The sequence below is a fragment of the Vibrio sp. E150_011 genome, assembly GCF_053544015.1.
This window is the reverse complement of record NZ_JBHFOL010000009.1, coordinates 115,343-173,013: the sequence shown is the minus strand read 5'-3', so window position 1 is coordinate 173,013 and position 57,671 is coordinate 115,343. Positions and strand designations below refer to the sequence as shown.

The window sequence follows — 57,671 nt, the reverse complement described above, 5'->3', positions numbered from 1 at the left end:
CAATCTTTCCTAGTTCAAAGTGAGAATCTAATCTCGTTGATTTACGTCCAATTGACTAACTTTAGTTATCAAATCGTTGTATACTCCATGCAAATCTAAACTAAGTCCCCAAACAATGAATCAAGTCCTTTGGCAAGATGTCTGCCCGCAATATGATGAGTTTCAAACCGCGTTAGATAATGTTTTAAACATTGCTCCAAAATCCTTATTCGACCTGCAACCTAGGTTGAGACAAACTGTACAATATTTCGCCTCAAGTGCTTGCTTCTCTAAGGTGTTAGTCATTAAAGATGGTGGCAGTTTAGCTTATCGTAAGCTCATTGCAGATGAACTACGTAGCTTGGGAGAACACGTCATTGTCGCCCAGGATGCACGTTCAGAAATACTGTTTGATCGATATGACATCGCCGACGGTTTAACACAGACGAAACAAGGCCTAATTCACCAATCGAATAATGGTATTTTGTTAGCTTCTGCCAACACGGTTTTATCTTCTGTGATTAGCTGGAGTAATACAAAGGCATTGCTCCAGGGCGCGCAACTTGAAGCAACACCCATCAATGCTCTAAACAGCCAAATTGAACAACCGATTTATTCATCCGACTTCAAACTAATTATCATCGGAGATAGAGACCAACTCGCCGATTTTGATTACCTTGAAGCCGAATATCGCTCAGGATTCATGCAGTACACGGAGCTGGAAAGTGATTTCAAAGTCAACACAGACTCTATCGAACTTTACCTTGGCTTTGTGAAACAATTAGTCACCAATAATCTTGGTGATTACCGCTTAGATACATCCGCTTATCTCCGATTGCTGCAAGCAGGTGCTCGCGAAACTGAAGACAAACAATATGTCCCCCTTTCTCTTGATTGGCATCTTGCTGTTTTGGGAGAAGCGTCATCGTATTGCTCTAACCAAATGATTTCTGCAGGTCATATTGAGTCTGCAATTGTTGCAAAGCGCTATCGTGAGGCTTATTTGCCAACACGTGCGGTAGACGACATCCTAGAAGGACAAGTCGTTATCGAGACGCTAGGTGAACAAGTCGGCCAAGTTAATGGCCTTACTGTTATCGATATGCCTGGCCACCCACTCTCTTATGGTGAACCCGCTCGTATCTCTTGTGTTGTCCACTTTGGAGATGGCGACATTGCAGATGTCGAACGGAAAGTTGACTTAGGTGGTAACATCCACGCCAAAGGCATGATGATCATGCAAGCGTTTGTGAGTTCAGAATTAAACTTAGATGCTCCGCTACCCTATTCTGCTTCTATTGTGTTCGAACAATCGTATTGTGAAGTTGATGGTGATAGCGCTTCTCTTGCAGAGTTATGTTCGTTAGTCAGCGCATTGTCCGGTTATGCGATTGACCAACAAATCGCGGTCACGGGCGCTGTTGACCAATTCGGTCGAGTACAAGCCGTTGGCGGTTTAAACGAAAAAGTAGAAGGTTTTTACAGTGTCTGTAAGCACCAAGGATTTACAGGCCAACATGGTGTTATTTTACCCAAAACCAATGTACAGCATCTTGCGTTAAGTACAGAGGTTGTTGAAAGTATTAAAAATGGTCAATTCCACATCTGGGCGGTTTCCCATGTGGATGAAGTGATTCCATTACTTCTTGGCAAGCCATTTAAAAGTGAATCAGAAGAAAGTGTCTTAAGTAAGATTGCCGAGCGTATTGAAAACTTCGAGAAACTCGAACTTCCTGAAACCATGTTAGAAAAGATTAAAAACTGGTTCATTTAGTTGTGGTCGGAGTTGTTTAGCTTACACGTGTTCTCTAAGATGCTTATATTAAAATTTGGAGTAATTTAAAAATGCAAAACCGACGTGATTCGTATACTCGTGAAGATCTTTTAGCCTCTAGCCGTGGTGAGTTGTTTGGTGAAGGTTACCCTCAGTTACCTGCTCCAAATATGTTAATGATGGACCGCGTCACTAGAATGTCAGAAACTGAAGGTGACTATGGTAAAGGCCTTGTTGTTGCAGAATTAGATATCACACCTGATCTATGGTTTTTTGATTGCCACTTTATCGGCGACCCTGTCATGCCAGGTTGCTTGGGCTTAGATGCGATGTGGCAACTTGTTGGATTTTATCTTGGCTGGGTTGGTGGCGAAGGTAAAGGTCGTGCACTTGGTGTGGGCGAACTTAAGTTTATGGGACAAGTTTTGCCAACTGCCAAAAAAGTCACCTACGAACTTCATCTAAAACGTGTCGTGAATCGAAAACTCGTAATGGGCATCGCTGACGGCCGTGTACTTGTGGACGGTAAAGAGATTTACGTAGCGAAAGATTTGAAAGTTGGTTTGTTTAAAGACACGTCTAGCTTCTAATTGATGGGTTATTAAAAACGGCTGTATTGGCCGTTTTATTTTAACCAAACGAATTAAGTTATAGTGCATTAGAACCATAACAAAAAGGCCTCCGCTGAGACCTTCATGTTTTAATTCTACTCCGACTATTTGAAAAGTCCTGAATGTCTATCATCCCGCGCATCGCGCCACCCGCCAAGCCAATATGACTTCGCATCCATTTGTTGATATGGACAGGTTTCCATAGATTTACCGTTCGCCCCCGCTTTGTATCCTTGGGATTGAGCTCGATCTAAACGGTCACGCTTTTGTCTCTTCATAGTGCGGTCCTCGCTATACAAGACCAACTGTGTGTTAGCCTTCTAGTATTAAAGATTGGTGGAGTTTTTTTGACTCCCTAGTAATAATTGTCTACTTTCCACCAGAACTCAAGGTGTAAAAAAGCCCAGACTTACAGAAGTAAACCTGGGCTGATCATTAGACGACTTTACTTGTTACGGCGTAACCCCAAGAAGCCTAAGAAAATCATTGCGATCCAACCTAAGCTGCCACCTTTACGTTCAACAGGCACAGAATCTAAGGAGCGAGTTACAATTGAGCGGTCTGCTGCATTTGCGATCGGGATCAACTTCACCGCGACGACTTTTTCTCGCGTTTGACCATTACCACAATAAGAGTTATGGCCTGTCGAATCATAACCAGGTTCACACTTAAGCGCGGTAGCGGCAATCACGCCATCATCATTGATATCAGCGGCATCAATAATACGGTACTTATTGTTCGATGCACTGTCCGCTCCACCATTAGTCAAATCATCAAGCAACCAAGGTTTGTCTTGGAATACAGCGCGACGGTTTGCATCAGTTCCCGTTGCATTGTAAGGGTAAATAAATCCACGTTGACGACGCTTTTTACCGTAGAACTCCGTCGCTTGTTCAGCATCGACGGCACCGACAATTTCGTTGAAGTTATTGATTGCGCCAGTCTTACCGCCGACACCACGGAAAAAGATACCACTATTACCATTCAGTTCGTCGAAGTACTGGGCCGATGCACCGCCGCTACTGTTCACTTGAGATAGGAACATTCGATTTGCCGCTGCGCCGTTTTCACGCTTATCGCCACGTCGCTTCGCTTCGCCAATTAACACTAACTGTTCATTGATGTCGGTAGCGACTGAGTTGCTGTAAATGAAATCATCGCCGTCTTTAATCGTCGAACGACTGATCCGAGATGGTGACCAAGCATTACCATCCATTATCGGTGTATCGTTTGGTCTAAACACAGTAGCCTCAACGAAAACATTACTTCCGTCTTGATAACTGTTTAAACCAACGAGTACTGGTTTGCCGTTAAAAACGTTAGGGTTTTTACTAACAACCGCACCACGAACACTGCCTTGCATGGCTTTTTTATCGACGTTTCGCGAGGTACCATTATTCCAACCTGATATTGCAGTTACGGCACTGCCATCTGAAGACCAAACGGCCGCTTTGGACGCAAACGCAAAATTTTGACACTCACGTTTTGCTGCTGGGTCATCGCCTGAAAGGCAGTTATTTAGGTCGCCTCCCCAGTTTTTATTGTCATCGTTATAATCGAATGGACCTACTGCGGCACTACCGACATAATAAGTACTACCGCTATCTGTAAATGAATCCCAGGCCATTGTGCGGCCCATTTGAGTCGTAATCTGCTTTTCTTGATCACTACCACTATCGGCAATAGGTAAAAGCATCGTCGTATTTGTACCATCAAATACGTAACCACGTTGTCTATAGGCAGTGGCCAACTTGCCTGAATCCAGCTTAAAGTAACCTGAACTGGTCGTGCCTATTGTCTTTTCAGCATCAAGGTTATTGATAACAATATTTGCTGAGTTAGCTTCTGCTACTTGAATATCACCAGGTTTATATATTGACGTTGGATCGACAGATAGTTTCTCTACAGCGCTTGTTTCATTGCCGGAGAAGGCTTGGGCATTAGACTTATACTCACTTGCATTATAAGCGTCTCTTTCACGCTTTAATCCACCAATCGAACTAAAACTGTGCCACATTTTATCGGTCCAAGCCGGGTCACAAGTCTGGTAACCCAATTCAGAACGACAATAATCTCGATTTCGATTCCAATCCGTATAATAAAAGCTAACATCAAGGTTATGTGGAATTTCATCCCTATAAGAAAACCCTTCTGACCCATTTCTTGAGTCACCATAAAGCGTATAATCCGGACAGCTGCGACCGTCATCAAAACAGCCCATCGGCGATGAAGAGAGATCGTCGGTTGTTTTCGCTATTGCTGAGCCATAAAACTCAGTGTAAGTCGCGTCATAGATACCATCACTTTGAATGCTGGCGGTTGGATCAACTTCTACTACTTTGTATAAAGCGGCATGTGCGGTGGTTGCAGCGAATACGCTTGCAGCGATCATTGAAATTTTAAATTGTTTACAACTCATCTAGGCTAACTTTCCTGTTGCATTGCTTCAAGCTCTTCCCATCGCTCGAAAGCAACGTCCAACTCCTGCTCTTTAGCAGAAAGCTTATCTAATACGGGTTGAGTTTCCTCAACGGGTTTTGAGAAAAACTCGGCGTCGTTCACCACTTCTTGTAGCGTACCAAGTTCATCTTCTAACTGCTCGAGTAGTGCGGGTAACGCTTCTAGCTCTCTCAGCAGTTTATACGACAATTTTTTCGGTTTGGAGTTCACCGCTGTTGGGTTCTTTTTCGTTTCAACTGGCGATTTTTCTGTCACCTTGACAACATCAACACCACGTCGGGCATCTTTGACCTGCAAACGTTGCTGCTGAGCATCATGATAACCGCCTACAAACTCTTCAATAACCCCTTCACCTTCAAAAATCCAGCTCGTCGTCACAGTATTATCAACAAATTGACGATCGTGACTAACTAACAGCATTGTTCCTTGATAATTACCGAGTAAATCTTCGAGCAATTCGAGCGTTTCAATATCTAGATCGTTCGTTGGTTCATCGAGAATTAATAAATTATTAGGCTTTAGGAAGAGTCTAGCCAATAGCAAACGGTTTTTCTCGCCACCAGAAAGTGCTTTAACCGGTGTACGTGCTCGTTTTGGCGCAAACAAAAAGTCTTGAAGATAACTCAACGCATGTCTTTGACGGCCACCAACCGTGACTTCCTGTTTACCATCGGCGAGGTTATCGATGACGGTTTTTTCCGGATCGAGTGCCTCTCGATATTGGTCAAAGTAAGCTACCTCTAATTTGGTACCACACTTCAATTTTCCAGAAGACGGTTGCAACTTATCAAGCAGCAACTTGATTAGAGTACTTTTGCCACAACCATTTGGGCCAATCAAAGCAATTCGATCGCCTCTCATAATATTGAAAGAGAAATCTTTAACGATCGTCTTTCCTTCAATATCGTAATTTAGCCCTTCTGCTTCAAAGACAATTTTTCCTGAACGCGTGCTGTCATCAACGTTAAGATTCACTTTACCTTGAACCTCACGACGATCGCTTCTCTCTTCCCGAAGCTTTTTAAGTGCGCGAACACGGCCTTCATTTCTGGTGCGACGGGCTTTAATACCTTGTCGAATCCATACTTCTTCTTGTGCTAATTTTTTATCAAACTCTGCATTTTGCATCTCTTCGATACGCAGGTTTTCTTCTTTTTCAATCAGGTATTGATCATAATTACCCGGATATGAGACTAACTGGCCTCGATCTAAATCAACAATACGTGTCGCCATCGAACTAATGAAGGCGCGATCGTGCGAAATAAAGATAATAGAACCGCGGAAATCTTTTAAAAACGTTTCAAGCCATTCAATCGTCGCGACGTCTAGATGGTTGGTTGGCTCATCGAGTAATAGAACGTCAGGGTCACACACCAGTGCACGTGCCAGTGCGGCTTTGCGTTGCCAACCGCCCGACAGATCGGTAAGCAGCGTGGCTCCGTCGAGTTTTAATGCGGCAAGAATATTTTTGATTCTGTCTTCAAAACGCCAAGCCCCAAGAACCTCAAGGTTTTCCTGAACGCGAGCAAGCTTGTTAATGTTTTTTTCGCTTGGATCATGCATCATCAGATCGAGTAATGCATGATACTCCTTGAGAACTTGACCTACCTCTGCAAGCCCTTCTGCCACGTAATCTTCGACCGTGCCTTCTTGGTTGCGGGGTGGATCTTGCTCAAGACGAGAAACGACCACATCTTGTGTAATTTGCAGTTTGCCGTCGTCCATAATGATTTCACCGGCAATGACTTTCATTAATGTCGACTTACCGGCACCGTTACGGCCAACTAAACACACACGTTCATTTTCTTGAAGTGCAAAATCTGATTTGTCTAGCAAAGGATGATCACCAAATGCTAGTTGTCCATTATGAATGGTAAGTAATGCCATTGAGGTTCAACCATTGTTGTAATTGATAAATATCGAAGGGCCAATTTAGCTCTGAAGTATTTGTCGCGACCACAGGTATAGTGACACCGTAACGCTCAAATAAATCGTCGTTGAATGCTATATCAATTGTTTCGAATTGTAGAGAAAGCCCTACGCTATGAAGCAGTTCGGATGCCATCTCACAGAGATGGCATCCTTCCGTACTGTATAAAATCAGTTCCTTTGTCATTAAATCATTTAGCTCTTGTGAGTAATCAGCCAGCAGTTATGAATATGCTTATTGCGGGCAAAATCAAGCGGTAAGGTTTTATCTGAAATGTTCTTCGCGACAAGCCCTACTTGAGCAAGTGCATCATGGTCCATCTTGAACAAACGCTTGTTATTGGAAAAAACAATCGTTCCGTCTTCTCTGAGCAAACGTTTAAGATTTTCCATCAGCATGACGTGATCACGTTGAACATCAAATGATTGAGACATGCGTTTTGAATTAGAAAATGTTGGCGGGTCAATAAAGATTAAATCGTAGTCCGTATTTTCATTCTCTAGCCATTGCAAGCAATCCGCTTGAATAAATTTATGCTGCCCACCCACTTGGTTGTTAAGCTGCATGTTCTCTTTAGCCCACTCTAGATAAGTGTTGGACATATCGACTGTTGTGGTGGATTTTGCACCACCAACTGCTGCATGTACGGAAGCAGAGCCGGTATAAGCGAACAGATTTAGAAAGTCTTTCCCTGCAGCCATTTGACCTAATTTACGACGAGTAATTTTATGGTCAAGAAACAGCCCAGTATCAAGATAATCATGAAGATTAACAATCAACTTAGCGCCGTATTCATTAACTTCCATGCGATCAGATTTCGTTGCTAATCGATTGTACTGAGATGAACCTTTCTTCTTCTCACGAACCTTAATCACAACGTTATTCGTCTCAATACCGGTCACGTTAATGCTGGCGCGAATAATTTCCGTCAAGCGACGTTTTGTCTTCTCTTCTGGAATGTCTTTAGGTGCGGCATATTCTTGAATGACAAGATGGTCTTGATACACGTCAATGGCGACATTGTACTCAGGAAGATCGGCGTCATAAATACGATAACAATCCAACTCCTCACGCTTAGCCCACTTGGCTATCTTCGCAAGGTTCTTTTTAAGTCGGTTGGTAAAATCAGGGGCAATGACTTGGTCAGTGCGTTTTTCGGCAAGTTCACCTGCAGAGCGTCCAGATATTGAGTAATTTTTCTGGTGACACGGTAACGCACCATTATTCAACTTAAATTGTTTGTCAGCACGCATACGTAAACAACTTAACAGATCATCTGAACTTGAAAATATAGAAGCCTTACAGCCACCAAATTCGATTTTTAATTGATTACCAAACTCAGTATATAATGCGATTAGACCAGGTTCGGTCCCTAGTCGCTCACCATAAGGGGGGTTACAAATAATCACGCCATCGCCAAACCCTTCTGGTTTGGTCAATTTACTCGCATCACCCACTGCAAACGTAATCAGGTCTTCAACACCAGCACGGCGTGCATTGTCTTTTGCCGTTTGTATTACTCGAGGGTCGTTATCAAACCCCCAAAACCGGCTGTCAGTTTTCTTGACACCGCGTCGACCTTGCACGCTGGCTTCCGATTTAATCTCTGCCCACAGCTCAGGTTGGAAGTCTTCATAGGCTTCCAAACACCAACTTTTGCGCTTAACGCTTGGCGCCATATTGGCCGCAACCATCGCGGCTTCAATCAATAACGTTCCAGAACCACACATAGGATCTAATAAGTTACCACCAGGCGTCCAACCGCTTCTAGCTACAATAGCGGATGCTAAAGTTTCACGTAATGGTGCACGACCCGCTTCGGTACGGTACCCACGTTGATGTAAACCGGAACCAACCATATCAAGGCCTAATATCGCTTTCTCTTTATGTAAACGTACGTGAATACGCACATCCGGGTTTTCTTTACTGATATTTGGACGTGGTAGGCTCTTTTTAGTGAAACAATCAACAATTGCATCTTTTACTTTCATCGCGCCGTATTGGCTATTGCGAATTTCATTGTTAGTGCCGTTAAAATCCACAATGAATTTTTTAGAACTATGAAAATGGTTAACCCAATTAACTGCAGACGCAGACAGGTACAAATCCATATCATCTTGACAGGTGAACTCAGCGAGAATCTTAACGAAGCGAGAAGCATATCGGCTCCACAGGCAAAGACGATAGATCTGCTCATTAGTTGCTTTAAATTTCACCCCTGCCTGGACGGGATTGACGGTTTCGATTCCAAGTTGCTCAAGCTCACGAGCAAGTAAGTTCTCAAGCCCATTTGAAGTAACGGCAAGATATTGATTCATAGTGTTTGTCTGACTGCGGAAAAATGGCACTAATTATACCTGATAAAGCCAAATCTCACTAACCAAACAAGCCGCTTTACTCATGATTACTGTTTATTTGCGCAAGCTTTAATCATATGAAAACAAACAACACTCCTCTTGATTCACTTTGCCATTTTTTAAATACAACTCATGCCCGTATCGCTTAAGGCCGAAGTGACTACTTATTCACATCAAAACTGGACTATACCAAGCAAGTATAATTAATGAAAGTTACTTACATATTAAATAAAATGAGGAATAAATGATGAAAAAATAGAGGTTTTATGATGAAAAACAGAGCGCAAACTAAGTGATATTTATCGCAATTATTTGCGGCCCTTCAAAATATGTCGTGACGGGAAAGCCCTTATGAGGGTGCTTCCATGAAAGCGATGGTATGAGGTGACGTTTTCCAAACAAAAAAAATCGACCCTAAGGTCGATTTATTATTGATGGAGCATCTTAACGTTGGAATAAAGCACCACTGCTTTTCCTCTTTGGCGTTCTCACGCCCTTGCTAGCCAACCAATGCGATTGGCTCTAGCGACGTCATGTAGAGATGTGCTGAAGCCATCCTATCATGCATCACTTTAATACTTTGACCAAACTGGACCCCTTTAGATGACGTCAGGTTAAACGCCTCTAAATCGACTAACGCGCACAAGCTCGCGCTCTCTCCCACTTCTAAGACAATAAAGAACCCCGCTGAGTGCTGGTTCGTCAATCGAACCAACTCGCCTTCTTCAGGCTCGAATACGGTATTCTGATGGTCAAAGAACCAACTCTTCGGCTGTACCGGCTTATGAAAGCGCTTGGCCGCTACACAATACAGAGCTAACTCGGCTTGTCGTGGTTCAGAAAGGTCTAATGTACTAATTTGGTCTTTATAGATTTGAAACGCGGACGCGTCATCAACTGTGAAGTTATTCTGACCCATCGCGCACTCAACTAAGAGTTTTCGGGAAAGATTGGTTTTAAAAACCATCTCATTTCCCAAATCCAGCATCAGAGAATTTTCATCCTCATCCATATACCAGATCCATGTATCGCTGGGTTTAAGCATCGTTCCGTCTCTTATAACTAAAGAATAATCAGACTGTTAGGTAAAACGCTTAATTACCTTTTTGGTCAGTTGATTCTAATTCTACAAACGATTGGATAAAAAAAAAGGGGAAAACTATTTCCCCTCTCTATGGTTATAACTTGGACAGAACTGTCAATATATGAACGTATTGCTCGTCTATAAGCGTATTAACGAGTGAAGAACATTATAAGTTCTTGACGATCTCTTTCACGAGCTTAGGTCCATGGTAAATAAAACCTGAATAGACTTGGACCAATTCAGCACCAGCCATCAGCTTTTCTTTTGCAGATACATAAGAATCGATCCCGCCAACACCAATGATCGGTAGTTTACCATCAAGATGCTTAGCCAATAAGCGCACCACTTCGGTACTGCGTGACTGAACCGGTCGTCCGCTTAGTCCACCAGCTTCATTTGCATGCTTCATACCGTCAACAATGGTACGGTCTAACGTCGTATTCGTCGCGATCACACCATCTATATTGTTGTTAATGAGTGATTCACAAATCTGTTGAAGCTCATCATCGCTAAGATCTGGAGCAATTTTCAACGCAAGTGGCACATACTTTCCATGCTTCTCGGCCAACTCGGCTTGCTTTGCTTTTAGCTCACTGAGAAGATCGTCAAGTGCTTCACCATACTGCAGCGAGCGCAGCCCTGGTGTATTTGGGGAAGAAATATTGACGGCTATGTAGCCTGCATGTTCATACACTTTTTCCATGCAAATCACATAGTCTTCAGCCCCTTTCTCAATCGGGGTGTCTTTATTCTTACCAATATTGATCCCAATAATACCGTCGTACTTCACCTTTTTAACATTCTCAACTAGGTTATCAACGCCTAAGTTATTGAATCCCATTCGGTTAATAATGCCCTCTGCTTCTACAAGACGAAAGAGGCGTGGTTTGTCATTACCCGATTGCGGACGTGGTGTAACCGTCCCTACTTCGACAAAGCCAAAACCCATGGCACCAAATGCTTCAATGCACTCGCCATTTTTATCAAGACCAGCAGCAAGTCCCACTGGATTCTTAAAAGTCAGTCCCATACATTCGACTGGACGATCAGGTAGATGTTGACGATAAGCTAAGTCAAGAGGTGTGCCGGTAAAGCGCTTGAAGTTTTGAATAGCAAGATCATGAGCCTTTTCGGCATCAAGTTGAAAAAAGCCAGTTCTGGCCAGACGGTAAAGCATGGTGCCTCCGATAGATAACCCGTGTAAACGGGGAGGTATTATTCACGCAAACGTTTAAACTTGCAATTGAGAATTCGCTTTTGTTTACCAAAAGCAATCGTTTAGGCGAATAAGCATACAATCACAGAGTGACAACGTCACCAATGACGCTAAAGTAATAAAAAACGCCCTAATTGGGCGCTTTTATTTAGGCTAAACCTAACGTTGCTAAACCTAACGTTATCTGATTAACATACTGCGTGAAGCTCTGGCTTAAGCCGTGGCCGCACAGTTTAGATTAAGTAGGCTTAATTCTCTTAATGCCACAGAGAACTTAGCAAACTCATGAACATTACCCACTTTAAATTCATTGAGTATGTTCTCCCAACGTTGAAGGCTTACTGAGTTCGTCTCCATCCAATTATCAAGTGACAGGATAACGTTTTTATCGTCACCACAACCACACCGCAGTACTTGAGCGGTGAGTTGGCGTTGTTGCCAATCGAGATCTTCTCTAAATGCCGCTCTTGCAAGTGCTTGCCAGTTATTGTCTACCGCTTGGCCATTGATTTGATTCAAGAACCAATGAAGCGACAAACGATCCCCAAGATGGAAATACAGTTTTGATACTTGCTCAACAGCAACGTTGGCTTCTGCGGCTATTTCTGAAATATCCACAGCAGACAATAGGCTTGATAAACGAGACACATAGTTTGCTAGATCTTTATCTACCCCGCTCTCGATCCACACTTGGGCTTGTATATTGTGTTCAGCGACTTCTTCATTAACTAAACAAGTTTCAAGTTTTTGTTCAATTTTAATCACATTATCGCGGTAGCGTGCGACAAGTTGTTCTACTGACTGTTTGCCAGGGCGATTACGTAATAGCCATCTTGCTAAGCGGCGTAATGTGCGGCGAACAATAAACAGTAGCTCATATTGAGCCTCAGAGGTCGCGACATTATCAAGTTTACGAATTTGCTCAAAGGTAAATGCAAAACCGTAAATCTCTCGTGACGCTGCATAGGCGTTTGCAATATCAACAATGGTTGCACCCGTCTCTTCTTGTAGACGCGTAACAAAGTTGCACCCCATTTCGTTCACCATTTGATTCGCCAATCCTGTTGCGACAATTTCTGCCTTCAATGGATGGTTAGGCATACTATCAATATAGTGACGGCGTAACAGTGATGGGAAGTATTGCACTAATTGTTGGTTGTGATACGGATCATTGGCAATTTCATCAACGGCTAATTGCTCTTTAAGGACCATTTTCCCATACGCGACAAGAACAGATAGCTCGGGACGAGTCATCCCAATGCCTTGCTTCTCTCGCTCTAGCAAATCATCATCGGCGGGAAGATACTCTAACCCACGATCTAAATAACCGGCTTTTTCTAGTGTATGAATAAACCGTATTTGCTCCTTCATAAGCGGAACGCCTTGGTATTCAGTCACTGAAATCGACTCAGCTTGGCAATATGCATCGTCAAGCACGATGTCACCAACTTCATCTTCCATTGCCTCAAGCGTCTCATTGCGCTGCTTAATCGTCAGATCACCGCTTGAGACCAGTCCATTAAGGAATATCTTAATGTTAACCTCGTTGTCTGAGCAATCTACGCCACCAACGTTATCGACAAAATCAGTATTAACTCGACCACCAGCCAACGCGTACTCAATACGGCCAAGCTGTGTCATACCAAGGTTGCCTCCTTCACCAACCACTTTAGCGCGTAAGTCACCGCCATTGATGCGAAGGACGTCGTTAGCGCGGTCTCCTACGTCGGTATGCGTCTCCGATGACGCTTTCACGTACGTGCCGATTCCACCATTCCAAAGAAGATCAACGTTCATAGAAAGTAACATCTTGATGAGATCGTTTGGCGTCACGGAACTTTTCTTCGTGCCCACCATTTTTTGGATCTCTGGCGTCAATGTGATCGACTTCGCCTTGCGTGGGAAGATCCCACCACCAGCAGAGATCAATTTAAGATCGTAATCTTCCCAACTCGAACGAGGCAGATCAAATAAACGCTTTCTCTCGATCCAGCTCGTCGCTGAGTCTGGATTTGGATCAATAAAGATGTGCATATGGTTAAACGCGGCTTGCATACGAATATGCTTGGAAAGCAACATACCGTTACCAAACACATCTCCTGCCATATCGCCTACACCAATTGCAGTAAAATCTTCACTCTGGCAATCAATTCCCATTTCGCGGAAGTGTCGCTTAACGGACTCCCATCCGCCTTTCGCTGTAATACCCATCGCTTTATGGTCATAACCGTTAGAACCACCAGACGCAAAAGCATCACCAAGCCAAAAGTTATACTCTGCTGATACAGCGTTAGCTAAGTCAGAAAATGTTGCTGTTCCTTTATCCGCTGCAACCACCAAGTATGGATCATCTTCGTCATGACGTACCACACTTTTTGGAGGAGCCACATCTCCTTCGATGATATTGTCAGACACGTCAAGTAACGCGCGAATAAACTGCTTGTAACAACGTTGACCTTCAGCAAAAATTTCATCACGCGAAGTCAGTTGTGGCTGACGCTTACAAACAAAGCCACCTTTTGCACCAACGGGCACAATCACTGTATTTTTAACTTGCTGAGCTTTTACTAAGCCTAGAATCTCGGTACGGAAATCCTCTTGTCGATCAGACCAACGTAATCCGCCACGAGCGACCTTACCGCCACGTAAATGCACACCTTCTATATCAGAGGCATACACAAAAATTTCAAATGCAGGGACAGGGGCTGGAATATCCGGGATCTTAGACGGCTGCAGTTTCAGCGATAACCAAGGCTTATTAAGTCCTTTATCATCTTTTTGATAATAATTGGTACGCAAGGTCGCTGAAATCATTTCGACGTATCGTCTAATAATACGATCATCGTCAAGACTCTCAACCTTATCCAATTGAGTCTCTATTTTATCAACAATTCGTTGCTGGCCTTTCTTGCTGCCCTTCAACGATGGCATGAATCGTTGAGAAAACAATTCAACCAAGTCTTTAGCAAGCTCTGGATAATGGTTTAAGGTATCCTCGATGTAGTGCTGGCTAAATGGAAAACCGACTTGCCTCATATAACGCGCATATGCTCTTAGGATAGAAACCTCACGTCCCGTTAAACCAGAGCCAAGTACCAAACGGTTAAACCCATCACTTTCTAGATCCCCCGCCCATATTGATGCAAAAGCTTGTTGGAATCGATCGCGGGCTTCACGAAGATCTACCACAGTTTCGCTCTTATGGAGCATGGAGAAATCAAGGATCCAATAGCTACCGCCATCGTTTTTAATGACTTCGTACGGCGATTCACCGATTACTCTCAAGCCAAGGTTTTCAAGCATCGGCATCACATCAGAAAGATGTATTGGTTCATCTTGATGATATAACTTAAGCTTTACTTCTTTTGAATCGGCCGCAGCTTCTTGAGGTCGATAAAACAACATCCCTAACTTGTTACTTTCGCTCAATGCTTCAAGGCGCTCGATGTCGGCGACTGCCGAGGTTGGCATCATGTCTTCTTTGTAAGAGCGAGGGAAAGCTCGAGAATATACCTTAGAAAGCGGTAATCCCTTACTCTCACCAAAGTTAGCCACGATCGCTTCTGATAAACGATCATCCCATGACGCCGATACTTCCATCAAATTCTGTTCTATCGCTTTTACATCCACATCCATATTGTTGTTATCAACCCTTACTATATAGTGTGTTCTGGCCAGAGGGCTTTCAGAAAAATAGGTCGTAAATTCAACTTCTTGCTCGCAGCCAAAGTAACTTTTTAAGATCCGTTGCGTATCTTTACGAAGCTGGGTGTTATAACGGTCTTTGCTTACATAGACCATACAACTAAAGAAGCGACCAAAAGGATCTCGACGCACAAACAAACGGATCAGGTCTCGATCCTGCATTTGCACTACACCCATTCCAATCTCAAGTAATTCTTCTTCTTTGGCCTGAAGCAGTTCATCACGGGGATAGTTTTCAAGAATGTTTCGCAGCGCTTTATAAGAATAGGATCCATTGCGATAACCGCTTGAATCAAGAATTCTATCCATCTTTTCACGGATCAATGGAATCGTTGAAACACTCTGGTTATAAACGGCAGATGTATAAAGTCCAGTAAAGCGATGTTCACCGATCACCTTCCCGTGCTTATCAAATTTCTTGATACCAATGTAATCGGTATACGCAGGTCTATGTATACGACTCGCTTTATTACCCTTGGTTAAGATCAGTAAGAAAGGCTTTTTTGCTTCTAGTCGAGCTGAGTCAGAAAAATCTGAGATTTTAACGGCGCGGACTCGTTGCTCATTAGAAAACAGGCCAAGTCCTCTTTCTTCCGTTGGCTTAAGAATTGAGTCGCCATCTACTTGGACTAAGTCAAATTCTTTGTAACCCATGAAAGTAAAGTTGTGGTCTCCTAACCATTCCAAAAACGCCATCGTTTCATCAAATCTGTCATCTTCAGTCGGTAACATCGATTTATTCTTAAGCAGATCTTGAGTGATTTCCTTAAGTTTATTCGACATCGGCTCCCAACCATTAACCACTAAACTCGTATCTTCGAAAATAGTGACCAGCTCATCTTTGAGCGATGTCATTTCTTGCTTGTCGTTAAGTCGGTCGACTTCAATGTGGAAAATAGACTGCAAATGCCCTTTCTTTTCATTGACCGAAGTGATCTGCCCGTTACTGTTCCTCTCAAATTGAGTCGGTCCATGTAGAGTAATATGACAGGTCAAATCAAGTCGGTTTAAAGCCATCTTAACGGAATCAACAAGAAACGGAGAATCAGGGACCGCAATTTCAACAATAGTGTGTGTCGATTGCCATCCATGTTTACTTACAGACGGATTGAAAACTCGAACTGAGATTTCATCGTGTTTCTTTTCGTTCAGGTGGTGCCATAAACTAATCACGGCACCATACAGGTCAGATTCATTTCGTTGTAACAAATCATCAGGGGAAACATTTGAAAAGATATGCTTGGCGAGTTTGGTCACTAGAGGTTGATTCGAACCCTCAAGTTTCGACTCAATCAATTTGTACACTTTCTCCAGAAGAACCGGAACAACGGGTTCGCGCGTGGTCATGATAACGCTCCACTTTTCTATTTTTATGGGGGATAAGGCTGCTTTTATTGTAAAAGCTTTATTGATAAAGAGTTAATAAAATTTAGCAGTAGTAGGAGAGAAAAGTTTGATATTGTGACTAATGTACTTATTTATATCGCTAGCAAACGTACTAATTACAGTGAATCTAACCGTAAAAATTTATTGTTGTGGTCAGTTGTCAACCTAAAACGACCTTTTATACCCAATTGTGTTAAATACGCTCGAAATCTGACCGCCGGTAATTGTAACCGTAGGCCACAATCTGTTTGAACCATAATGCTCGAAGCATGCCCGGAATAATGAGAAACAAACGCTTGGTAACTCAAGTTCATCGAAAAAAAATACTTTTTGGTGACCAATTTTTACCTCTCGCATAAATGCTGTATATAAAAACAGTATCAAAATTGACTAAATAATAGGGTTGGTTGTTAAAAAATGCAGAAATTCGTTCAATTTTGTTCATTAAATAGACAATAATAGAACATTGAACGACAAGCCAAATAGAACTGTATATAAAAACAGTACTTTCGACTTGTCGTTGCCTTGTGCACTTATTGTTAACTAAAAAAACAAATTATTTATTCGATTCACGTCACCGGCGTCTAGGCTTCTAAGGCCTTAGTGACTTTTTCAAATAGATCATTCGCAAGGTTATCTAGTGCTTTCAGCTTTTCTAATTCCACGACAATCAAGGCTTGTCGGGCTGCATCGTATTTCTTAAATTTCAGCAAGGGATCAATCAATCTTGACGCAACTTGAGGGTTCGATTCATTTAGTTGCTTTAGAATCTCGCCTGCAAACTGGTAACCACAACCCGAAATATCATGGAAACGACGTGGGTTCATATTTAGAAACGAACCGACCAAACTTCGTATACGATTTGGATTATTGAGGCTAAACGCAGAGTGAGACATACAAGCTTTTACGTTATCAAGCGCATCTTCACTTGGGTTAGAACCTTGTAATACAAACCATTTGTCCATCACTAGCCCATCATGACTCCACTTATGACTGTAGTCATCCATCAAGGTTTGCCTTACCGAAAGAGATGCACTATTCGCTGCAGCCATTGCGGCCATCGTATCAGTCATGTTATTGGCAGCTTGAAATTGTTCATGAACCAGGCCTTCATACTCATCGAGTGTCGCTAAGTACTGTAGGCAAAGATTTCTGAGTGCACGCTTGGCAATAGCCTCGTGCTTAATGGTATAAGCTTCTTGACGAAGAGAATGATATGTCGCAGAGAGTTCATCTTTCAATTCGAAGGCTAAAATCGACTTAAGCCCTTTTAACGCGTCGCACACTGCATCAACAGGCACCGTATCGTACCAACCAGCAACCTCATTAAAGCTTGGTAGTGATAAAACTTCAGCGATAAATGCCGGATCAAGCTGATCATTTAAGATCACACCGCGAAAAGCATCTACAACAAGATCGGGTAAGGCAATTGATTGTTGATTAACGATAGACTCGACATTTGACTTAACGTACTTGGCCAAAAGCATTTGTCCGGCATCCCACTTCGCAAAGTCATTTTGTGCGTGAACCATCAGAAATGCCAATTGTTCATCTGAGTAATCGAATTGTAATTTTACTGGTGCCGAAAACTCCCTCAACATGGACGGGATGGGTTGAGATGTAATATTTTCGAATACATACGTTTGCTGTGCTTGTGTCAAGTTCAAGACGTTATCAGTCAACTCACCGTTACAGCGTAACTCAAGAATATTTCCTGACTTATCATACAGTTCTACATCGAATGGGATATGAAGCGCGTGCTTCTCTGCTTGATCTTGAGTCGAAGGTGTCACTTGAGTTAACGTCAATGAATAGGTGTTTGTGTTAGCATCAAAATGATCGGTAGCCGTGACACATGGTGTCCCCGATTGGCTATACCATAATCGGAACTGCTTAAGATCAACACCAGAAGCCTCTTCCATTGCACAAACAAAATCTTCACATGTTGCTGCGGTGCCATCATGTCGTTCAAAATATAGCTTCATTCCCGCTTGGAATTTTTGTTCCCCAAGTAGCGTGTGCATCATTCGAATAACTTCGCTCCCCTTTTCATACACGGTAAGCGTATAGAAATTATTCATCTCTATCACTTTTTCCGGACGAATCGGATGAGACATTGGACTTGCGTCTTCAGCAAATTGCGGGCCACGAATAATGCGGACGTTATTAATCCGATTAACAGAACGAGAACCTAAGTCAGACGAAAACTCCTGATCTCGAAAAACCGTAAGCCCTTCTTTCAAACTTAGTTGAAACCAATCTCGACAAGTAACACGGTTACCCGTCCAGTTATGGAAATATTCGTGACCAATGACAGCTTCAATTCCCAAGTAGTCTGTATCCGTTGCCGTATTTTCATTCGCTAATACAAATTTTGAATTGAAAACATTTAATCCTTTGTTTTCCATCGCGCCCATGTTGAAAAAATCAACAGCAACAATCATATAGATATCGAGGTCATACTCTAAACCAAATCGCTGTTCATCCCACTTCATTGAATTGATCAACGACACCATTGCGTGGTTCGCTCGGTCAAGGTTTCCCTTATCGACAAAAATTTCTAAAACCACATTTCTACCAGACTGAGTAGAATAGTTATCACGAAGCACATCAAAATCACCCGCCACTAGAGCAAATAAGTAACAAGGCTTTGGATGTGGATCTTGCCACACGACATAGTGCCGATCTTCTGATATTTGGCCTTCTTCAATTTTATTACCGTTACTTAATAAATACGGGAAGGCAGCTTGGTCAGCAATAACTTTAGTGGTGTAAGTAGCAAGTACGTCCGGTCGGTCAAGAAAATACGTGATGCGCCTAAAACCTTCCGCTTCACACTGAGTGCAATATGCACCATCAGAAAGGTAAAGCCCCTCAAGAGCCGTGTTAGTAACAGGAGAAATCTTGTTTTCAATTCTAAGTTCGAATTCAGTAGGTAAATTGTTGAGCTCTAACCCAGAGTTAAGTATTTGGTAATCTTTCCAATCTTGATTGTTCACTTGTACTGAGACTAACTCAATACCTTCCCCATCGAGAACAAGTGTGCTCGACTCTACGTTCTGCTTAACTTGAGATATTGCAGTTACGATCGTGTTTTGTTCATGGAGGTCAAAAGTGAGATTAACATCTGAGATAATATGAGAAGGCGATTGATAATCGCTACGGTACTTGGCTTTAGGTGCTGACTCAGTCATCCTTTAGTCCTTATAAATTATTGTTAGCATTTTTGCTTAGATACAAATTGATTATACCCCCATGTATCAATTGATTGCAGGATAGAAACGAAAAAAACGCCAATTAACATTGGCGCTTTGAGATAGATTTGAATGAAGGTTTTATTGGTACCTATATCAACTGCAGTGACAGTATGGTGCTTCGCGAGTGAAGTCGACTAATCCGTAATCCGTAAAATTATCGGATTCTATTTAATACCGCAAACATATCACCGTCTTCCACTTCCAACGTTAATTCATCCTGGTTAAGTGTATAAGTCGCATCATGTTCACCATCTTGATACAACAAAACAATATGGTCATCTTCTGTATAATACACACCGCTATGAATGGCTTCATTACCTTCATTAGAACTTACACGAAATGTGAAAACAAAGTCTGGTTGCAGAACCAAATCCATTCTTGCAATATCACTTGCATGTTTGTCATCGCCGGTCACGGTGGTCGAAGACCAAATACCAGCAAGTGCATTCGGTAGCGCTTTAGTGAATACCACTCCGTTCAAATTTAACATGTGATGATTACCATCATATTTGTAAACTTGAGGTTCGTCGCTATTAAGTCCCAAAATAATCGTGTCTTCGTTTGCGGTGAACAGTCCTTCCCAGTGTTCGATACTGTAGTCTTGCTTCTGAATATCAATATTGAAGGAATAATTAGAATTAAGTGATAGCTTTATCGCCAAAAAGGCATCGGGCGATTCTTCGGGACTGGGGTTAATCAGGTACCAATCACCGAGTAAAAACGGTTGGTCAAACTGGGTTAAATCATTGTTGTCTTTACGCGTATCTGATATTGCTCCAAACGACACGACACATAAAATCAGTGTAATCCATCTCATATGCTTCCCCTTTTCTGTTCATATAAGACTAGGTGTTCAACGAGAGAAAGCGAATTTTTTTGATCTAAATCACAATTTTTGTTGTGATGTATCAGCTTTGAGATTGAAAATTCGAATAGCAGGTACAAAAAAAGCGAGCCCTTATTAAGCTCGCTTTTCAAATAACACGGTAAAGTCGTTACTTATTGATCATGTCAACCATGATTGCAACAGCCTCGTCGAGGTAGGCATCAGGGACTTCGTAATCTTTCGGCACATCATCTAACGTGGCAAATGGCTTTTCACCGGCCGCTTTTTGACGAGCGTTAATACGATCGAGTCTTCTGACATCGTTATCATCACTTTCAGCTTTTCTCGTTGCTTCATTGAGTGATAACGTTTTGTCATCCTTTTCAGCATTATATTTGGCAATATCTTCAGCAATGAAACCAAATTCCATGTCTGAATCAACACGTGCTTTATGCTTCAAGGTCAACGCCGCAATCATCTCGTCGTTACGTTGTAACATGTCATATTTTGCAGGTTCAATACTATCCCAAGGCAGTGCATTGTCCTCTACGCTCTCACCAGTTTCTGCAGGATCAATTGGTGTTGGGAATGCAATATCAGGTACTACACCTTTATTTTGCGTACTTCCACCATTAATACGATAAAACTTTTGAATCGTGTATTGAACATAGCCAAGTTCTTTATCAAACAAATCATAAATATGATTTAACGAGCGATGTTGCTGAACGGTACCTTTACCAAACGAGTTCTCACCTAAAATAATCGCACGGCCATAATCTTGAAGAGCGGCGGCAAAAATTTCAGATGCTGATGCGCTATATCGATTCACCAAGATGGTTAAAGGTCCGTCGTAGCTAACTTTGCCATCTGTATCGCTATTAACATTGACGCGGCCATAGCTATCTCGAACTTGTACTGCTGGACCACTTTCAATAAATAAGCCCGTTAATGCCGTTGCTTCGGTAAGTGCGCCACCACCATTGTTGCGTAAATCAACAATGATACCGTCAACACCCTCTTCTTTAAGTTCGGTAATTAACTTATCGGTGTCTTTTGAAAGGCCAACGTAATAGCTAGGTACTTCCAGCACACCAATTTTCTTACCGTTCTGTTCAAAGACTTCCGATTTAACCGCTCGGTCTTCTAGGCGAATTTTATCACGCGTAATTTCAACGACTTGTGCTTTAGCATCTTTGCCCTCAGACAAAACTTGCAACTTAACTTTTGTTCCTTTCGGTCCTTTGATCAGTTGCACTACATCATCAAGTCGCCACCCAATTACATCGACAATTTCTTTGCCATCTTGACCGACGCCAATAATCTTATCGCCTTCGCCAAGTTGTTTACTCTTTGACGCAGGTCCACCAGCAACAAGAGAACGAATTATGGTGTAATCGTCCGTTAGTTGCAGTACCGCCCCGATACCTTCAAGAGACAAATTCATTTCTGATTGAAATTGTTCGGCAGAACGTGGCGATAAATAACTGGTATGAGGATCTACTTCACGCGCGAAAGCGTTCATGTATATTTGAAATGCATCTTCGTTATGAGATTGCGTGATACGCTTGATGGCATTGTTATAACGCTTACCCAACGTTTCTTTAATCTCGTCCCAATCTTTACCTGCTAGTTTAAGATTCAGAGCATCGTATTTAACACGTTTACGCCACAATTCATTAAGCTCATCTTCGCTCTTAGCCCAGTTGGCTTCGGAACGATCTAGCTCAATGCTCTCATCAACATCAAACTTCATTTCTTTGTCTAACAAAGACAAGGCATAAACAAAACGTTCGTATCGTTTTTGCATAGAAAGATTGTAGACATCGAATGCAACTTGATTATTTCCAGCCTTCAATTGATCGTCAAGCTGGGTTGACCAAGCATCAAAGCCGTCGATATCTGATTGAGTGAAAATATTGCGGTTGTAGTCGAGCATCTCTAAATATCGATTAAAAATAGCCTTAGAGAATTCGTCATCTAGCGTAAAATGCTTGTAGTGAGAGCGTGTAAAACGAGACGTAACTCGCTTACTGGCAGTTTCATGTTGTGCTTCTGGGGCCAGTTTTGGAATATCAGATTCCTGATACTTAGCCTCCAGAGCGTGAGCTGACGATACAGCTAGCCATAGGCTAGCTGTAATCAAAGATACTTTTGAACGGCACTTCATGCGTAGGAGTTTCTCCTTTAAGCGCGCAAATGCTCCGCTTTAACAACCATTTGTAGGCCATTGACTAGCTGAACACGCACATCTTCCTTATTGATTTCAACAATGGTCGCAGCCATGTTCCCTTTACCCATGTTTACGTTTACGTCTTTGCCTACGATCATTTCATCTGCATTCAAAGCACGCGTTTCAACTGGCGTGTTTACTTTTGCGTTCTTGTTCGTGTTAGTTTGTGGCTTGCGAGCCTGTGGTTTCTTCGCTTTAGGCTGCTTAGCTTTCGCTTCTTCACGTGCCTTTTGAGCTTGTTCTTTACGTCGAGTAGCAACTTTAGCTTTGCTTTCAGCAAGTGTAGCTTGTGCATGCTCAACATGCTCTGCTTCTAATTCGCCACAAGCGTTACCGTCTAAATCAACTCGTGCGGCACCCGGTTTAACACCGTGTAGATAACGCCAAGAAGAAGTGTATTGTCTTAACGCGGCACGCAGCTGAGTTTTACTAACTTTCTCATCGTCTTTCAAGCGTTCAGCAAGATCTTGAAAGATACCAATTTTAAGCGGTTTCGCTTCACCTTCTACAGTAAAGCATTTAGGGAAACATTCAGCAATATACGCAATAATTTCTTTGCTGTTCTTCAACTTCTCAGTGTTTTCCATGTGGGTTCCTGGTTAATGCGGTTTTCCGCGAAGCATTAAGAAAAATATTCTTGGTATTATAGAGACCTGCTTTAGAAAAACCACTGGCAAATGTGATTTTAAACCACGTTTGTATGGGAATTGAGCACCTTTTCTATAGATCTCATGAACTTTGTTAGTCCAATCTCGTCAATTTCCGAAAATCGATTAATAGTTGGGCTATCAATATCCAATACTCCTACTACTTCGCCATCCACGCTAAACGGAATAACAATCTCAGAGTTGCTCGCTGCATCACAAGCGATATGCCCTTCAAATTCATGAACGTCAGAAATGCGCTGCACAGTATTCGTCGCAATCGCCGTTCCGCAAACGCCACGACCTACTGGGATGCGCACACAAGCGGGTTTTCCTTGAAACGGCCCCAACACAAGTTCACCTTGATTCATGAGATAGAAGCCAACCCAGTTGAGATCGTCTAACTCCATGTTCAGAAGTGCACTAATATTAGAAAGGTTAGCAATAAAATCGGTTTCAGACTCTATCAGTCCAATCGCTTGCCTACCTAGGCGCTCGTAGTTTTCTAAATTCATGATTTTTCCATTAATAATACTTTGCTTTTATTTTAATAAACGTACAATGCCCCGACCTAAATAGGACTCATTCTCATAAATATGATCAGTACGAAAGATACTATTAGCCGCTCTTGGTTGATAACACAAGTAAAAACTCATAAGTCTCGACTTATCGGTGCGAATTTAATCGCAATCATCGCCACGTTAATCAGTGTTCCTATCCCATTACTCATGCCACTGATGGTCGATGAAGTTCTCCTTGAGCAACCAGGTATCGGACTCGATTACATGAATCGGCTCCTCCCAACTAACCTTGAAACCCCTATCGGCTATATTACGCTTACCTTAATTCTCGTCGTTCTAATGCGAGCCTTTAGCCAGGCATTTAACATTTTACAAAGCCGGCAGTTCACACTGGTCTCTAAAACGATTACCTACAAAATTCGTTGTCAGATGATAGACAAACTTGGGCGAATCAGCATTCGGCAATATGAGACACGAGGAAGTGGCGGGATAAATGCGCATCTAATTACTGATATCGAGACAATTGACCAATTTATTGGCTCAACATTAAGTAAGTTTTTAGTGAGTTTTTTGACGGTCATTGGCACCGCGATTGTTTTGCTATGGCTTGACTGGCGACTAGGTTTATTCATTTTATTAGTCAATCCTGTGGTGATCTATTTTTCACGAAAACTCGGTGGAATGGTAAAACACCTTAAAAAACGTGAAAACCAAGCATTCGAAGGCTTTCAGAATCGCTTGGTAGAGACTCTTGATGGGATTTATCAGCTAAGAGCTGCGAACCGCGAGCGGGAGTTTTTACAAGAGCTGAAACAACAGGCCGATCAAATTAGAGTCAACGCCGACAAATATGCCTGGCAATCTGAAGCTGCGAGTCGAGTCTCCTTTCTCTTATTTCTCATTGGGTTTGAGCTATTTCGCGCCGTCGCGATGGTCATGGTTTTGTTTAGCGACCTGACTATCGGACAGATTTTTGCCGTATTCGGCTATTTGTGGTTTATGCTTGGTCCTGTTCAAGAATTGTTAGGCATCCAGTTTTCTTGGTACAGCGCTAAAGCGGCATTAACACGCATCAACTCTTTGCTCGCATTGGATGAAGAACCAAGGACGGTAAGTAAGCTCAATCCATTTAACGATGGTAAACAGGTCGATGTGTCCATCGAAAACGTGAGCTTTAGCTACGATGACGATAAAAACGTACTAAGTAACCTAACCTTGCACATCCCTGCTGGAAAAAAAGTCGCATTAGTCGGTGCCAGCGGCGGAGGGAAGTCTACGCTCATACAGTTACTGATTGGTGTCTATAATCAACAACAAGGCATCATTAATTATAATGGTTCTGACACGAGAGACGTCGGCTTTGACATAATTAGAGATAAAATTGCTGTTGTTTTACAGCAACCTATACTATTCAATGACAGCATGAGGCATAATCTGACACTTGGTCGTCACTATAATGACGCGGCAATATGGAACGCATTAGACGTTGCTCAGTTACAAGACGTCACCGATAAGCTTGTTGATGGGTTAAATACCCAAATTGGTCGCAACGGTATCCGCTTATCTGGCGGGCAGCGACAGCGTTTAGCGATCGCTCGAATGATACTCAGTGATCCACAATTTGTCATTTTAGACGAAGCGACATCGGCGCTGGATACGGCAACAGAGGCCTCATTACACTTTGCCTTAAGTACATTTTTGAAAAATAGAACGACGTTGATCGTGGCACATCGATTATCTGCCGTAAAACAAGCGGATTTAATCTATGTGTTAGAAGATGGACAAGTGAGTCAAACAGGCACTCACATCGAATTAGTAGAGCAACAAGGTCTATATCAAACGCTTTATGGCTCGGTACAATCAGCTAGTTAATCGTGACGAGAAGAACGCATCGTGCACGGATATTGGAGTTTACGATGCGCACTTCACCTGAAATAGTCGAAGAAAATGAAAGTAAAAACATAAGGTTATGCCAATGTTGTGAGCTTCCTGTGGCTATTATTGACTTAGACAAAGGCTACAGTGCAGATTGCCCACGTTGTGGAACCCAACTTTACCGAAGTGAACACCACTCCATCAACGGCAACCTAGCCATTGCTATCACCTGTTTACTGCTCTTTATTCCTTCACATTTCTTTGATTTCATTACTATCCGACTTGTCGGCGTGATGATCCAAGGAACCTTGATGGATGGAGTTTGGGCTCTCAGTCAAGAAGGCTACTCTGGCTTGGCGCTACTGACACTCTTCTGCCACACCATTGCGCCTGTTGCAATGTGCAGCGCGGTACTGACAACCCATCTCGCTATTCGTTATAGATGGTTCACTACATTAAAGTGGTCACTTTCCATATTGTCACACAGTAAGCATTGGATGATGCTCGACGTGTTCCTAATCAGCGTCGCCATTTCATGCTTCAAATTACAAGATTATTCTGACATTTACATTGGTCATGCGCTCTACAGCTTGGTTCTATTACAAGGACTCAGCGTATTATTAGTTTGTAGGCTCAGTGTTCGACGATATTGGGATGCGTGGAAACCCGAATCGTCTTATAAAAAGATGAAAAAAGAAATTCATTGCCATAGCTGTCACCTATCCCAGGCCGAAGGAAAACAGTGTTTACGCTGTAAGGCGACACTGCATCACAGAAAGCCCTATTCACTTCAAAAAACATGGGCATACTTGATCGCGGCAACGATAGCGATTTTACCCGCTAATTTAATCCCTATTTCAATCCTAATTACCAATGGACAGCGTCTAGAAGACACTATCTTTTCCGGTGTGGCTTCATTAATTACTAATGATATGTTGGGTATTGCGATCATCATTTTTGTCGCCAGTATTGTCGTACCTGTTGCTAAAATACTAGGCTTGGGGTATTTGCTTTTTTGCATTCAGTTTGATGCAGCACAAAACCATCGTTTCGAAATGACGGTGTATCGTATTATTAAGTGGATTGGTAAATGGTCGATGACAGATCTCTTCGTCATCTCAATTATGCTGACCTTGGTTGACCGAGGTCAGATTCTTAACTTTACACCGGGCTTTGGCGCGGTGGCGTTTGGTATTGTTGTAATTTTCACCATGTTTGCAGCAGAGAGTCTCGACCCTCGCTTGCTTTGGGACAAACAAACAACACCATCTCCTGCATTAGACACTAAGACGAGTATTAGCGGTAATGAGTAACGAGAATAAGCAACCTATGTCGTTTAACCCTGAGGTGAAGAAAGATCGTCGAATTTCGCCGCTTTGGATTCTACCTATCTTGACGCTTGCGTTGGCAGGTTGGCTCCTCGCCAAAGCTGTTCATGATTCAGGTCAACGTGTTCAAATTTATTTCTCAGACGCCCAAGGCTTAATTGCGGGTCGCACGACCATACGATATCAAGGCCTAGAGGTGGGTATGGTGCGTGATATCAATTTATCCAGTGACCTAAGCAACATCTATGTTGATGCCGATATTTACCCTGAAGCCACAAAACTACTTGGAGAAGATACCAAGTTCTGGCTGGTGAAGCCTTCAGCATCGCTCTCGGGGATCTCAGGTTTAGATGCGCTAGTATCAGGTAATTATGTTTCTATTTATCCTGCTACAGAAACGAGTAGCTCTAAGAGCAAGTTTCAAGCCTTAGATAGCGCACCTGCTGAGCTTGCCGCCAATCAAGGCCTGACCGTGACGTTAAACGCTCGTGATTTAGGGGGCATATCCGTTGGCTCCAAAATTGTCTACAAAAAAATCCCGATTGGCGAAGTATACAGCTTCAAGCTCGATGACAATGCGGAAAGCGTGCTGATTAAAGCATCGATTGAACAACAATTTAGTCACATCATTACCAATAAGAGTCGTTTTTGGAATGTCAGTGGTATTGGTGCAAATGTTGGGTTTCAAGGCGTTGATATCCGTTTAGAAAGCCTCAGTGCTATCCTGTCAGGTGCCATCGCCGTTGACTCTCCTGATGGCGGAGAACCCGTCGTTAAAGGTACACCATTTAAACTCTATAAGGATTTAAAAACAGCCGGTCGTGGTATCCCAATATCCATCACGCTGCCTGACAACAGCAATTTGAAAGCCAATGGCTCGCCGATCGTTTATCGCGGACTTGAGATAGGCCAGATTAATAATCTAGCACTCAATGCAGAACGAGATTCGATTGTTGCGTCCGCCTCTATTGAACCAGCATTCAGTGACATGTTAAACCAAGGCACCTTGTTCTTGCTTGAAGAAGCGAAAGTGTCGTTGTCTGGGGTGGAAAATTTATCCAACCTAATCACCGGCAACTTTTTAACACTTGTGCCCGGCACTGGCGATAAAGCTCGTCAGTTTGACGCCATAAAACAAGAAGAGTTTGACCGAGTCAAAGCCAAGTCCATTTCAATTCGTCTTTTGTCAGAAAATTCATTTGGACTCGAGCCCGGCAGTAGCGTGTTGTATCGAGGCATTCCGGTTGGCTCTTTAACATCCGTTGAGTTGGTTGATGACCAAGTTGCAATGGACATTGCGGTAGATATCGAATACAAAAACCTCATTCGCACTCAAAACCGTTTCTACGTCACTGGCAGCGCAACGGCAGAACTGACTAAAGCGGGTCTCAATGTTACCGTGCCGCCAGCGAAACAGTTATTGACAGGCTCCATCAGCTTTGTAAGTGAAGGCAAAGCAACAGACCGCGTCGAGTTTCCCCTGTTCCAAACAAAGTCGTTAGCTGAGCTCGCAAAACACAATCAATCTGGATCAATGAAGCTCGGGTTATTTGCTAATGAATTACCTCCCATTCAAGAAGGCAGCCCTATCCTGTATCGAAATATGCAAGTGGGCAGTGTTACCGACTTCTCTCTTGTAGATGGAGGCGTATACATCAACACGTCGATAGACAATAGATATAAGCACCTTATCACACCGCAAACCGTATTTTGGAATCGCTCTGGAATCGAAGTTGAGGCCTCTTTAGCTGGAGTAAGTGTCAAAGCTGCACCACTAAAAACCTTAATCGACGGAGGCATAGCATTTGACTCAATGCCGGGTATTGAAAACAAAACGGGCAAAAATTGGAAACTCTACCAAGATTTCAATCACGCGAGAAAATTCGGCTCTTCTGTTCAGCTTGTTACCACCACTGCCGATCAACAAATCGCCAAAGGAATGCCGATTAAGTATCAGGGCGTCAAAGTAGGTGAAGTCATGCTCACCGTACCCGACTTCACTCGCGAACGAGTCGAGGTTGTCGCGCGTATTCTTCCTGAATATGTTGATAAACTGACTAACTCGGGTGCTTACTTTTGGTTAGTCAAACCAGAGATTGGTTTGAGCGGCGTCAAAAACCTCAATGCATTAGTCTCACAGTATATTGCCGTTGAGCCAGGTGAAGGTTCCAAACAAAAGCAGTTTAAACTCTTTGATTTCCCTAAAGTAGAAAATGGTGTTGAATTTACCTTACAAAGCGAGAATCGTGGCTCAGTGAAGGAAGGAACCCCTATCCTGTATCGTGATATCGAGATCGGGCGAATCACGATGGTAGAGCTAGGGCCATTCGCTGACCGTGTCATCTCTACATTCCAAGTGCTACCCGATTATGCTTATCTTGTTCGTGCAAACAGCGTTTTTTGGAATGTATCCGGTGTTGATGTACAAATCGGACTCTCAGGCGCGAGTATTAAAGCAGGAACCGTAGATAGTTTAGTACGTGGTGGTGTCACATTTTCAACACCTGAAGGCTCCGAGCTTCAACCTAGAGCGAGCGAGGGACAAAGCTTTTATTTAAACGAAACGGGCGATCCTAAATGGAAAGCATGGCGCACTGCCATCCCTGCTCCCTAGCACGAGTTATTGGTCATCTATTGCATTCGTTTCATTTATAAGCCCGCAAATGCGGGCTTTCATTTTCTGTTCCGGCCGCTTCAGGGTATAATTTCCAAAACACTTTGAGCTAGCAGGCCTTATTTTGCATCCTAACGTCTATATTCCTGACGCCTTTTTGAAACATATTGAATCTCACCTACCGTCTCACCTAACCATGGATGACCTAGTGTCAGCCTGTCAAAGGCCATTGCGAAAAAGCATTCGTGTCAACACCTTAAAATTGTCGATCGAGGCATTTAAACAACGAGCTCAAGACAATGGTTGGAGCTTGCAACCTATCCCGTGGTGCAGCCAAGGGTTTTGGATTGATGCAGATGAAACCCATGTCCCTTTAGGCAATACCGCTGAGCATATGGCGGGGCTGTTTTATATCCAAGAAGCCAGTTCAATGCTGCCGCCAAGTGCTCTTTTCCACTCGACACTGGGATCTGAAACACAGCCATTTGAAACTGTCTTAGACATGGCCGCGGCACCTGGGTCAAAAACAACCCAAATTGCCGCACTCATGAATAATGATGGCATACTCGTCGCTAACGAATACGCATCGAGTCGTGTCAAAGTATTGCATGCCAACATTGAACGCTGCGGTGTCAAAAATGCCGCACTGAGCAACTATGACGCCCGCGTATTTGGCGGATGGTTACCCGAGCGCTTTGACGCCATTTTATTAGATGCTCCTTGCTCGGGCGAAGGCACCATCAGAAAAGATGTCGATGCGATGAAAAACTGGAGCCTAGATTCGACTCTAGAAATCGCGGCGACGCAAAAAGATCTCATTGAGAGCGCTTTTCACGCCTTGAAAGTCGGTGGTACCTTGGTTTATTCAACCTGCGCCCTTAGCCAAGAAGAAAATCAACAAGTTATGTTTCACCTCAAAGAGTGCGCCGGTGACGCGGTCGAGTTTGAATCGCTGGGAAATCTATTTGCAGACGCACAACTTGCATTAACGAATGAAGGCTTCTTACATGTTTTTCCGCAAATTTATGACAGCGAAGGCTTTTTCATCGCTAAAATAAAAAAAGTGGCATCAATAACCCCACCAGTGGTTAAAAAGCGCCTTGGCAAGTTTCCGTTTCAAAAGTTATCCTCAAAAGATACCGAAGATGTCACAGTGTCACTTAATAAAACGCTTTCCGTCGACTTCCCACAAGGCAGCCAACTTTGGAAGCGTGACAATGATATATGGTTGTTCCCTACCGCATTAGAACCATTATTAACTGAGTTTCGATTTTCTCGTATGGGGATTAAGGTCGCGGAACAGCATAAAAAAGGCTATCGATGGCAACATCAAGTCGCAACGTGCTTAGCGAACAGCAGTTCTCAAACTATCGCTGTTAATAAGGCCGATGCACGCGAATGGTATATGGGGCGAGATATTCGTCCTGAGGGTCTGTCCGGTACAGGCGAAACCTTTGTCAGTTATCACGGCATAGTGATCGGATTAGGTAAATGGGTCGGCAACAGGATCAAGAACGGACTGCCTAGGGAGTTAGTACGAGATAAAAATCTATTCTAACCCAACGACATAGCGATTTAGGATGGTTTAAACGGCCATCCTAATCGCTTTTTTGTTGTTCTGTACTACACTTTAAAAGTTATTAACGCAGAGTGGTGAATTGATTTTCCGTTTGAAGCACTTGGCAAAATACGCATCAAACCTAGCTCTGGTAAGGCTGCGTTCGTTTGAAACGTACAGCCGTTTGTAGAAACCTTACCCTTGTAACCCAAAGCTCTTGTACAAAGTAAATCGCTCGTTTGAAACGTATATTTGAAACAGTTAGCGTAGGCTCTCCATGAGCCATTCCCCTAGGCCCAAATCAGGATCAGTTTTGGGCCTCTTTTTGTCCATTTATACTGACTTTGTGTTTTTTTCGTGTTTGTAACAGAGCATCGAGTAAGGCACTTCTCATTTCACTGGGCCAACCAAATGAAATAGTCCGCCCCTGCCTACTCTAGTTTAGAAGGGTGTTGTCTTTATTGACTGACTTAACCCATTCAACACCATCGCAATCAAATTAAGCCGAAGCATCTTCGTCAGTGACTAAGCGAATGCCTTCTTTATCAATGGTGATTTTCCCTTGCTTAAACAAACCGCCAATCGTTTTCTTAAACGTACCTTTACTGGTTTTAAAGGTCGTAAAAATAGCCTCAGGGGTCGACTTATCGCTCAGAGGCAAAAAGCCACCTTTCTTTTCAAGAAGGCTCATAATGCTTTCACTTAAATCGTCCATTTTGGCTACGCCAATTTTTTGCAATCTAAGGTCAATTTTTCCGTCTTCGCGAACTTGTTTAATAAAGCCTTTGAGTCGTTTACCTACGAACAACTTACCAAATACATCTGATTGGAAAATCATTCCCCAGTGTTCACCGTTAACAATCGCTTTGTAACCCAGCTCGCTACGTTCAGCAATGATAAGGTCAACTTGCTGGTTGGTACTATAAACAGCAGGCACGTTATCAAGCCATTTGTTGAACTTAGTCGTTCCCACAATACGCCCCGACGCTTTATCGGTATACACATAAACAAGAATACTTTGGCCGACAACTAAGCGACCACGTTGTTCGCTGAAAGGAATCAATAGGTCTTTTTCTTTAATACCCCAACTCGCAAAAGCACCAACACTGTTGACACCTTCAACCGTCATGACACCCCATTCACCGACTTGGGCGATAGGTTTAGCTGTTGTTGCAGCGATCTGGTTATCTGAATCAAAGTAGAGAAAAACGTCTAGCGTGTCGCCAATGCTTACTCCTTCTGGAGCGTATTTCTTTGTTAGCAAAATTGAACCATAATCTTTGCCGTCCAGAAACCATCCAAAATCGGCTTCTTTTGTCACTTCAAGTTGGTTAATTTGACCTACATTTATCATTCTGTTTATCTCTACTGGGATTATTCGAGGATTATACCTAACTCGCTTTAAGATGCTAGTTTCCACGTGTTCTGATATGCTTATCGGTATCAATTTAAAGGGAGAAGTTGTTTGGTCACCGTCGACAAGCAAGATGCCATTACGTTAAAGATTGCTCACGCTATGGCAAATACGAAAACATTGGATCTTGATATTTTTCTGTTCATTCCAGGAGAGCTTGATTTAGAATCCCATCAAGTGTCCGAATCAGACTTCTACCATAATTCCATCACACAAAAACGTACGTACTTTAGTACCGAGACGCTGCTGCCTCTCATTCACTCAAGACTGGCAAAACGTGGTCGTTTATCAAACACACAATATCGTGTCAGCTTGAGTCTTTTTGCTTATCAATATGTATTCGCACTGGACAGCGCGGTTTCGCTATTAATAGACTCATCAAAAGAAGAAGTCACCGCCGACGAAATCGATGAATTAATTGAGCTCGCCATTGATATTCTAAGGAAAATGCGACGTGCAGTTCCGTATGAAGAAAGCCTCAAACGGTATTACGCGAATATAGACAATTACCTTTCTTGGTACACGGGACAAAAATTTTTGTCTTTGGTGGTCACTTTACCAAATAGTAAGTCTTATACACCGCTTAAAGAACGCCTAATAACCATTGTTGAAAAAGAACAGGCTCACCGTAACCTCAACGATTACAATTCAGAACAGGTTCGTCGTGATTCAACCCGGTTAAGCAATAAAATGCGATTGCTCCGACGCTTGATTGAACACCCTATTGTGTTACAAGAAAAGCTCACCTCAATGGGGCATAACACTATGCGTGTTATCAAAGGTTCCGCTACCGGACTTGTGATGTTGTTTGTCACCACCGCAGTGATTCTTGCTCGAGATTATCTGGGCGAAATTACCGCATCTTTCATTCTGGTTCTTTCCGTTATTTATGCACTTCGTGAGGTGTTTAAAGATGATTTACGGGATATTTTGTGGCGTTGGATAAAACGAGGAAAGCCTAAGTGGCGAAGACGTTATATCGACCCTACCACTAAAAAAGAAGTGGGAAGAAAGATTGAATGGCTCGATTTCATTTCATTTGACCGGTTACCTGATCGCATCAAACAGATTCGAAAAAAGCGTGTCGTACAGAGAGAAGAAAAAATTCTCCATTATCGTACCCACACCACCATGGCCACATCCAAATTCACCAGCGGTTATGACCAAACTCGAGAGGTCATTAACATTAACTTTCGAACACTTACTCGTCTCATGGATAAGAGCAACAATCGCTTCTTTAGGTTGCAGGATGGCCAAGTGGTTAAAGAGTCATTGGAAAAACGTCATCTCCTTAACTTAATCATTAAGGAGAATAACTATGACAGTGAACCACTATATTATCGTTGGAAGATTATTCTTAATCGGTCCAAAATTGTCGATATAGAAAAAATCCCTCTCTAGGGTATTTATCGGGTTCTCACCGACAAATAATAAAACGACTTAATGCAGCGGCTTTTTTGTCACTTTCTTTAGTGATAACACTAATGAAAACTCGGCCATTGGTTCATCCCCATGCAGGGATGGACAAATGGCTGTAATCTTAACAGGACGATTCACCCTCTCTCCTGTCGCTAATGTTTCATCGAGCATTTCATCAATCAACAATCCGTCATCGCAAACAAAATGAACGTCAGATTCCGGTCGCCTCAAAAACTTACCCTCGACCTCTTTAAAGGCTAATGAGACCTTCTGACCCCGTTGCTGAGCTTTGTTCATGGCCATATATCCGCCCGCTACATCGGCACCTACCGCAAGTACTCCAAAATACATACTGTTCAAATGGTTTTTGGTTCTGCGCTTCAACGGAATTTTTATCTCAACGCGATGCTCATCCAATTGCAGGATTTTAGGACGACATAGCCAAATAAACGGAACCTTAAAAAAACCAAACGTACTCAGGTAGAGATTTGCTTTGCGAAGTGGTGACAACATTTTCTTTTTCCTTAATAAGAAAACTCATCAGACCAGTAAACTAAAAAGCGCAGTGGATGTCAAAGGAATGTTAAATCACAACATACTAATAATAAACCCGGCTCTGCTGGCCGGGCTTATTATTCGTTATGCTTGGTTGGCTTGACTTTGGTCGCCATCCCGTTACGCGGTCACATAAACCTCAGCATGACCGAGTTCTTCAAGATGATTGCGAAGCACTGGGTAGTCTTCAAGTGAGCCAATAACAACCAGCGCGGGTTTTTTTACTTCTTTCGCCGTCAAGATGCCATCTCTAACGAGTTTTAACACTGCTTCGTTTTGAGGATCATATAAATGAGTAAGCTCATCCTGCTCACGATCAACACCTAACGTAAGTTGTGTTAAATTATCAATTTTTAGTACCAACCCATCGAAGTACTGAAGTAATCGCTCAGACAGTAATACGGCAGACGGAGTATCGCAGGCGAATAAAATTTTCAGGCCATTCAAGCCGCGAGGTAGACCTTGCTCGGCGAGCTTATCAATGATCGTCGCCGCATCACTTAACGCTCGCACACACGGAACGACTATCTCGACATTGATCCCTTGCTCTCGCAGCGCTTTTATTACATTACATTCCAAAGCGAAGCTTGCTTTATAAGCTTCAGAGGCAAATCGTGCCACGCCTCGAACACCCAAGATTGGATTCACTTCTCCAGACTCAGCTTTTCCACCGAGCAATGCACTCATGTTGTAACTATCGGCATCATTGAGTTCAACTCGAATCGTATTGTGTTCAGGTTTGACCGCAGAGCTGATTTCAGCAACTAAAGTGCTGACAATGAAATCCGCCACTTCACGTCCACCCAGCAATGCGTTTATCGCATCGAGTTCAACCGTATCTAGCTCACCTTCTAACTGTGCGTAATTTGGATGAAAAAATATCTTCTCCATAATGAGTTCCGCGATCGAGACATATAAGTGTTCAGCGTCACCTTGATCAGAGTGACTGGGAAATACATTGCCGTAACTCAGTGATGCCGTTGGCTTATTATTGACTTGCTCGTTTTCGTAACTCATGACCGCTCCGTGCTTTGTTAATACTAACTACTGGCAAAATACCGACTCACTCTATGGAATACAAGACAAGAACACGAATATTCGCCAACTATTTAACTGGCACGCTATCAGCCCTTCTATTTGAACTAATTTTGAGCAATTATAAAGCCTAGTTTCACTGTAATACCGCGTTCCTTAAGGAGATTGCCATTAATAGTTTATTTGGTTCCTCATTTCCGTTATCTTTACCGCTTCGAAATTAAAATGCAGGCTGCCCCATGCCATTAAAAACAGACGAATTAAGAACCCAGGCACTAGGCCCAATGCCGACTCCGCTCGAACTCAGTACGTCACACCCTATTACAGATGATGTCGCCACGAGAATCGCAGAGTCTCGCCGCCAGATCGAACGCATTCTTACTGGCGAAGACAACCGCCTTCTATGCATTGTTGGCCCTTGCTCGGTCCATGATACTGACGCAGCGCTTGATTACGCAAAACGCCTAAGTGCGATCCAAGACCAGTATAGCAATGAGCTTTTCATTGTTATGCGCACATATTTTGAAAAGCCTCGTACTGTCGTTGGCTGGAAAGGGTTAATTACCGACCCGAATTTAGATGGTTCTTATGCGCTTGAGACTGGCTTGAATAAAGCAAGAGGACTTTTGCTTGATATCAATAAGCTGGGGCTAGCAACAGCCACTGAATTCTTAGATATGATCACTGGTCAATATATTGCTGATCTCATCACCTGGGGAGCGATTGGCGCTCGTACGACTGAATCACAAATCCATAGAGAAATGGCATCAGCACTTTCTTGCCCGGTAGGATTTAAGAACGGCACTAACGGCAGCGTCAAAATAGCAATGGACGCTATCCGCGCGGCTCGTGCTTCGCATTATTTCTACTCACCAGATAAAAATGGTCGTATGACGGTCTACCGTACTAGCGGAAACCCTCATGGCCATATTATTTTGCGTGGTGGTGATACAGGCCCTAACTTTGATGAAGCATCAATAAACAATGCCTGTGAGCAACTTGCGTCATTTGACCTACCTGAAAGACTTGTGGTTGATTTTAGTCATGCGAACTGCGAAAAGCAGCACCGCAAACAGCTCGATGTTGCTGAAGAAATCGCACGCCAAATTATTGCGGGATCACATAAGGTCGCAGGGATCATGGCTGAAAGCTTTATAGAAGAAGGCAATCAGAGCATGGAAGACATCAATAACCTCGAATATGGTAAGTCAATCACTGACCCATGCCTAAGTTGGAGCGATACTGTTGATATGCTCAATGTACTCGCTGACGCCGTAAAACAACGTAATAGTAAGGAAGTCTAACATGCCATCATTTGATATTATTTCTGAGATCGAACTCGTAGAAGTCCGCAATGCTGTCGATAACGCGAACAGAGAGATCACGACTCGCTTTGATTTCCGCAACGTGGAAGCCTCATTCTCTCTAACTGGAGAAGTGGTAAAGCTATCTTGCGAGAGTGACTTTCAACTTAAACAAATGCGTGACATCTTGCGTGGCAACCTAACTAAGCGCGGTGTAGATGTGGGTTCAATGGAATCTAAAACTGCTGAGCAGACTGGAAAGTTATGGCACCAGAATGTCGAATTCAAGCAAGGCATTGAAACCCCAATTGCCAAAAAGATTGTTAAGCTGATTAAAGACGAAAAAGTAAAAGTACAGGTGTCTATTCAAGGCGAAAAAGTACGAGTAACGGGCAAGAAGCGTGACGATCTACAAGCGGCTATGCAATTGGTTAAGACGGGTGAGCTAGGTCAACCGTTCCAGTTCGAAAACTTTCGCGATTAATTAGCGCCAAGTTAGCGGCCAGCCCACTCAGTGTGGGCTACGCGATAACGGTATACCATACCAACAACATGCTTCACTCAAATAAAATAAAAAGGACTTAAGTCCTTTTTACTTTATTTCATTTTCCCCAGTTGAATAACCACATCGTCTTCCTTCAGTAAACGATAAGCTGACGAAGTTGGGTCTATAAATACGACAACCCTTTGCTTGTTAGCTTTGGCGCGGCGTATAGATTCTGATACTTCGGTAATGTCTTTAAACACCACCCTTTCTGCATCTCGCCTTACCAAGTCGATAAATCCAAATGGGCAAGCGTCATCGTGGAACACGATTTCTGCTTCCTGCATCAATCGTAGCGCTTTAAGCGGTAAATATTCAGGATCTGTACCAAACTCGACCCACGTACATGAGTCTGAGAATTGGTTTGAGTGCTCAATAAGACGCTGATACGCCCGCTCAATATCCTGATTGTTTACACAATTCATCACTTCAGGCTCTCGGAAAAACAACTCCCAAAACTTACGTCTCTCGTCTACAGATTGGAAACGTTGCTTGATGTCTACTCGCTTACTTGCCGCAAAATCGGCCAGTTGAGCGGTATTCATCGGTAGAATTGCCTCAATTTTTTCCCGTACCCCTCGAATCAAAACCGGAGAAGAACCACCACTTGAAATAGCTATTTGGATGCGACCTCGGTTAATAATAGATGGCGTGATGAAGTCACAATACGGTGTATCATCAACCACATTAACAAGAGTATTTATTTTCTTTGCATCTTTATGCACCTGATGATTCAGGGTGGGATTATCGGTTGTTGCCCAAACTTGTACATAATTGGCCGTCATCAACTCTCGTTCGTAGAAACGTTGAATCCAATGGCACTTGCCACTTTCTACTAGTTGCATCAAATATGGCTCAATCTTAGGGGACACAACCGTTACACAGGCTCCAGCTCTGATTAGCATGTCAATTTTTCGGCAAGCGACTTCGCCACCACCAACAACTAATACAGGCTTCTCAAGTAGATCCATAAACAGTGGAAAGTAACGCATAAATTTCCTTTTCAAAACGAAATAACTATTCATTCAATCTCACCAACATGGTGCAGCTTTGTCACCGAGACATTCATCACAAAACAATTTTCCACTGAAATTTCGACCAAGACAAGCACGAAACCAATGAAAAACATAAAATATCAATCAAACATTTTGAATTAACGTTTTTTTAACATATCAACTTCTATAGCACCAACATGGTGTACAGTTGCACTATTTACAAAACTATTACATTTAGTCATTCTAACCATTGTTAACAACCATGTGACTACTCAAAACATCTTTTAAATTAATAATTTGAGAAATCATAAATCATTATCTACGCTTTAAACGGTTGTTACAACTGATAGAAATTAGTTCGATTATTAAGAACTTATGATGCACCAAAATAATGATTCACTAAATACAATGATTTGCATATTGTATTCAGGATGGACCTGATTTATACGGAATTTACAGGAAGGATACACAATGGCAACGAAACTCACTCTAATCGCATCTTTTGTAGCCGCTTCGGCAGCTATGATAAGCACGTCAGCTAACGCGGCTGACAGTACACTAGAGAAGGTCACTAAAGCAGGTGTTTTAACTTGTGGTGTGAGTACGGGTCTTCCCGGTTTCTCCAACCCTAACTCAAAAGGTGAATGGGAAGGTATTGATGTAGAATACTGCCAAGCAGTTGCAGCCGCAGTCCTTGGTGACAAGTCCAAAGTTAAATACGTACCACTCACAGCAAAAGAGCGTTTTACTGCCCTTCAATCTGGTGAGATAGATGTACTGTCGCGTAATACAACGTGGACTCTACACCGTGACACCGCACTAGGTTTGAACTTTGTTGGGGTTAACTACTACGACGGTCAAGGTTTCATGGTAATGAAAGACCTTGGTGTAGCAAGTGCAAAAGATCTTGATGGTGCTTCTGTTTGTGTTCAATCGGGTACGACAACTGAATTGAACCTTGCCGATTACTTCCGCATCAACGGTATGTCTTACAAGCCTGTCGTATTTGATACTGCAGCGCAAACATCTAAAGGTTTCGATGCTGGACGTTGTGATGTACTAACGACTGACCAATCTGGTCTCTATGCCCTACGTCTCAACTTGAAAGATCCAAGTGCCGCTGCAGTACTTCCAGAAATTATTTCTAAAGAGCCTCTAGGCCCTGTTGTGCGCCAAGGCGACGACCAATGGTTTAACATCGCGAAATGGACGCTAAATGCAATGATTAATGCCGAAGAATATGGCATTACATCAAAGAATGCTGACGAGATGATGAAATCAAACGATCCAAACATCAAGCGTATTCTTGGCATCGACGGTCCTAAAGGTAAAGGCCTAGGCATTAATGACGATTGGGGCTATCAGGTCATCAAACAAGTTGGTAACTATGGCGAGAGTTTTGAACGTACTGTTGGTACAGGCTCACCACTAAAAATTGACCGTGGAGTTAATGCGTTGTGGAATGCGGGTGGTTTCATGTACGCTCCACCACTTCGCTAACCGTTTTACTTAGTAACAAATAATTTAGTTCCAAAACAAGGGCGGTCTAACCGCCCTTTCTCAAAGGATTTGAGGTTATAGCTGTATGAAACCTACTAATGATCAAGTCGCAGCGCAGGTCAAACCTGCGAAAAGCGCAAATCTCCTGTACAACCCTACCTTTCGCTCCGTTGTCTTTCAGGCCATCGCTGTTCTGGCGTTAGGTGCGTTTTTCTACACTATTGTAACGAATGCATTGGATAACCTAGCAGCCCGTGGTATCGCTACTGGTTTTGACTTTCTTTCTGAAGAAGCTGGATTTGGGATCGGTTTATCACTTATCGAGTACGATGAAACTTTCTCTTACGGTAGAACATTTTTTGTTGGGCTTTTGAACACTGCTCTTGTTTCTGTCCTCGGTATTATTGTCGCGACAGTGCTCGGTTTTGTTATCGGCATCGCCCGGCTTTCTTCTAATTGGCTAGTTAGCCGATTCGCCGCTGTTTATATTGAGATATTCCGAAATATCCCACTGTTATTGCAAATATTCTTCTGGTATTTCGCTGTTTTACAAGCGCTTCCCTCGCCAAGACAAAGTATGAGTTTGGGTGAAGCCATTTTTCTAAACGTCCGCGGACTTTATTTCCCAGCTCCGGTAATGGAAGCAGGCAGTAGCGTCGTTATAGCGGTGTTTGTTATTGGTATCATTGCGACGCTTGGTGCCAATATATGGGCCAAAAACAAGCAAAAGTTGACTGGCCAACAAACCCCTATGTTTCGTATCGCACTCGGCCTTATGGTTGGAGCGCCACTGATTGCTTATTTTGTAATGGGTATGCCAATTTCGGCGCAATACCCTGTATTGAAAGGGTTTAACTTTAGGGGTGGTATCAGTATTATTCCTGAGCTTGCAGCTCTTACCATCGCCTTAAGTATTTACACCGCTTCCTTCATTGCTGAAATTGTTCGTTCCGGTATCAACGCGGTAAACCACGGTCAAACCGAAGCGGCCATGTCTCTTGGCTTACCACGTACAAGGACTCTAAAACTAGTGGTCATTCCACAAGCAATGAGAATCATCATTCCACCACTAACCAGCCAATATCTTAACTTAACTAAAAACTCATCATTAGCGATGGCTATCGGTTATCCAGACTTAGTATCTGTTTTCGCCGGAACGACCTTGAACCAAGTTGGACAAGCGATAGAAGTTATCGCCATGACTATGGGTGTTTATCTCACTTTGAGCTTACTAACGTCAGCATTGATGAACGTGTACAACCGCAAAGTAGCATTGGTGGAGAGATAATATGTCACAGCATCAATTTCAACCAGACCTTCCACCACCAGCAAACACTGTGGGCTTAGTGGGGTGGTTAAGAAAAAATTTATTTGACGGGCCAGTAAACTCGATTTTGTCAATCGTTGTTGCTTATGTGTGCATTTCACTTTTATGGCAAGTGGTAAGCTGGGCATTTATTAATGCTGATTGGGTAGGAACAACCCGTGATGCATGTTCTAGAGAAGGCGCGTGCTGGGTATTTATTAGCGTGCGTTGGGAACAGTTCATGTATGGCTTTTATCCACAAGCCGAACTTTGGCGCCCACGCCTATTCTATGCCACATTAGCTATTTTCGTCGCTTTGCTTGCTTATGAACGTACACCTAAACGTTTATGGATATGGTTAGTATTTGTTAATATCTATCCATTCGTAGCGGGCGCTCTGCTTTATGGTGGTGTATTTGGGTTAGAAGTCGTTGATACGCACAAATGGGGTGGCTTGTTAGTCACGTTAATTATCGCCCTTGTTGGTATTATTGTATCTTTACCCATTGGTGTTGCACTTGCGTTAGGCCGACGGTCCGAAATGCCTATCATTCGAAGTATCTGTACGGTATACATTGAAGTTTGGCGTGGCGTGCCTCTAATTACTGTGCTATTCATGGCCTCAGTTATGCTTCCCCTCTTTTTGGCGGAAGGAACAGAGACAGATAAGCTAATTCGTGCGTTAGTCGGTGTTGTCCTATTTAGTGCCGCGTACATGGCCGAAGTAGTCCGTGGTGGCTTGCAGGCTATCTCTAAGGGGCAATATGAAGCCGCCGATGCGCTTGGGTTAAGTTATTGGAAAAAAATGGGGCTCATTGTGTTACCTCAAGCATTGAAGATTACCATTCCTTCAATCGTTAACACTTTTATCGGCCTTTTCAAAGACACCAGCTTAGTACTTATCATCGGCATGTTCGATGTATTAGGTATTGGTCAGGCAGCGAATACCGACCCTGAGTGGTTAGGTTTCTCTACGGAAAGTTATGTATTTGTCGCGTTAGTGTTCTGGGTATTTTGCTTCAGCATGTCGAGATATTCGATATGGCTTGAGAATAAACTGCATACCGGTCACAAACGATAAAACGGAAATTCAAGGACGTATTATGACGCAACAAGAAGACTACATGATCCAGCTTAAGGACATGAATAAATGGTACGGTGAGTTTCACGTACTGAAAAATATTAACCTAAGCGTTAAAAAAGGTGAAAAAATCGTTATTTGTGGCCCATCGGGCTCTGGTAAGTCTACGATGATTCGCTGTATCAATCGCTTAGAAGAACACCAAGCTGGTAATATTTTTGTTTCTGGTACTGAGCTTACCGAGGACTTAAAAAACATCGAAGCCGTGAGAAGAGAAGTGGGCATGTGTTTCCAACATTTCAACCTCTTCCCTCACCTCACTGTGTTAGAAAATTGCACGCTTGCACCTATCTGGGTAAAAAAAATGCCTAAAGAAGAAGCAGAAGCCGTGGCGATGAAATACCTTGAACGTGTAAAGATCCCAGACCAAGCCGCCAAATATCCGGGTCAGTTATCTGGCGGGCAACAACAACGAGTGGCCATCGCACGCTCACTTTGTATGAACCCGCAGGTCATGCTTTTCGACGAACCAACCTCAGCGCTTGACCCAGAGATGGTTCGCGAAGTACTCGATGTTATGGTCGAACTCGCTGACGAAGGGATGACCATGCTTTGTGTGACACATGAAATGGGCTTTGCAAAAGAAGTCGCCGATCGAGTTATCTTTATGGATGCTGGTGAAATCATCGAAGAAAACAACCCTATTGATTTCTTCGAGAATCCACAATCAGACAGAACACAAAACTTCTTAAGTCAGATTTTGCATCATTAAATTAATAACCATTAAAAAAGGTGGCGAATGCGTCACCTTTTTTTGTGGATTCAATCATTTGCAACTTAGACACATTGTGTTACATCTTACTACATACTTAAGCAACTATTTTTATTATGATTTTGTAAAGTGACTTATAATAGGAAAGCTTGATTTTTTGAACAATCGGCCCCATAACTAGTCATATAAGTAAGTCAATCATCTACGAGGAAGATTATGAACGGTCCTATGGTATCTCGCACTTCGTCTGAAGCGAGCGTTCTACAAACGAACAAAGTACTACGCAACACGTATGCCCTACTCTCTATGACTCTACTCTGGTCTGCAGTAGTGGCTGGTGTATCTATGGCTATGGGTCTACCGCGCCCTGGCATCATCATCACTCTAGTTGGTTTTTACGGGTTGCTTTTCTTAACTGAGAAAAACCGCGACAACTCTATGGGGTTAGTATTCACATTCTTGTTTACTGGCTTTATGGGCTATACGATTGGTCCAATCTTAAATGCTTATTTAGGTGCCGGCATGGGTGACGTCATCCTAACCGCTCTAGGTGGCACAGCGCTATCATTTATGGCAGCGTCTGCTTATGCACTCACCACCAAGCGTGATCTTTCTATGCTTGGCGGCTTAATGTTGTCACTATTTGTTGTACTAATCGTTGGTATGATTGCAAGTATCTTCATCCAATCGACAATTATGCACCTTGCGCTTAGCAGCTTGTTCATTGTGTTCTCTACAATGGCTATCCTGATGACCACGCAAGGCATTATTCGTGGCGGAGAAACTAACTACATCTCAGCAACGATTACATTGTTCGTATCTATCTACAACATCTTCATTAGCTTACTAAGTATCCTTGGTATCATGAACGACGATTAATTCGTCAACGTTGTCTAGATTTAAAAGCCCGAGATTTGCTCGGGCTTTTTTGCATTTGATCCCTCTACACTCCCAATGACATCCTTGAATTTACCTCACCCTTTGAGCTACCATCCCAACGTCACTAATTAACAGATTGATACTATGTTCCAATATCAAAACAAAACCATAAAGACTGATGCAGAAGGATACCTACTTAATTTTGAAGAGTGGGAAGAAGGTATGATGACAATTCTTGCAGAGGATGAAAATATAGAACTCACCGAAGCGCATATTGAAGTGGTTATGTTTGTTCGAGAGTTCTATAAAGAATTTAATACATCTCCAGCAGTAAGAATGCTGGTGAAGGCAATGGAAAAGGCACACGGACCCGAGAAAGGTAACAGCAAATATTTATTTAAGCTGTTTAAAAAAGGCCCAGCAAAACAAGCAACTAAACTGGCAGGGCTCCCTAAGCCAGCGAAATGTCTTTAACTTTCATGAAAACTCTCAAGTATATACGCATCAAAGTATCTTGAATCCGCTGTACGATTGATGGTCACATGGTTTTTCAACAACAGACTCTACCTGCGCTGTTCGAGGGCCTGTTGTTAACCAAGCTTGGAGACGTTCTACATTTCTTAGTGTACCGCACACTACGACCTCCACCGAACCGTCATGTAAGTTTTTTGCATACCCTTTTGTTTCTAATCGTAAACCTTCATGACAAGTGTGGTATCGAAAGCCTACGCCTTGCACGAGACCTTGAATAATAAACTTCTTACAAACATCCATCTTATTACTCACTTTGCATTAGTTATTAAAATAGTAGGCGCAATTATGTGCAAATAATACCTAAACATGGTTATAACGACTGCATTGTTTGCATTTATCTAAAACTTCACACAAAATAGCCGCCCTTTCTTTGGCAAAACCCGTAAGGCATCCCATGACTCCAGCAATACATCTCGTAAAAGGTCGTGACAAGTCACTAAGACGTAAACACCCTTGGATTTTTTCACGCGGCATCTCTCGCGTAGATGGACAACCAGGACTGGGCGAAACTGTCGATGTCTTTGCTGATAATGGCGAATGGTTAGCCAAAGCCGCTTTTTCTCCTAACTCACAAATCCGAGCACGTGTGTGGAGTTTTCAAAAAGTTGATATTGACGTTGATTTTTTTGTTTCTCGCATTAAAACCGCTCAGCTTCTTAGAGAAGATATCATCACACGAGATGGACTCACTGGCTACCGTCTGATCGCAGCCGAATCAGACGGGTTACCCGGTATCACTATCGACAAATATAACCAGTTTTTGGTGTGTCAGTTATTGAGTGCCGGCGCCGAGCACAATAAAGATGTACTTGTTCAAGCCTTACACATTTGTTTCCCAGAATGTTCTATCTATGAACGCTCGGATGTATCTGTGCGGAAAAAAGAAGGTCTTAAAGAGCGCACCGGAGTGCTATTGGGCGAAGAACCGCTTGAGCCAGTCGTTATTGAAGAAAACGGCGTGAAGATAAGCGTTGATATTATCAAAGGACATAAAACAGGTTTCTATTTAGACCAAAGAGATAGTCGTTACCAGTCTCAAAAATACGTCTCTGGCAAGGAAGTCCTTAACTGCTTTAGCTATACAGGCGGATTTGGCCTCTACGCGCTCAAAGGTGGTGCAACACGCGTCATCAACGCTGACGTATCTCAATTAGCACTCGATACAGCCAAACAAAACGCACATTTGAATGGTTTTAAAGGCAAAGAGGCGATATTCCTTAACGCAGATGTCTTTAAATTATTGCGTGAATACAGAGATCAAGGCACAAAATTTGATGTCGTCATCATGGACCCACCAAAGTTTGCTGAGTCAAAAGCACAACTCAATGGCGCGTGTCGGGGTTATAAAGACATCAACATGTTGGCCATGCAAATCCTAAAGCCGGGCGGCACGTTACTTACTTACTCTTGCTCAGGCTTAATGGAGCAAAACCTATTCCAAAAAATCATAGCCGATGCTGCATTGGATGCCGGACGTTCAGTTAAATTTGTTGAACGCTTCGAACAAGCCGCCGATCATCCAACGGATACGGCATACCCAGAAGGCTTTTATTTAAAAGGCTTCGCTTGTAAAGTTCTGTAGCCCAATATCTCTACATAACAATTAACACTTTTGACACTAAGCCACTCATTTTTATAAGAGTGGCTTTTTTATGCCATCACTGTCTCAATTTTGAGACACACTCCCACTCTTTCTATTGAACAACCGAATTTCTCTACTATTTTCAATAATATGTTTGTAGTTTCGCCCTCTAAGCAAAAAAAATTTAAAAATTCTTAGTTTAGATACACGAACATTGCAAATCCCATTTGATATTGCTTCATAGGTCGCTATAGTTTAGTAATAGATAACGTAACCTAATGAGTTAACTTACATTATCAGATAATAAAAACGACAACGTTTGTTCATAACAAGCCTTATCGAAGAAGTAACTTCGCATAAGGGTCAAGGAGAGTCACATTGAACAAGTTAACAATTTCAGCAGTCGCCTGTTTTGTGGCAGTTAGTCTTCCTGCTGCAGGCCAGACGCTAGAACAAGCGGTTGCAACCACTTTGGCCACCAATCCCGACATCAAAGCTGCGTATAACGAATATGTCAGTAAGCGATATGATGCAGAGGCGTCTGTTGGGGCCTACAGACCTAAAGTCGACCTTGACGGCGGTATCGGTTACGAACGAACCGATTATGATCGCGCAGACTCACTAAACAATCGTAACGAAAGCCTTACCAGAAAAGAAGTGGGCATTAGCCTCACCCAATTACTTTGGGACGGCAACGAGACCTTCAATGACATGGACAGAACAGCAGCTGAAGCTGAATCCGTACGTTATCAACTTTTAGCAGATGCATCCGATATCGCATTGGAAGTATCCAGTATATATTTGGAAGCGACTAAAGCTTACGAAATCCTGTCATTGTCCGAAGCCAATCTAGAAGTGCATAAGAAAATCTATTCTGATATCAAGAAACGGGTTGATTCTGGTATTGGTTCAACTGCCGATTTGTCACAGGTTGAAGCACGTATTGCCAAAGCCCATGGTAACTTACTGGCTGCACAAAATAACCTATTTGATACCCATACCCAATTCAAACGTCTAGTTGGCCAAATACCTCTAGGTCTTACTTACCCTCAAGCTGATCTGGTTGCAATTCCTCCGACGGTAGACCAAGCATTAGAAATAGCGGTTCAACAACACCCTGTCATCCGCATTTCTCAAGTTGATGTCGATTCGGCACGCTTTCAATATCAACAAACAAAAGGGGTTAACTACCCTACGTTCTACATAGATGCAGGTCACAATTGGCGTGATGATGCTAGTGGAAATATAGGAACTGATAATGAAACCAGAGCCATGGTGCGCATGCGTTACAACCTCTATAACGGAGGCTCAGATTCAGACCGTACCGAGTCAGCAGCCTATCAACTAAACAAAGCCAAGGATTATCGAGATCGCACATTCCGCATGGTTGAAGAAGGGTTAAAACTGTCTTGGACCGGGCTTGAGTATACGGTTCAGCAGAAAGAATTTTTATCTGATCACGTAGATTCTGCATCCGATACGGTTGTGGCTTACCAGAAACAATACAAGATAGGCAAACGCACGCTGCTTGATGTACTCAACACCGAAAATGAGCTATTTGAAGCACGAAAGGGTTATCTAGATGCTAAATATGCAGAGCAGTTAGCTAAGTACCGCGTTATGAATGCAACCGGTAACCTGTTACAGGGATTACGCGTTGACACGCCTCAAGAGTGGAATGAAAAGGTGGAGTACTAAATCATGAAACGACATAATCTTATGATGCTATGTAGCTTGTCCGTTTTTTCGCTAACAATACAGGCAACCACTCAAGAGCAAGATAAATACGACTACATTCCAACGCCACTTGCCGATCAAAAGGCAGATTTAGTAGACAATGATAAGGATGGCGTAATTAATGCGCGAGACTTATGTGTCGTTACGCCTGACGGTGCAGTCATCGACAATGACGGTTGTGAAAAATACATCGATACGTCGCAATCAATGGCGATTCGAGTATTGTTTGATAACAACTCAGCAGTAATAAAGCCCGTATTTCAAAATCAAATTCAACAAATGGCTGACTTCTTAGCGACCTATCCAGAAACAAAAATTGAGATAGAGGGCTATGCCAGCATCGTTGGCAATCCAGACAAGAACCTTATTTTATCCCAAACGCGCGCGGACGCGGTCCGACAAGCCATCATCGATAACGGGATTGATCCTACTAGGCTGACCATCGTTGGGTTCGGTGATACAAAACTAGAAGAACTAGGGTCAAGCGAATTTGCTAATGCAATGAATCGTAAAGTAGTCGCATCCGTCATCGGATATAAAGGCGAAGTTGAACAGCAATGGACTATCTTCACTAAAATTGGCAAATAAGCTCTTTTAATAACAACATATCTTGTAGGGCAGTCAATTGTACTGCCCTTTTTAACGTCCTTCATTTAGTTCTATCCCATCTCGTGCTACTCTTAAGCCAGTTATTACTAAGAGTATAAAAATCATGAGTAAATTGACTTCAGATGTCGAACAAAACCTAGCGCTTTTCATTCAAGAAACCAAAGCGTCTGAGCTGGTTTGGGGCCTGAAAAACGATGAAGGTTGGTTGGCATGTGACTCAACAGAATTCGAAAATTCTGAAGTAATGCCATTTTGGTCTTCGGAAGAAGAAGCAAAAACGCATAACGTTGAAGAGTGGGCTGATTTTGAAGTACTGCATATCCCGCTCGATATTTTTGTTGAAGACTGGTTACTTACTCTTGCTGAAGATGGTGTCTTAATCGGTGCCAACTGGAACGCTCAGCTAGATGGAAAAGAAATCGAACCGTCTGATGTTGCAAAACTTTATCTAAAGTAGTCAGCGCTTCAAAACAATAAATCGTTTTGATTCGTGCATATACTTTAAGATAAAAAAATAGAGGCTAAGGCCTCTATTTTTTTATCTGTTGCTTATCGATTTTATTTGACGGCTAAGGATTCTAATACCGATTCTTTGTTATCGAGATAATGCTGCAACCCTTTTGCTCTTAAATCGCAAGCCGGACAATCACCGCATCCATCACCAATGACACCGTTATAGCATGTCAGTGTTTCGTTACGGACCAGGTCTAACGACCCTAATTGATCGGCCAATGCCCATGTCTCTGCTTTATCTAGCCACATCAAAGGGGTTTGTATCGTAAAGTTTCTGTCCATCCCTTGCACTAACGCCGTGTTCATCGCTTTAACAAACTCATCTCTGCAATCAGGATAACCAGAAAAATCCGTTTGACACACGCCTGTAATCACGGCTTCGGCACCGATTTGATAAGCGTAGATACCAGCTAATGTAAGAAACAAAATATTACGGCCAGGTACAAAAGAGTTCGGTAAACCGTTTGCTTGCAGTTCATGAGATACAGGGATGTCATCACGCGTTAACGAACTGATCGCCAATTCACTCAGCAAACCAACATCCATTACTTTGTGAGCCGTGACACCAAGTTTAGTCGCTAACGCTTGAGCGACTTCAATTTCAAGCTTATGACGTTGTCCATAATCAAACGTAATTGCATGGACTTCATCATACTCTTTTTGCGCCTTTACTAGACATGTCGTCGAGTCTTGTCCACCACTGAATACCACTACGGCTTTTTTCATGGGTCTGTTTCCTAATCTTATTATGCAATACTTAAATATTTATGCGTCTGAACCGATAAACGCCAGTTTCGTTTAATGCACGTTTCAATGCATAGATCTGTCGCTCGCGTTTTCTGACTGATTGGTTGTAATGCAATGATCACCGCTGGATTCAGCGTAACATCAGCGAGTAACTCATCTAACTGGTCGATATTTTTTTGTGTTGCGACCGGGTGTTTAATTTCGTTGGCTCTTTCTAATGCCGATCGTAGTACCGGTAGTTTACCTTTCATTGCCACTTTTGGTGACACTGTCACCCATGTGTTTTGTGTCACCATCACAGGTGCGGTCCCGCTGGTTTCTATTTGGCAATGGCAACCAATATCTTCAAATGCCTCGCAAAGTTGAAGAAGATCATACTCACAAGGCTCACCGCCAGTAATTACAATATGCTTAGCGCTGTAGCCAAGCTGTTTGTATTGTTCAATTAACTCGCTCGCCGTTGCATTGTACCAAGTAGGGTCATCCCCCTGTTTGGCGATAACTTCACCAAACGAACGCTCATCTTTGTTGTCGGTAAACCAAGTTTGCTTGGTATCGCACCAAGCACAGCCCACACTGCACCCCTGTAAACGTACAAAAACAGCAGGGACGCCTGTATAGACACCCTCGCCCTGAATGGTTTCAAACATCTCATTGATTTTAAATTGCGTCGTATTCATTGAACATTGCTGATGATGACTAATGTGCAGACCTTAAAGTAAGCGCATAAGAAATTCAATACAAACTCTTCGACTAAATTTCTGGTACTTATACCTGAGTTTTTTTATGCTAGTGTCGTCGTTTTCTTTTAAGGTAAGTTATTGTGTATAAACTGATCGCCATTGATATGGATGGCACCCTGTTAACATCAGACAAAAAAATCACCGACCGCACTAAACAGGCAATTCATGCCGCTAAACAAAAAGGCGTCACAGTGGTTCTCGCATCAGGTCGGCCAATTAACGGCATGATTGATGCTGTTAATGAACTAGGACTTAACACCCCAGAGGACTTCATTATTCACTTCAATGGTGCTTTCGTACAAAAAGTACAAAGCGGCGAAGTACTGCATCACCAAATATTAGATGGTAAAAGTGCAAAAGAAGTGGCAATACTCGCAAATAAACTTGATTTGCATTGCCATGCATTTAGCGAAGAGTTGGGCCTCATCACCACCGAATCAAACCCTTACACCGACCATGAAGCGAAAATAAATAAACTCGATATCACTGTTTATGATTTTAACCAACTGGATGATGATCATAAAATAATAAAAGCGATGATTGTAGGCGAACCAAGTAAGCTCACCCTTGGAATCTCAGCAATTCCCCAAGCTTACTACAAGGATTACACCATTGTTCAAAGCGCCCCCTTCTTCTTAGAATTCCTGAATCCTTTAAGTAATAAAGGCGAAGGTGTCAGTGTCATAGCAAAGCAACTTGGGCTGTCAGCCGAACAGGTTATGTGCTTTGGTGATGCTGAAAATGACCATCACATGATTAGATATGCCGGCAAGGGTGTCGCGATGGAAAATGCTATGGATGAAACAAAAGCTATCGCGGATTACATCACTGATAGCAATGACAATGATGGTGTGGCCAAAGCAATAGAAACCTTTGTGCTATAGTAAAATCAAAATGATACGACGTTCTCTTGTCTTTAAATAATGGTACAACGATGACAATACGCCTGCTTCTTAATGGAAAAAAAGCCGCTCAAGATGACATCCGACACGCTGTTTATCAGCTAAGAGAGGAAGGTCATAGCATTGATGTTCGTACAACCTGGGAAACAGGTGACATTGTTCGTTTAGTATCAGAGGCTAAAGAACAAGGTATAAAACGTGTTGTAGCCGGTGGCGGGGATGGCACGGTTAACGAAGTCGTCGATGCCATTTTGTCACAAAAGCACTCTGATCTTGATGTCGCGATTTTGCCTTTAGGCACAGCCAATGACTTTGCTAGCGCATGTGGTATACCCACCGATAACCCCTATGAAGCCCTCAAGCTCGCGCTAGATGGTAATGCGCACTCTGTTGATGCTGCTCGTGCAAATGATCGATTCTTTATTAATATCGCCACTGCTGGTTTTGGCGCACAAGTAACAGCAACGACGCCTGTCGCATTAAAAAACTTTTTAGGTGGAGGCGCTTATACACTCTCTGGGTTAATCCAAGCGATAAACTTCCAGCCATTTAAAGGCGCCGTCCGATACGATAACCAACTCGTAGATAGCAATATCGTCATTGGCGCAGTGTGTAATGGCAGGATGGCGGGCGGTGGACAAGTCCTGGCACCTCGCGCTTATATCGATGATGGGTGGCTAGATGTCATCTCACTAGAAGAATTCGAGCCAATCGATATCCCTAATGTGTTAGAAGAGCTCTTGAGCGAAGACACGCTCATGGGCAGGTTTGTAAAACGAAATCAGGTCAAAACTATTGAATGGTTGTCTGATTCAATAATGCCAGTAAACCTTGATGGTGAGCCGCTGTCTCAAAAACGCATTACATTTGAGGTTATCCCCTCTGCCATCCAACTTGTCGTTCCAAACCACTGTTCTCTCTTAAGCAAAAATTGCCCTAACTAGGCTTACTTAGCGTTTCTATGTAATGAATGATTAATATCCGCAATAAATAAGAAAACCCCCAGTGAATCAAATCACTGGGGGTTTTCTTTGGTTTATTTTAGTGAGTCGTTAGCCTCTTGCCAACTCCACCATTTCTTCTTTTTGGCCGGCAGCAGGGTTATTAAATTTCTCTACGTCTAATGACCCTTCTGATTTCGCTACGATACACGTCACCGCGCTGTCACCCGTGATATTAACCGCAGTACGAATCATATCCAGTAAACGGTCGACACCCATGATTAATGCAATGCCTTCCAGTGGTAAGCCAACTTGGTTTAGTACCATTGCTAACATGATCAAACCCACACCTGGAACACCTGCAGTACCGATAGACGCGATAGTGGCGGTTAGGATAACGGTTAGGTAATCCCCCATCGTCAAGTCGATATTAAAGGCTTGAGCGATAAACGCAGTCGCAACACCTTGCATGATTGCGGTACCGTCCATGTTAATGGTTGCACCAAGGGGGATAGTGAACGATGCCACTTTGTTGTCTACACCTAAGCGGTTTTGCGCCGTTTCCATCGTAACCGGGATGGTTGCGTTTGAAGACGCCGTTGAGAATGCAAACATCACTGCGTCTTCCATCTTCTTCAAGAATATCTTTGGACTTAGGCCAGTGAAGGATTTAAGCAAGACGCTGTAAGTGACGAGACCATGAAGCAGCAACGTAGCGCTTAATACTAGGAAGTATTCAGCTAAATTGAAAATCGCACTTAATCCAAGACCAGTAAATAATTTTGCCATTAGGAAGAACACACCATATGGCGCGATGTTCATCAAAAGTGCAACCAGCTTCATAATGACTTCATTTAAGTCTTGGAACATCGCCGCTACACGTTCGCCTGGTTTACCTGCGGCACTGATTGCTATCCCGAACAATACAGCAAATACGATAACTTGAAGTGTTTTCCCTTCCGCCATCGCGCTAATTGGGTTGGTTGGGAACATATCAATGATAACTTGTCCCAGCGATGGCGCTTCAGCGGAAGCAAATGAACTGGCCGCAGTTAAATCTGCACCTTGGCCCGGTTGGAACACCGTGCCCATCGTTAATGCGAGTGTAATCGCGATTGCCGTTGTGGCAATGTAGAACACGACCGTTTTACCACCTAATCGGCCTAAAGTCGTCACGTCTTTAAGTGAGCTTGTTCCGCAAACAAGAGAAACGAAAACAAGTGGGACAACAAGCATTTTCAAGCTGGCAATAAAGATTTGTCCACCGACTTCAAAAAGACCATTTACAATGTATGCGTCTACAAATCCATTTTCAGCAAAGAGGCCTCGAATTGCGAAGCCTGTTAAAATACCTGCAACCATACCGATGATCACTCGAGTCGTCAGTGACATAGGTTTCTTGGCGTTAGTCATAATTACTCCTTATTTTTATGTTGCATAGTGATGGAGTCATCAAAAGCGCCTGCAGATTAGCAGTAAGAAGCGTCAGATTAGAATGATAAATTTGTTTCGCTAATCCGGGTCGTGATCGAGATCACACTCGAAACCCCCAACCTTAACAACATCACAACAAGTTAAACTACATATATCGCCATTTTCAGCATAAAAACAAACATTGAAACAGGTTTAATATATTAATATCTTTTAAAAGTGACATTAGAAAAAATAATATCACGCATCACTAGTCAAAAAGCTTACCGAATAAACAAAAATACCCAACACTAAATGCTGGGTATTATTATTTTTCCACATATAAATCTAAGTTACGCTCTCGATGTGTAAATCAAAGATGATGGCGGTATCCGCTGGCACACTTTGGTGAGCATTTTCTTTATAAGCTAGATGCCCTGGTACATACAATCGCCATGTTGCTCCAATATTCATCTGTTTCAAAACGATCAACCATGACAAGGGAACTTGGTGTAATTGCACTGTTAGAGGTGTTGCCAGGTGAGTTGAACCATCCACTTGCTGCCCGTTGAGCAACCACGTTTTATGTCGGATCGAGACTTTACTTTCAGGGACAATCTCAGCAGATTGCGCACCGTTATCGATAATTTCATATTGAATGCCAGAGCTATGCGTCACCACCGATGTACGGAGCGCATTCTTACTAAAGAATTCATATTCACGATTGGCTTTTTGTTGCTCTAGCGTCGCTTGAGCAGATTTTTGCTGTGCTTCAAGTTCATTTTTTAGCGACTCAGCGTTGTCAGAATCAAATGGCCACTCTTTTTGTAAAAATGTATCCATGATTGCTTCTTGAATAATCTTGATGTTCATTTTTGGAAACGATTTCTTCGCTAATTCGACAGCGATTTCTCGCCCCATAATGTAGCTTACTTTTTGTTCTAACGTCTCAAACTTCATCATAACCTCAATATTTTCCAATACATCATTCATATTAAGGATCCCTACCATAAAAAAAAGTATTTTACGGATACATTGGCCTGCGTTACGTTATGCCTCACGTAAAAAAGAAGCCACATTCCGTGACTTCTTCATACGACATAAAGCAATAGTTGCTCTGTGTTACACCGTTGCAATATTGGGCATCGCTATTTGCTCTTCTACAGGCGAATGCTTAATTGGCAGTGTTTGTCGAACGTATTGACCAGGGGCTGTACCAAGCACGGGATAGTCACTGTTACCAATAGAAAATGGTTCTATCCATTCTTGTTCGTTAAACTGATTCAGCCAGTTATTCCAATGAATCCACCAAGAACCCTTCTGGTGTGCGGCATTTGCCATCCATTCCTCAGGTGACTCTTCTAAGGAGCAATTTACCCAAAAGCCATATTTGTCTTTCGCTGGATGATTCACAATACCTGCGATATGACCTGACTCTCCCAATACAAACGTTTTGCTACCGCCGACTTTTAATGCGCCTCTGTAAGTACCTTGCCACAGCGCAATATGATCGTCCTTGGCCGAGATAAAATAACTCGGCACGTTTATTTTATTGAGATCTATCCAAACGCCTCCTATTTTCACGCCTTTGTCTTCTATAAGACGATTTTCCAAGTAGAGGCTCCGCAATAGAAAATTATGAGTAGACGCGGTAACGTTTGTGCTATCGCTATTCCAATAAAGAAGATCGAAGTCAACAGGGCTTTCGCCCTTGAGATAGTTATCTATATAGTAATTCCAATATAGGCTGTTCTCTCGCAACAGACTAAACGTCACACTAAGTGAGCGTCCATCCATGAATCCCTGTGCGTTATTTTGAGCTTCTATCGCGTTGATAATAGGGTCATTGATATACGCTCCGACTTCACCCGGTTGGGAAAAATCAAGTAACGTGGTAAAGAATGACGCAGAGGCAATGCGCTTTTTCATTCGTTTCGCCGCATAATAAGCGATCGTCGACGCTAGAACCGTGCCACCAATACAGTAACCTGCAGCGTTAACTTGCTCACGACCGGTTATTGATTCGATTGCCGTCACCGCTTTGACGACACCCTCTGTAACGTAATCACCAAACTCAATTTGTGCCTGTTCGACGCCTGGGTTACGCCAAGACATCATAAAGACCGCTTGACCTTGTTCAAGTAACCACTTCACCATCGAGTTTTGTTCGCGAAGATCAAGAATGTAATACTTGTTGATAAACGGAGGAACAATAAGCAATGGCGTCGTGTTCACTTTTTCCGTTAGTGGGCGATACTGAATGAGCTCGAATAACTCATTTTGGTAAACAACCTCCCCTGCAGTGCTCGCAATATGCTCACCAATTTCAAAAGATTGAGTATTGGTCATACGAATCTTCAACACATCGGCACTAGACTTCATATCTTCTTGAAGTTGCTGCATGCCCGCCAACAAGTTTTCACCATTTTGCTCAAGTGTCAGCTTAAGTAGTTCTGGATTGGTCGCGATAAAATTACTAGGAGAAAGGGCATTCAATGTTTGGCGAGAGAAAAACGACAAACGCTCCTTTGCTTTCTCATCAACACCTTCGACAGAATTGATGGTGTTTAGGTACGTTTGAGTAAACAACACATACGATTGTTTTATACAGTTATAAAACGCTTCCTCACTCCAGGCGCGGTCTTCAAAACGACGATCGCCTTTTTCCGAATTAACGATATCGGCCTTTTCGTTACCCAATGCTGCATTTTGCCAAATCTCTAACTGTTGCATCCACCAATTCATCTGGATATCCAACATCACAGCCGGTTGCTGAGATGCTTTTTCCATAAACCGAGCCGTATCTTCTATATTCAGTTCATGCATCGCTGTCGAGAGCGGGTTACTCGCGGCTGCCTTGCCTTGCTCGAAGTCTTGCCACCATTTCTGGTTACTTTCCTGCAGCGTTACAAGGTAGTCCGAAAAAAAGTTTTGAAACATAACTCAAACCCTTTTCCTATCAATTAAAAAAGGGTCTCGAACACTAGTGCACTCGAAACCCTTGGTATTTACACCCCAGCGCCAATTATGCCGGTGTATTCGTTTTTATTGTTTCGGTTGTGAGTGCTTCAAGGTCGTCTTTAAACTCTTTCGCCACTTTTTGCAGCTTATTGCTGTCGTCTGCCATTTGTTGAGATAGGCGAGTTAGTGATGTGACCTGTTGAGTGCTAAAAACCGTCAACGAAGACACATCCTTAATTTCAGCAACAGCTTTCATTTGTGATAGGCCTAACTCAGTATATGAACGCATTGCATTCAACTGTAACTCAGTCATCGTCTCAATATTCTTCGTCATTAATTGATTAAACTTGGTGTATGGTTCAATCGTTTTTTCTGACTGCTCATTAAACATCTTAAACATATCTGTATACATAACGGTGTCTCCTAAAAAATAATAGTGATATTGGGATTAAATTTGATTAACAACGTTTGACGACAATGGCTGTACCCATGCCGCCTCCAACACATAGTGAAGCGACGCCATATTCGTGCTGCTCGCGTAGCATTTCATGTACCAAGGTAACGACAATGCGATTCCCTGATGCACCAAGTGGATGACCAAGTGCGATTGCACCACCATTAGGGTTCGTTTTTTCAATAATTGATTCTGCAGAAATAGCATAGTCATCAGCGAGAGTTCGAATGACACCTATCGCTTGCGCGGCAAACGCCTCGTTAAACTCAAACGTATCAATATCGGATATCGAAAGCTGCGCTTTTTCTAACGCGTTGTGAACGGCTTTTACTGGACCTAACCCCATGATATTGGGATTAAGCCCACTTTGAGCTGTCGC

Annotated in this window: 47 protein-coding genes (1 of these 47 cut by a window edge); 21 read left to right on the top strand and 26 right to left on the bottom strand. The window is 42.8% G+C overall.

All coding sequences use genetic code 11. The annotated features are described in order from the left end of the window. Positions 1-115 precede the first annotated feature (115 nt). Together ACE1OE_RS15265 and fabA are read left to right on the top strand one after the other, a co-directional pair. Positions 116-1,753 (top strand): S16 family serine protease, encoded by a 1,638-nt coding sequence (locus ACE1OE_RS15265; protein ID WP_449211562.1) that lies wholly within the window; start codon positions 116-118, stop codon positions 1,751-1,753. A gap of 71 nt (positions 1,754-1,824) precedes the next feature. After that, on the top strand, positions 1,825-2,343 hold the full coding sequence (gene fabA, locus ACE1OE_RS15260; RefSeq protein WP_102467774.1) for a bifunctional 3-hydroxydecanoyl-ACP dehydratase/trans-2-decenoyl-ACP isomerase: 519 nt from the start codon (positions 1,825-1,827) through the stop codon (positions 2,341-2,343). A gap of 125 nt (positions 2,344-2,468) precedes the next feature. Here the strand turns inward: fabA and rmf are convergent, their stop codons facing one another. The 14 genes from rmf to ACE1OE_RS15190 form a co-directional block, all read right to left on the bottom strand. Then, a complete protein-coding gene (gene rmf, locus ACE1OE_RS15255) occupies positions 2,469-2,642 on the bottom strand; it encodes a ribosome modulation factor (RefSeq protein ID WP_102467775.1) in 174 nt (57 codons plus the stop codon). A gap of 167 nt (positions 2,643-2,809) precedes the next feature. Next, positions 2,810-4,783 carry a DUF3466 family protein gene (locus tag ACE1OE_RS15250; protein WP_449211561.1) on the bottom strand — a complete coding sequence of 658 codons (1,974 nt, stop codon included), beginning with the start codon at positions 4,781-4,783 and terminating at the stop codon, positions 2,810-2,812. 5 nt (positions 4,784-4,788) lie between these two features. After that, positions 4,789-6,711, bottom strand: a complete 1,923-nt coding sequence (locus tag ACE1OE_RS15245) for an ABC transporter ATP-binding protein (RefSeq protein WP_372062750.1) — start codon at positions 6,709-6,711, stop codon at positions 4,789-4,791. Beyond that, entirely contained in the window at positions 6,689-6,940 is a 252-nt protein-coding gene (locus tag ACE1OE_RS15240) for a glutaredoxin family protein (protein WP_102467778.1), read from the bottom strand. The genes ACE1OE_RS15245 and ACE1OE_RS15240 overlap by 23 nt, the downstream gene beginning before the upstream one ends. Positions 6,941-6,948: 8 nt before the next feature. After that, the gene (gene rlmKL / locus ACE1OE_RS15235) at positions 6,949-9,072 is read right to left on the bottom strand and encodes a bifunctional 23S rRNA (guanine(2069)-N(7))-methyltransferase RlmK/23S rRNA (guanine(2445)-N(2))-methyltransferase RlmL (protein WP_449211560.1); all 2,124 of its coding nucleotides are present in this window, start codon (positions 9,070-9,072) and stop codon (positions 6,949-6,951) included. 538 nt (positions 9,073-9,610) lie between these two features. Continuing rightward, positions 9,611-10,156, bottom strand: coding sequence for a cell division protein ZapC (locus ACE1OE_RS15230; protein ID WP_449211559.1), 546 nt, complete (start codon positions 10,154-10,156; stop codon positions 9,611-9,613). 205 nt (positions 10,157-10,361) lie between these two features. Then, on the bottom strand, positions 10,362-11,372 hold the full coding sequence (gene pyrD / locus ACE1OE_RS15225; RefSeq protein WP_449211558.1) for a quinone-dependent dihydroorotate dehydrogenase: 1,011 nt from the start codon (positions 11,370-11,372) through the stop codon (positions 10,362-10,364). 252 nt (positions 11,373-11,624) lie between these two features. Then, positions 11,625-16,463: an NAD-glutamate dehydrogenase gene (locus ACE1OE_RS15220; protein WP_449211557.1), complete on the bottom strand. Its 4,839-nt coding sequence runs from the start codon at positions 16,461-16,463 to the stop codon at positions 11,625-11,627. Positions 16,464-16,618: 155 nt separating this feature from the next. Next, positions 16,619-16,843: a DUF2835 domain-containing protein gene (locus tag ACE1OE_RS15215; protein WP_277869435.1), complete on the bottom strand. Its 225-nt coding sequence runs from the start codon at positions 16,841-16,843 to the stop codon at positions 16,619-16,621. A 243-nt stretch (positions 16,844-17,086) separates the two neighbouring features. Beyond that, entirely contained in the window at positions 17,087-19,696 is a 2,610-nt protein-coding gene (gene pepN / locus ACE1OE_RS15210; protein WP_449211556.1) for an aminopeptidase N, read from the bottom strand. 217 nt (positions 19,697-19,913) lie between these two features. Beyond that, positions 19,914-20,576 (bottom strand): hypothetical protein, encoded by a 663-nt coding sequence (locus ACE1OE_RS15205; RefSeq protein WP_102467785.1) that lies wholly within the window; start codon positions 20,574-20,576, stop codon positions 19,914-19,916. 178 nt (positions 20,577-20,754) lie between these two features. Further along, positions 20,755-22,752, bottom strand: coding sequence for a carboxy terminal-processing peptidase (prc, locus tag ACE1OE_RS15200; RefSeq protein ID WP_449211555.1), 1,998 nt, complete (start codon positions 22,750-22,752; stop codon positions 20,755-20,757). 17 nt (positions 22,753-22,769) lie between these two features. After that, positions 22,770-23,402: an RNA chaperone ProQ gene (gene proQ / locus ACE1OE_RS15195; protein WP_102467787.1), complete on the bottom strand. Its 633-nt coding sequence runs from the start codon at positions 23,400-23,402 to the stop codon at positions 22,770-22,772. Positions 23,403-23,500: 98 nt separating this feature from the next. Further along, positions 23,501-23,974: a GAF domain-containing protein gene (locus tag ACE1OE_RS15190; protein ID WP_102467788.1), complete on the bottom strand. Its 474-nt coding sequence runs from the start codon at positions 23,972-23,974 to the stop codon at positions 23,501-23,503. Between the two features lie 81 nt (positions 23,975-24,055). Here ACE1OE_RS15190 and ACE1OE_RS15185 point away from each other — a divergent pair, with 81 nt between their 5' ends. From ACE1OE_RS15185 to rsmF, 4 genes are all read left to right on the top strand, one after another. Further along, on the top strand, positions 24,056-25,852 hold the full coding sequence (locus tag ACE1OE_RS15185; protein ID WP_449211554.1) for an ABC transporter ATP-binding protein: 1,797 nt from the start codon (positions 24,056-24,058) through the stop codon (positions 25,850-25,852). A 44-nt stretch (positions 25,853-25,896) separates the two neighbouring features. Continuing rightward, complete coding sequence (locus ACE1OE_RS15180) at positions 25,897-27,168, top strand: PqiA/YebS family transporter subunit (RefSeq protein ID WP_449211553.1); 1,272 nt, start codon at positions 25,897-25,899, stop codon at positions 27,166-27,168. Beyond that, positions 27,161-29,797 (top strand): MlaD family protein, encoded by a 2,637-nt coding sequence (locus ACE1OE_RS15175; RefSeq protein ID WP_449211552.1) that lies wholly within the window; start codon positions 27,161-27,163, stop codon positions 29,795-29,797. Before ACE1OE_RS15180 ends, ACE1OE_RS15175 begins: the two co-directional genes overlap by 8 nt. A gap of 124 nt (positions 29,798-29,921) precedes the next feature. After that, complete coding sequence (gene rsmF, locus ACE1OE_RS15170) at positions 29,922-31,355, top strand: 16S rRNA (cytosine(1407)-C(5))-methyltransferase RsmF (RefSeq protein ID WP_449211551.1); 1,434 nt, start codon at positions 29,922-29,924, stop codon at positions 31,353-31,355. Positions 31,356-31,854: 499 nt separating this feature from the next. Here rsmF and ACE1OE_RS15165 read toward each other — a convergent pair whose 3' ends face one another. Continuing rightward, complete coding sequence (locus ACE1OE_RS15165) at positions 31,855-32,709, bottom strand: CvfB family protein (RefSeq protein ID WP_102467793.1); 855 nt, start codon at positions 32,707-32,709, stop codon at positions 31,855-31,857. 111 nt (positions 32,710-32,820) lie between these two features. Between ACE1OE_RS15165 and ACE1OE_RS15160 the strand changes: the two genes are divergently transcribed. Continuing rightward, positions 32,821-34,170 carry a hypothetical protein gene (locus ACE1OE_RS15160; protein WP_372062739.1) on the top strand — a complete coding sequence of 450 codons (1,350 nt, stop codon included), beginning with the start codon at positions 32,821-32,823 and terminating at the stop codon, positions 34,168-34,170. A 39-nt stretch (positions 34,171-34,209) separates the two neighbouring features. On the opposite strand, the gene ACE1OE_RS15155 is transcribed toward ACE1OE_RS15160, so the two are convergent. Both ACE1OE_RS15155 and ACE1OE_RS15150 read right to left on the bottom strand, forming a co-directional pair. Further along, entirely contained in the window at positions 34,210-34,701 is a 492-nt protein-coding gene (locus ACE1OE_RS15155; protein WP_102467795.1) for a PaaI family thioesterase, read from the bottom strand. A gap of 162 nt (positions 34,702-34,863) precedes the next feature. Further along, positions 34,864-35,760, bottom strand: a complete 897-nt coding sequence (locus ACE1OE_RS15150) for a putative PEP-binding protein (protein WP_449211550.1) — start codon at positions 35,758-35,760, stop codon at positions 34,864-34,866. Between the two features lie 257 nt (positions 35,761-36,017). Here ACE1OE_RS15150 and ACE1OE_RS15145 point away from each other — a divergent pair, with 257 nt between their 5' ends. Then, positions 36,018-37,082 (top strand): 3-deoxy-7-phosphoheptulonate synthase, encoded by a 1,065-nt coding sequence (locus tag ACE1OE_RS15145; RefSeq protein ID WP_449211549.1) that lies wholly within the window; start codon positions 36,018-36,020, stop codon positions 37,080-37,082. Between the two features lies 1 nt (position 37,083). Then, positions 37,084-37,566 (top strand): YajQ family cyclic di-GMP-binding protein, encoded by a 483-nt coding sequence (locus tag ACE1OE_RS15140; RefSeq protein WP_102467798.1) that lies wholly within the window; start codon positions 37,084-37,086, stop codon positions 37,564-37,566. Between the two features lie 113 nt (positions 37,567-37,679). Here ACE1OE_RS15140 and ACE1OE_RS15135 read toward each other — a convergent pair whose 3' ends face one another. Beyond that, positions 37,680-38,618: a siroheme synthase gene (locus tag ACE1OE_RS15135; protein WP_372062736.1), complete on the bottom strand. Its 939-nt coding sequence runs from the start codon at positions 38,616-38,618 to the stop codon at positions 37,680-37,682. Positions 38,619-39,092: 474 nt separating this feature from the next. Between ACE1OE_RS15135 and ACE1OE_RS15130 the strand changes: the two genes are divergently transcribed. The 6 genes from ACE1OE_RS15130 to ACE1OE_RS15105 all read left to right on the top strand — a co-directional run bounded on the left by ACE1OE_RS15130 (position 39,093) and on the right by ACE1OE_RS15105 (position 44,633). Further along, the gene (locus ACE1OE_RS15130; RefSeq protein WP_102467800.1) at positions 39,093-40,121 is read left to right on the top strand and encodes an amino acid ABC transporter substrate-binding protein; all 1,029 of its coding nucleotides are present in this window, start codon (positions 39,093-39,095) and stop codon (positions 40,119-40,121) included. Between the two features lie 85 nt (positions 40,122-40,206). After that, positions 40,207-41,409 carry an amino acid ABC transporter permease gene (locus tag ACE1OE_RS15125; RefSeq protein WP_449211548.1) on the top strand — a complete coding sequence of 401 codons (1,203 nt, stop codon included), beginning with the start codon at positions 40,207-40,209 and terminating at the stop codon, positions 41,407-41,409. Between the two features lies 1 nt (position 41,410). Continuing rightward, a complete protein-coding gene (locus ACE1OE_RS15120; protein ID WP_449211547.1) occupies positions 41,411-42,508 on the top strand; it encodes an amino acid ABC transporter permease in 1,098 nt (365 codons plus the stop codon). A gap of 22 nt (positions 42,509-42,530) precedes the next feature. Then, positions 42,531-43,280, top strand: a complete 750-nt coding sequence (locus ACE1OE_RS15115) for an amino acid ABC transporter ATP-binding protein (RefSeq protein ID WP_102467803.1) — start codon at positions 42,531-42,533, stop codon at positions 43,278-43,280. A gap of 216 nt (positions 43,281-43,496) precedes the next feature. Next, complete coding sequence (locus ACE1OE_RS15110) at positions 43,497-44,159, top strand: Bax inhibitor-1/YccA family protein (protein ID WP_102467804.1); 663 nt, start codon at positions 43,497-43,499, stop codon at positions 44,157-44,159. Between the two features lie 144 nt (positions 44,160-44,303). Beyond that, positions 44,304-44,633 carry a TusE/DsrC/DsvC family sulfur relay protein gene (locus ACE1OE_RS15105; RefSeq protein ID WP_102467805.1) on the top strand — a complete coding sequence of 110 codons (330 nt, stop codon included), beginning with the start codon at positions 44,304-44,306 and terminating at the stop codon, positions 44,631-44,633. A 30-nt stretch (positions 44,634-44,663) separates the two neighbouring features. Here the strand turns inward: ACE1OE_RS15105 and yccX are convergent, their stop codons facing one another. Further along, on the bottom strand, positions 44,664-44,933 hold the full coding sequence (gene yccX, locus ACE1OE_RS15100) for an acylphosphatase (RefSeq protein ID WP_102467806.1): 270 nt from the start codon (positions 44,931-44,933) through the stop codon (positions 44,664-44,666). Positions 44,934-45,087: 154 nt separating this feature from the next. Between yccX and ACE1OE_RS15095 the strand changes: the two genes are divergently transcribed. The 4 genes from ACE1OE_RS15095 to ACE1OE_RS15080 all read left to right on the top strand — a co-directional run bounded on the left by ACE1OE_RS15095 (position 45,088) and on the right by ACE1OE_RS15080 (position 49,078). Then, positions 45,088-46,275: a class I SAM-dependent methyltransferase gene (locus tag ACE1OE_RS15095; protein ID WP_372062732.1), complete on the top strand. Its 1,188-nt coding sequence runs from the start codon at positions 45,088-45,090 to the stop codon at positions 46,273-46,275. A 378-nt stretch (positions 46,276-46,653) separates the two neighbouring features. After that, the gene (locus tag ACE1OE_RS15090) at positions 46,654-47,973 is read left to right on the top strand and encodes a TolC family outer membrane protein (protein WP_102467808.1); all 1,320 of its coding nucleotides are present in this window, start codon (positions 46,654-46,656) and stop codon (positions 47,971-47,973) included. Between the two features lie 3 nt (positions 47,974-47,976). Further along, the gene (locus ACE1OE_RS15085) at positions 47,977-48,600 is read left to right on the top strand and encodes an OmpA family protein (RefSeq protein WP_449211546.1); all 624 of its coding nucleotides are present in this window, start codon (positions 47,977-47,979) and stop codon (positions 48,598-48,600) included. Positions 48,601-48,724: 124 nt separating this feature from the next. Further along, positions 48,725-49,078, top strand: coding sequence for a DUF2750 domain-containing protein (locus tag ACE1OE_RS15080; protein WP_102467810.1), 354 nt, complete (start codon positions 48,725-48,727; stop codon positions 49,076-49,078). A gap of 101 nt (positions 49,079-49,179) precedes the next feature. Here ACE1OE_RS15080 and queC read toward each other — a convergent pair whose 3' ends face one another. Both queC and queE read right to left on the bottom strand, forming a co-directional pair. Continuing rightward, the gene (gene queC / locus ACE1OE_RS15075; RefSeq protein WP_449211545.1) at positions 49,180-49,860 is read right to left on the bottom strand and encodes a 7-cyano-7-deazaguanine synthase QueC; all 681 of its coding nucleotides are present in this window, start codon (positions 49,858-49,860) and stop codon (positions 49,180-49,182) included. A gap of 20 nt (positions 49,861-49,880) precedes the next feature. Beyond that, positions 49,881-50,561, bottom strand: coding sequence for a 7-carboxy-7-deazaguanine synthase QueE (queE, locus tag ACE1OE_RS15070; RefSeq protein WP_449211544.1), 681 nt, complete (start codon positions 50,559-50,561; stop codon positions 49,881-49,883). Positions 50,562-50,704: 143 nt separating this feature from the next. Between queE and ACE1OE_RS15065 the strand changes: the two genes are divergently transcribed. Together ACE1OE_RS15065 and yegS are read left to right on the top strand one after the other, a co-directional pair. After that, positions 50,705-51,508 (top strand): Cof-type HAD-IIB family hydrolase, encoded by an 804-nt coding sequence (locus ACE1OE_RS15065; protein WP_449211543.1) that lies wholly within the window; start codon positions 50,705-50,707, stop codon positions 51,506-51,508. Positions 51,509-51,558: 50 nt separating this feature from the next. After that, positions 51,559-52,470, top strand: a complete 912-nt coding sequence (gene yegS / locus ACE1OE_RS15060) for a lipid kinase YegS (protein WP_449211542.1) — start codon at positions 51,559-51,561, stop codon at positions 52,468-52,470. 108 nt (positions 52,471-52,578) lie between these two features. Here the strand turns inward: yegS and ACE1OE_RS15055 are convergent, their stop codons facing one another. From ACE1OE_RS15055 to ACE1OE_RS15035, 5 genes are all read right to left on the bottom strand, one after another. Continuing rightward, positions 52,579-53,880 (bottom strand): dicarboxylate/amino acid:cation symporter, encoded by a 1,302-nt coding sequence (locus ACE1OE_RS15055; RefSeq protein ID WP_372062726.1) that lies wholly within the window; start codon positions 53,878-53,880, stop codon positions 52,579-52,581. Between the two features lie 345 nt (positions 53,881-54,225). Beyond that, a complete protein-coding gene (locus tag ACE1OE_RS15050; RefSeq protein ID WP_449211541.1) occupies positions 54,226-54,870 on the bottom strand; it encodes an FKBP-type peptidyl-prolyl cis-trans isomerase N-terminal domain-containing protein in 645 nt (214 codons plus the stop codon). 129 nt (positions 54,871-54,999) lie between these two features. After that, positions 55,000-56,817: a class I poly(R)-hydroxyalkanoic acid synthase gene (gene phaC, locus ACE1OE_RS15045; protein ID WP_449211540.1), complete on the bottom strand. Its 1,818-nt coding sequence runs from the start codon at positions 56,815-56,817 to the stop codon at positions 55,000-55,002. A gap of 85 nt (positions 56,818-56,902) precedes the next feature. Then, positions 56,903-57,250, bottom strand: a complete 348-nt coding sequence (locus tag ACE1OE_RS15040) for a phasin family protein (RefSeq protein WP_102467818.1) — start codon at positions 57,248-57,250, stop codon at positions 56,903-56,905. 46 nt (positions 57,251-57,296) lie between these two features. Next, positions 57,297-57,671 carry the end of an acetyl-CoA C-acetyltransferase gene (locus ACE1OE_RS15035; RefSeq protein WP_449211539.1) on the bottom strand. The gene runs 831 nt beyond the window's last position, so 375 of the gene's 1,206 nt are visible here — the last part of the coding sequence; its start codon lies beyond the right edge, outside the window; it ends in the stop codon at positions 57,297-57,299.

Excerpts from the sequence above, each read along its gene's own strand:
- ACE1OE_RS15265 (WP_449211562.1), top strand. The coding sequence starts at position 116 with ATGAATCAAGTCCTTTGGCAAGATGTCTGCCCGCAATATGATGAGTTT.
- fabA (WP_102467774.1), top strand. The coding sequence starts at position 1,825 with ATGCAAAACCGACGTGATTCGTATACTCGTGAAGATCTTTTAGCCTCT.
- rmf (WP_102467775.1), bottom strand. The coding sequence starts at position 2,642 with ATGAAGAGACAAAAGCGTGACCGTTTAGATCGAGCTCAATCCCAAGGA.
- ACE1OE_RS15250 (WP_449211561.1), bottom strand. The coding sequence starts at position 4,783 with ATGAGTTGTAAACAATTTAAAATTTCAATGATCGCTGCAAGCGTATTC.
- ACE1OE_RS15245 (WP_372062750.1), bottom strand. The coding sequence starts at position 6,711 with ATGGCATTACTTACCATTCATAATGGACAACTAGCATTTGGTGATCAT.
- ACE1OE_RS15240 (WP_102467778.1), bottom strand. The coding sequence starts at position 6,940 with ATGACAAAGGAACTGATTTTATACAGTACGGAAGGATGCCATCTCTGT.
- rlmKL (WP_449211560.1), bottom strand. The coding sequence starts at position 9,072 with ATGAATCAATATCTTGCCGTTACTTCAAATGGGCTTGAGAACTTACTT.
- ACE1OE_RS15230 (WP_449211559.1), bottom strand. The coding sequence starts at position 10,156 with ATGCTTAAACCCAGCGATACATGGATCTGGTATATGGATGAGGATGAA.
- pyrD (WP_449211558.1), bottom strand. The coding sequence starts at position 11,372 with ATGCTTTACCGTCTGGCCAGAACTGGCTTTTTTCAACTTGATGCCGAA.
- ACE1OE_RS15220 (WP_449211557.1), bottom strand. The coding sequence starts at position 16,463 with ATGACCACGCGCGAACCCGTTGTTCCGGTTCTTCTGGAGAAAGTGTAC.
- pepN (WP_449211556.1), bottom strand. The coding sequence starts at position 19,696 with ATGACTGAGTCAGCACCTAAAGCCAAGTACCGTAGCGATTATCAATCG.
- ACE1OE_RS15205 (WP_102467785.1), bottom strand. The coding sequence starts at position 20,576 with ATGAGATGGATTACACTGATTTTATGTGTCGTGTCGTTTGGAGCAATA.
- prc (WP_449211555.1), bottom strand. The coding sequence starts at position 22,752 with ATGAAGTGCCGTTCAAAAGTATCTTTGATTACAGCTAGCCTATGGCTA.
- proQ (WP_102467787.1), bottom strand. The coding sequence starts at position 23,402 with ATGGAAAACACTGAGAAGTTGAAGAACAGCAAAGAAATTATTGCGTAT.
- ACE1OE_RS15190 (WP_102467788.1), bottom strand. The coding sequence starts at position 23,974 with ATGAATTTAGAAAACTACGAGCGCCTAGGTAGGCAAGCGATTGGACTG.
- ACE1OE_RS15185 (WP_449211554.1), top strand. The coding sequence starts at position 24,056 with ATGATCAGTACGAAAGATACTATTAGCCGCTCTTGGTTGATAACACAA.
- ACE1OE_RS15180 (WP_449211553.1), top strand. The coding sequence starts at position 25,897 with ATGCGCACTTCACCTGAAATAGTCGAAGAAAATGAAAGTAAAAACATA.
- ACE1OE_RS15175 (WP_449211552.1), top strand. The coding sequence starts at position 27,161 with ATGAGTAACGAGAATAAGCAACCTATGTCGTTTAACCCTGAGGTGAAG.
- ACE1OE_RS15165 (WP_102467793.1), bottom strand. The coding sequence starts at position 32,709 with ATGATAAATGTAGGTCAAATTAACCAACTTGAAGTGACAAAAGAAGCC.
- ACE1OE_RS15155 (WP_102467795.1), bottom strand. The coding sequence starts at position 34,701 with ATGTTGTCACCACTTCGCAAAGCAAATCTCTACCTGAGTACGTTTGGT.
- ACE1OE_RS15150 (WP_449211550.1), bottom strand. The coding sequence starts at position 35,760 with ATGAGTTACGAAAACGAGCAAGTCAATAATAAGCCAACGGCATCACTG.
- ACE1OE_RS15145 (WP_449211549.1), top strand. The coding sequence starts at position 36,018 with ATGCCATTAAAAACAGACGAATTAAGAACCCAGGCACTAGGCCCAATG.
- ACE1OE_RS15140 (WP_102467798.1), top strand. The coding sequence starts at position 37,084 with ATGCCATCATTTGATATTATTTCTGAGATCGAACTCGTAGAAGTCCGC.
- ACE1OE_RS15135 (WP_372062736.1), bottom strand. The coding sequence starts at position 38,618 with ATGCGTTACTTTCCACTGTTTATGGATCTACTTGAGAAGCCTGTATTA.
- ACE1OE_RS15130 (WP_102467800.1), top strand. The coding sequence starts at position 39,093 with ATGGCAACGAAACTCACTCTAATCGCATCTTTTGTAGCCGCTTCGGCA.
- ACE1OE_RS15125 (WP_449211548.1), top strand. The coding sequence starts at position 40,207 with ATGAAACCTACTAATGATCAAGTCGCAGCGCAGGTCAAACCTGCGAAA.
- ACE1OE_RS15120 (WP_449211547.1), top strand. The coding sequence starts at position 41,411 with ATGTCACAGCATCAATTTCAACCAGACCTTCCACCACCAGCAAACACT.
- ACE1OE_RS15115 (WP_102467803.1), top strand. The coding sequence starts at position 42,531 with ATGACGCAACAAGAAGACTACATGATCCAGCTTAAGGACATGAATAAA.
- ACE1OE_RS15110 (WP_102467804.1), top strand. The coding sequence starts at position 43,497 with ATGAACGGTCCTATGGTATCTCGCACTTCGTCTGAAGCGAGCGTTCTA.
- ACE1OE_RS15105 (WP_102467805.1), top strand. The coding sequence starts at position 44,304 with ATGTTCCAATATCAAAACAAAACCATAAAGACTGATGCAGAAGGATAC.
- yccX (WP_102467806.1), bottom strand. The coding sequence starts at position 44,933 with ATGGATGTTTGTAAGAAGTTTATTATTCAAGGTCTCGTGCAAGGCGTA.
- ACE1OE_RS15095 (WP_372062732.1), top strand. The coding sequence starts at position 45,088 with ATGACTCCAGCAATACATCTCGTAAAAGGTCGTGACAAGTCACTAAGA.
- ACE1OE_RS15085 (WP_449211546.1), top strand. The coding sequence starts at position 47,977 with ATGAAACGACATAATCTTATGATGCTATGTAGCTTGTCCGTTTTTTCG.
- ACE1OE_RS15080 (WP_102467810.1), top strand. The coding sequence starts at position 48,725 with ATGAGTAAATTGACTTCAGATGTCGAACAAAACCTAGCGCTTTTCATT.
- queC (WP_449211545.1), bottom strand. The coding sequence starts at position 49,860 with ATGAAAAAAGCCGTAGTGGTATTCAGTGGTGGACAAGACTCGACGACA.
- queE (WP_449211544.1), bottom strand. The coding sequence starts at position 50,561 with ATGAATACGACGCAATTTAAAATCAATGAGATGTTTGAAACCATTCAG.
- yegS (WP_449211542.1), top strand. The coding sequence starts at position 51,559 with ATGACAATACGCCTGCTTCTTAATGGAAAAAAAGCCGCTCAAGATGAC.
- ACE1OE_RS15055 (WP_372062726.1), bottom strand. The coding sequence starts at position 53,880 with ATGACTAACGCCAAGAAACCTATGTCACTGACGACTCGAGTGATCATC.
- ACE1OE_RS15050 (WP_449211541.1), bottom strand. The coding sequence starts at position 54,870 with ATGAATGATGTATTGGAAAATATTGAGGTTATGATGAAGTTTGAGACG.
- phaC (WP_449211540.1), bottom strand. The coding sequence starts at position 56,817 with ATGTTTCAAAACTTTTTTTCGGACTACCTTGTAACGCTGCAGGAAAGT.
- ACE1OE_RS15040 (WP_102467818.1), bottom strand. The coding sequence starts at position 57,250 with ATGTATACAGATATGTTTAAGATGTTTAATGAGCAGTCAGAAAAAACG.